Source organism: Alkalibacter saccharofermentans DSM 14828, from assembly GCF_900128885.1.
In the GTDB taxonomy this organism is placed as follows: Bacteria; Bacillota; Clostridia; order Eubacteriales; family Alkalibacteraceae; genus Alkalibacter; species Alkalibacter saccharofermentans.
This window is the reverse complement of record NZ_FQTU01000013.1, coordinates 2,120-59,790: the sequence shown is the minus strand read 5'-3', so window position 1 is coordinate 59,790 and position 57,671 is coordinate 2,120. Positions and strand designations below refer to the sequence as shown.

Here is a 57,671-nt window from a genome sequence, read left to right as displayed (position 1 = left end):
TTCTTCCCTTAACTGATTGGCCACTTCATCATTTGCGAGTATTTTCATGCAAAAATGCTCCAAATCGTTAAAATCCATAATTGATTTTTCCCTCTTCATCCTTGAATAAATCTCTTCGAATCTTTCTGCCATTTTTATCAAAAAAGCCGCTCGGGACTTCATCTCATTTAAGTTTTCCACCATCGTCTCGGCATCTTCATACCCGAATTTTTCTATCAATTTCTTTGCTATGTCTTTGGCTTCATCTCTACTCTGTTTTATCTTCTCCTTTAGGTCTGCATCCTCAGTCTTAATGATAAGCCTTGCAAAACCGACCGAGTCCAAAACCTTCCTAAAGGCGCTGAATCCATTTTCCAATGAATTGATTAGAGCTTTAACATTATTTAATTCGTCCTGAACAACAGCAGAAGTCTTTTCGAAGTTATCAGTACCTTTCAAATCTTCTAGGGCACGGGTCAATAAAAGTGCAGCGTGCTCCAGCTTGACTTTTGTGCTCTGAGCAAAAAAGACATAGTAGCTGCCCCGATCAAAGCCTTGCATATCAACTCCAAAGCTATCGACCACTTTCCTTCCCCAGGCCTTTGGATCCGGTCTATTCATCAAAAATCCGTAGACCTTCTCTACCATTTCTCTTAACCTATCGTCTCTTCGGTCATTTCCAAAGCTCTCCATCAACTTGATGAATTCTTCATCCTCTTGTTCATATTCCTGTTCGAAGAGCTCTTCCATGGCTCTTTGTCTCAGTATCAGAAGTACCGTCTCATTGCCTACTTTCAAGGCAGGATCGATATCAATTACATGGTAATACCTTCTAACCACGCTGGAGCAAAAGGAATGGATTGTGCTTATGGAGGCAAATGGAAGGGCATTAATCTGCCTGTTGATAAATCCCCGTTCCTCTCCTGTAGCCTCGGACATTTTTTTTACAAGCGTCGAACTTATTCGCTGCTTCATCTCTTCAGCAGCCGCCTTCGTGAAGGTGACCACTAAAAGCTTCTCCACATCCACGCGGTCATCTACAACCAGCCTTATTATCCTTTCGACTAAAACCGCCGTTTTGCCGGAGCCTGCCGCCGCAGAAACAAGAAGACTTTTCTCCCTGGATTCTATGGCTCTTTCTTGTGCTTTCGTCCAATCAGCCATCTTTCTCACCCCCCAATAGCTTTTCAATTACCTCCTTGTCGCTTAGAGATTTTTTATATCTCATTCTATTGCCGATGAATTTTCTATCGAATTGACATATATTCTTATAATCACAGAACAGGCACGCCTCTCTTGCACCGGATTTAACAGGCTCTATGTCGATTTTGCCCGCTGCAATCTTTTCCCCCATTCGCTTCGCCGCCTCTACGGAGTAATCCAACAGCATCTCAAATACCTGCTCCTCAACCATTCCTTTCGTATTTGCGTGGATTTTACCGTCTTTTGTGATTTTGCAGTTAATCACCTCGGAATCACCTGCATCCTTGTCCAAAGCGTATAATATCTTGGGGTCCTTTCTTATCAAGCCCTTAAGCTTTAATATCTTGTTGATTTTAGTCCCTATGTTTTTTATGTCCTTTTTAGATCCGGCGACCAAAGGATCGTCCAGCTTGAAATAGAAAACGCCTGCCGGCTCCGCATTGTCGTATTTAGCGAGGCACGCGCTCATATAAATGAGCAGCTGAAGGGATAATCCGTAATATATTTCTTTTAACTCCAATGTTTTTTCCCCGGTTTTGTAGTCTATAACCTTAAGGTATATCTTGTCCTCATCCTCAAAAACATCTACCCTGTCTATCCTACCTTCCAATATCATATCCATTTCTTCGTTCAGCTTGAACTCCAAAGGAGGAAGCTCCTGCTTTTCTCCAAACCCTATCTCGCTTTTGTAAATATCAAACTCTCCCCTTGACATGTGATAAGTAAGCGTCATCACAGCTCTCACCAGGAGCCTTTTAAGATATTGGGCGAGGTACTTGTACCTTCCCTTGCTTAGAAATACTCCCTCCTTGTACCTTTGTGTGGTTTCATCCACCAGCTCAGTGCACATCTTGATTATCCGGTCTTCATCCACATCTGTCCATCGGAGACCTTCCTTATCCAAGATTTCTCCATAGCTTTTTATGGCATCGTGCAACAGTTGCCCTATGTCCGGCATAGATACTTCATAGACTCTTCTCTCCCTTGGCTTAAGCCCATATCTCACGAAGTACTTAAATGGACATTGTCCAAATGTCTCCAGTCCTGTGACACTGTTTCTTATCTTTTGTCCGTAAAGCTTTTTCAACTGCTCCTTTGTCAAAGGCGACGGCTTGTTTGCATAAGTCATCGCTCTTTTGAGGCTATCCATCTTATCTTTCCAATCCCTTTGGTTCGCATACCACCTGTAAGCACCATTCCACCACAAATTATCGATTGACTCATATTCGTCAATTCCTTTTCTGTAGTAGCTAATCAGATGCCTCAATGTGCCGCTCGGGTTCGAGATTAGATCCTTCTCCTCCCCATAATCAAAGCCTATGGCTAAATCCGAAAATATCTCCCTCAGCCTGTCTACGTAAGATGATGGCCTTAGGATGCCTCCCTCAAAGTCTGCCAGTGGATAGCTGAAAAACACCTTGTTCCTTGCCTTTGCAATCAAAGAGCTGAAAAGATATTTTTCCTGCACAGACTGATACGACATATCCTCTCCCAGCTGAATGTTCTTAGCTCTTTCTAGATACTCCAGTTCTGCAGATGAGAACAAACCTGTTTTTTCTGCCGCTCCAGGCAAAACTCCCTCGTTCACCCCCAGCAAAAACAGAACCTCAATATTGTTCTGCCTGGTTCTTTTCACATCCCCCACGGTGACTTCATCCACGCTAGATGGAAGCAACCCAAGCTCCGCCGCTTCAATCCCGGATTTCAAGATATCGCAATAGTCCTTAATATTGGTCTTCTTGTCCAAAAAAATCTCTGCTATCTCGTCCAGCAGCTCAATTATCTTGTTGTATATCTGAGTATTCTCTGCAGACAGCTCCAGATCGCCTTGCTCTAAAAGCTCATCAGATAAAGATCTGGTTTTTTCCCCACAGCCGCATTCAACTAAAAATTCATACACGCTCTTTGAAATCCCCAGATAAGTGGGATCTTTTTTGATTGATACCTTTAAATTCTCCAGAGGAAGCACCAATCTCTCCCGCACTTCATTTAAAGCTGTCAGGTCGTACTCTCCATCTTGTGAGTTCTTGAAAAACTCCTTCTTCCACTGGTTGCCCCTTATGCCAAACCTTAAGCAATAGTTTTCTAGAACCTCATATTCGTCAGTATCTAGATCTGAAAACCCCGTCTTTATCATGGAAAAAACATCTTCGTATGTGAAGTTGTATACTATGCAGTTTAATGCAGCGATTGCGAATATAGCCAGAGGCTTGTCGGAAACAGATCTTTTGATATCTACGAAACATGGTATCTTGTATTCCTCAAAGGTTCTTTGGATTAAGAAGGAGTATGATTCGAGGTCATTTGCTATTACACATACGTCCTTATACCTTATATCATCCTCTCGCACCATTCGGATAATATCCACGCAGACGTTGTCTATCTCATTGTAGACATTTTGTGATTGAATGATTTTTATGTCCCTTGGAGCTCCCGTACGCTTTTTATATGGATAGGCAAAAAACTCATCTTGCAGATGCCCTATGTCGGAATCTTTGGAAACGGCATGTCCAAGAAACTCTACATTGCAGTTGTCTCGGTTCATTTCCCTCAATTGTTGGAATGTCTTTCTATTAATTTCGTATATTTCCCTGTCCGGTTCAGACTCGTCATTGTTTATGTCAATGGTCACTCCAACTTTAATTGCATTGTCTGCCAGCACCTTTATGAACTCCATTATCTGCTTTGTAAATGTATGGAACCCATGAATCCAAATCTTGGATCTTTTTACCCTTTTATCCCTGGCAGCTTCTTTTATGGCTAGATTTATCCTCTCTTCAGCATCCAAATATCCATTATCCATGAACATGCTATAAGCTTCATATATCGCTCCTATATCCCGGATTTTTCTGTCGACCATGCTCATGGAACCTATATCCGAACCCTCCGTCGCCAAAACGCCAACGTCAATCATGTTCTCTTTTAAGGATTTCATTGTTGATTCAATCTCGTCAACAAAGCCGGATTTATCTACCATGCCAGAATAAGCGCTTAAATCTTCTTTAAGGTCTTTAAGCACTTTTCTAATTATCATCTTCTTGCCTGTAGAACTCACTAACGTTCTCTTCGGCTGAAATGACTTGTCCAAAAGAATATCCATATACCTTGAAAAGCTTACAACATCCACGCTAAGCAGTCCTTCTGCTTTCAAGGCTTTCATTAGTTCTTTTTCCGCCTCCAGGGTGTATTGGTCAGGAACTATCAAATAAAGATCCTCTTCACCATTTTCAAGACATTCCAGTATCTGGCTGTAAATTTTCTCGGCTTTTCCAGAACCTATTTTTCCGGCTATTATATCAATCATGAAACCAACTCCAAAGTCATTATTTATATATCATCTTGCCAAGCAAGGTCTCTCCAACTTCCAGGGCTCCCACCGGGCACAGTTCTTGACAGCAAAAACACCTGATACAAGTTTTTTTGTCAAATACAGGCACAGATTTCCCGTTTTTTTCTACCATCTCGATAACCCTGGGCTTTTCGGGACAAACTTCATAGCATCTGTTGCAGCTTATACATTTTTCATGAAGTAATTTCGGATAGGGAGCTATCAAATTTTTAATGAATTTCATCCCATTACTGTTTCCGAAAATCTCATTTGTTCTTCTGATCTTTTTAAAATCCTTTACCTTCATTTCATCGAGGCTTTCCCCCAGGATTAATATATCTTCCGGAAGAACTTTACCCCAGCTGAATTCATGGGCTATCCTGTACTGGGGCACTTCTCTGGGATCTTCATATCCGATTAAGCCCAGGGCCGTGGAGTCGACAGCCGTCAAGCTCTCGCCCATGATGATGGAATCCATCTTTTTGGGAGTTCCGCTCTTCGGACCGTTTCCTTCCATTGCGATGATTCCATCCATAATGGCAAAATCAGTCTTAACAAGCTTGTTTAAATCCAGCAGCATTTTTGAGAAATTGTCTCCATTATTCATCCTCGTGTGCCACAGGGCTTTTTGAGTCCCCGGCACGCAACCGAACTGGTTTTTAACCGCTCCTGTGAAATACATCATCCCGTGGGTCTTAAGCTTTGGCAGTGATATCAACACGTCAGCTTCATACGCAACTTTTGCAACATCCCAATTCTTGACTAGGATCGCCTCTTTAAGCTCAGCAGACACCTTTTCTGTGAAAGGATCAAATCCCACGCCGTATCTTTTGGCAACATCCATTAGTCCAGCCTTTTGAGCTGCTTTTTCACTTGAACCAAATCCTGGCGAATCACCAAAGATCAAATTGTCCGTATAGTCTTTAATCACCCTTACGACAGCTTCAAAGAAAGCATGATTCGTAACTACAGGCGAATTCTCCTCTTCTACAGATAAGAGATTAGGTTTCAACAAAACTTTTGATCCAAAAGGAATCAAGTCCTTTATGTATTTTTCCCCTCCAAGAAGAGAAAATCCTTCCTTAATCTTTTCTTCTATAATATCAACATCATAACTTGCACACCTTAACAACGCGACTTTTTCCTTCATGATCTACTCCTTGTAATTTGCCTTTAAAAAGGCAATTTCATTTTTGTATCCATCCAACTCGTTTGGAGTCTCCAGGTTAAAGACCAGATCTTTTAAAAGAGGATGATTTATGATGTTTATAATCGCTTCTTTGCCTAGAGTCCCTTTTCCCAATACTTCGTGCCTGTCCTTGTTTGATGCAAATTCCATCTTGCTGTCGTTTAAATGAACCGCCATAAGCTTATCCATCCCTACACTTTTATCTATTTCTTCTATGACCCCGTCCAAATCTTTTACTACATCATACCCTGCAGAATATAGATGGCAGCTATCTATGCATATTCCGACTTTTTTGTTGTGTTTGACTCCATCTATTATTAGTTTAAGCTCTTCGAGCCTTCCACCTATTTCAGTCCCTTTGCCGGACATGCCTTCAAGCAAAACAGTGGTCTCACAATCTTCCTTTATGGCATCATTCATAGCCTCTACTATGTAATCAATCCCCTTTTCCACTCCCTGCCCCACATGACTGCCGGGATGGAATATATAATAGGATTCAGGAAGAAGCTTGAGCCTCTCCAAATCCTCTTTGAAAACATTTTTAGCGAAATCTCTTATGTCTCTTTTATCGCTGCACAAATTCATCGTATACGGCCCATGAGCAAAAAGTGGGGCAAAGCCGTTTTCATTAAATAGCTTCGTGAATTTTTCTATGTCTTTTAAATCAATTTTCTTTGCGCTTCCTCCTCGAGGGTTTCTGGTGAAAAACTGAAATGTATTTGCATCTATCGCCAAGGCATCCAGCCCCGCTTTATAATAGCCCTTTGATATTGATAAATGACATCCTATTTTTAGCATATTATCTACCCTTTCATTTTAAGTATCGGAATTTAAATCTACCTTAAGATTATATCATAAAGCTGTGGCTATTAAACCTCCGATGACCTCCCATCATTTTTCCACATAAAATTTGATCCGGCGGGAAGAAGCGCCTGAAAAAGCACACCGGCATATCGGTGTGCTTTTTCAAGGATTATATTGGATTTTTATGCGTTTGGCAATTATTCCCCATGAATAATTGTATATCAAAATATTGATAACGCACTATGGGGAAATTATATCATAAGTTTTTAGAAAGCGAAATAAATTTCACATCTTGTAACTAAAAAATCCCCAATCTTAAGATCGGGGATCAACTTTTAAAATACAGGCACTACTGCTCCTTCATACTTTTCTTCAAGGAAGTTTCTTACTTCATCTGATTGCAAGGCAGTTTTCAAGGTTTCGAACATCTCCCTGTCATCACCAGTTCTAATCACAATTACATTTGCAAAAGTCTGAGCTGCCAAAGACTCCTTGTCTTCAGCCATCAACGCGTCTTCTCCCGCATTGAGGCCTGCTTGAATCGCATAGTTGCCGTTTATTACGCCAATATTCACATCAGGCAACGCCCTTGATATTTGAGCTGCTTCCAGCTCCACGATATCGAGATTTTTAGGATTGCTGATTATATTTCTTATAGTCGCCTCCAAACCGGCATTAGGATCCAACTCTATTAAGCCTGCCTCCTGCAATAACAATAGAGCTCTCGCTTCGTTTGTAGTATCGTTAGGAACCGCAACCTTGTCTCCGTCTTGAATATCCTCCAAAGATGCTGTCTGTCCAGGGTAGATGCCTAGTGGCTCAAAATGAACCAATATCACTGCGCTTAGGGCAGTATCGTTGTTTTGGTTGAAATCCTCCAGGTACGGTACGTGCTGGAAGAAGTTTGCGTCCAACTCTTCATTGGCAAGGGCCATATTAGGCTGAACATAGTCTGTAAACTCCACTATTTCAAGCTCTATGCCTTCCTCTAAAAGCATGGGCTTGATAAATTCCAAAATCTCCGAATGGGGTACCGGAGTGGCTCCAATCCTCAGGGTCGTCGTATCTCCATCGCCGTTATCTCCGCTTGTACCGCAGCCTGCCAAAGCTCCCACCAGCACAAACATCACGGCCAACAATAAAACTATGCTTCTTTTTTTCATTCAGTTCACTCCTTTTCCAATTAAACCTATCTGTTTAATATACCTTTTAGATATTCTAATCTTTTATTATATGAATGTCAACTTGTTTTGCGCAAATCAATAAAGCCTGTTTATTTTTTTTGATATGTGATTGCCGGCAAACTGTATAGCCTGTACTATCAATACAAGAACCACTATGGTTACCAGCATTAGCTCGCTTTCGTATCTGTAATATCCATATCTTATGGCCAAGTCTCCAAGTCCACCTGCTCCGATGGCACCGGCCATGGCAGAATAACCTACCAGCGTTATCGTCGTGATTGAAGAGCCAAGCACTAAGGATGGCATGCTTTCAGGAATCATCACCTTGTAGATGATTTCCAAATTGGAGCATCCCATTGAAGCAGCTGCTTCAATGATGCCTTTATTAAGCTCCTTAAGCGAGCTTTCGACCATTCTTGCCACAAAGGGCGTAGCTCCTATTACCAATGGCACAATTGCAGCATTTGCTCCTATGGCAGTTCCCACAACCATCCTTGTAAAAGGTATGACCGCTATCAAAAGAATTATGAAAGGCACAGATCTTGTTATATTGACTATGGTTCCCAGTACCCGATTTACAATTTTGGATGGCATAATATGGTTGTCATCCGATACTACCAAAGCAACACCCATAGGAAGTCCGAATAGATAAGCAAAAAATACCGATGCAAAAGTCATATAGAGAGTTTCCATGGTACCTTTAATCAATATGTCTCCAAATTCATTTAAAAATTCCATGTCTAGACCTCCTTAAAATGTCCTATGATATCTTTTGTATATCCGTTTTTGACGATATTGGCGCTTTCAATAACGGCAACCTTGTTGCAGATCGTCTCAACTACCTTCATCTCGTGGGTTATAATAACAATGGTTACACCCATTTTCTCGTTAATGCTCTTCAAAAGGTTCAAAATAGACAAGGTAGTCACAGGATCCAGGGCAGATGTTGCTTCATCACAAAGCAGGACCTTTGGGCTGTTTGCAAGCGCTCTGGCAATAGCCACTCGCTGCTTTTGCCCCCCGCTTAACTGGGCAGGATAGCTATGGGACTTTTCCTCAAGGCCTACCAGGTGCAAAAGCTCCAAGGCTCTTTTTTTTGCTTCCACCTTGTCCACTCCGGCAATTTCCAAAGGAAACTTGATATTGTCTATTACATTTCTCTGCATCAATAGATTAAAATCCTGAAATATCATACCTAGGCTCTGTCTTACTTTAATCAGCTGGGACTTCTTCATCGCGGTAATCTCTTCCCCGTCGATGTACACCTTCCCCATAGTCGGTCTTTCCAGAAGATTTATGCATCTTACCAACGTGCTTTTTCCTGCGCCACTTAGTCCTATGACTCCGTATACGTCTCCCTTTTCTACTTCCATGCTTACATCGTCCAATGCTAGGAAGTCTCCCCTTTTATTGCTGTATATCTTAGTTACGTTCTCAATTTTTATCATAACGGGCTACCCTTTCAAAATACTGTGTCTGTTTATATATGGTACATATGAGGCAACATTCCGTGGTTTTTTTTGTAATCTTCCACCAGTTCCTCAAGTGTTATTGAATCCACTAACTCGTTGATGTTTTTATCAATTTTTTCCCAGACATTTTTATAAACGCATTGTGCAACGCTTTTCTCTTCGCTGTCTGACTTTGCTTTTTCGTCTACGATGGACAAATCCCCTTCGAGAATTCTGAGAACCTTGCCAACTGTGATGTTTGCCGGCTCTACGTTTAACAGATACCCTCCTTGGGCTCCTTTTATGCTTTTGACCACGCCGTTTTTTCTAAGTGTGGCAAAGACCTGCTCAAGGTAAATTTCAGATATATTCTGCCTTTCAGCAATCTGCGCCAATGGCTGATGCCCTTTGGATGAATGCACTGTCAGGTCTACCAGGGCTCTTAGGCCGTATCTTCCTTTAGTTGAAAGCTTCATCTTATCCTCTCCGAATCAAATATAATATTCAAGATTATTTTCCTTGTTCATCTTATCAAAACATTCTGACAAATCTTGTATCGTCACCTCATCCAAAACTATGGATATCTCTTCCATCATTTTTTTCCAGACTACTCGAGTCACACATTTTTCGTAATCGCTGCAGCACTGTTTCTCGTCGGAATTGTCAAGACAAGCAACAGGAGCCAGACTGCCCTCTACCGCTCGAACCACATCTCCTGCTGTAATTTTCGAAGCCTCTCTTGCAAGTTTGTATCCGCCCTGAGACCCTCTTATGCTCACCACGATGTTATTTTGGCGCAGTAGAACAAACAGCTGTTCCAAATAATTTTTTGATTTTTTCAACCTGTTAGCTATGCTATTCAAGCTTTCAAGTTCATCTTTTGCATGGTAGGAAAGATCCACCACAGCCTCCAGGGCATAACGTCCCTTTGTCGAAATTTTCATGACCATAACCTCCAAATATTCTACTCTATATTATCACTTAAACAAAGGCTGTTCAACATTTAATGGCTTTTCTCAAAGAAAATCGATAGTATTACTAATATCATTATCAAATAAAAAAAAGATGCATATCATAGTTATTATGATAACATCTTTTGCCTGTGCAATTTAACACTACAAAAAATCAAGTGGGTAAATTCAATTGTATCCTTATTTAGGCAACCATATTTTCAGACTTTATCGACAGTCACTTATCCTCATTTGAGATCAAAAGCCAAAAGCACAAAGCATTGATTGCTCCATGAATTTTTATTAAGTCCAACTTAATAAAACAACCGATTGACTTATGACCTCTTTGATATTTTATATGCTTTAATGTTCGTTACAACCATGTACCCAAGAAGAACAGAGCACGCTTCGATTAGAATTTCGGAAAAAAATACCGTCCGAACAAATCTAAACTCTCCGGTTATTCTAAATATTTGCTCTGAAATGGCTGGATAATCAGGAGCACTACCTAAAAGCTCGTTATATCTCACCAAATGTGTTGTCACGTGGTAGTATAAAACAACAACTAAATACACAAGTGAAGGTACTACAAAGAATATGGTGCGGTTTTTCCAATCAATTTTTTCTTTATCATCAAATCCAATCAACAAAGCAATCAGTAACAAAATTACTATTTTAAAAATAAGATGTGGTGTATTATATGTTGCAAAAATCAGTAATTGCAAACTTTCAACTATGTAAACAATAACTAACAATAGTTAGAAATAATATTTATCAATATGATTTCTAACTTTCATGATGCCAACTCCTTAACTATTCTATCTTGAATCAAATTGTACTATATACAAGAAATGTTTTGATTTTGATGCTTTAAAGCATAGATTGCAATTAAAAGGGCTTATTAAGAGGATAGAGAATTGGTTAAATTGCATCATATCTTTTTTGCCAAACACTATTCTTTCTAATCTGCGTCAGCAAATACATAGCTAAATTGAGCTTTTTAGTTTTATTAACTCGTTCTTTCCCACATTACAGACGCAATCCAACTACTGCCACCTCTAGAAAAGTATCCATATGTGAATCCGGAAATATGAGTAATCCATCCAGTTAGTTGATAATAATATGGTGGTTCATTGTAATTGTAATAATAAGTATTGTTATGAGGATTATTTACTGTTCTGGAATTAAAATATTCATGTGGTCCAATATAAGTAGCTGTATCAAGAGCATAATGAGCTATACCTCTAGCACTCGTTCTAATATCCATCTTCGTGACACTGACAGATGAATCTAATACATTAATCTTTCCTTTTACGGAAGTGATTTTATAGGCTGGAACACCTTCTATGGTGCCCCAAGTATAACCTACGGTGAGATATAATTTCGCATTGCGTCCTAATACATCATCATACTCATCAACAGTTTCAGTTCCAGAACCTCTAGTTTGAACCTCAGCTATGATGTCAGCTGAAAAATCAGTGACAACATCACCATTTGAATTCGTTACTTCTTTTTAATTTTTGTGATGTACTTCCAATTGAAGTAACCTCCAAATAGAATTTTTCACCATTCTCATCCACATGCTCGGTCTCTGACAAGGATGCTATTGCCTTGAAGCTATCATCATCAGTAATACCCTCATCAATTCGTTGTTGTATCAGCTCTAAATCAGTAATTTTCTCTGAACGGTAAGTCACTGAGCGACTTTCGATACTTTTAGCATTTACAAAACTATACGACATCAATAGAACAATAAGTATGACTAATATTGATTTACTTTTCAAATTGGCACTTCCTCCCTATGCTTTAATCCTTAACATAATTATGTATACAATACAAACTATATTTTTCCACATCCTCTATCGTATCCTCCCTTTTAATAGACCCAACAATATTTTATCATACTATAAATTTATATACAATCCAGCAAGGGGATATGGATATTGGTTATGAGGGTGTCTTTGTATTCTTGAGAAGAAAAAAGCAGAGCAATACATCTGTATTTGAAGTAAAATCAATGTATCGTTGATGTAATACGAGAGTTATGGTATCCGAATTATATAACACTAAAAAATGATATCCTGAAGTCAAATTTGCCATTACTTCGGGCTTACGACAAGGTGAACTCCTTGCTTTAAAAGTTGATGACATTGAAAACATGATTTTTCTCGTGAAGAAAAGAGTTGCGAGGGTTAAAGAATTTACTGCGCCAATGGGTTATTGTTTCCTTCTGAAGTAGGAACAACTTTAAACGCTAGAACCTTGCTAAAATCATGGCAACGGATTTTCAAAAATATCGACGTGCCCTATAAAAAGTTTCATGCCTTAAGGCACACCTACGCTACATTGTTACTTAAAAAAGGTACGCCCCTGCACACCGTATCGTGGTTACTGGGACATACCTCTATTAAGACTGCATAAATTTATGCTAATGTCGTTGAAGAAAGCAAGAAAACCGAAGTTGAAAAAATCAACGACATACTAAGTGGTTAAATTTTTAAAGCTCTAGCTGATTGTTATATGTTAAGACTCTGAAAGCCTTGATATCATTGGTGATCCCGACTGGACTTGAACCAGCGACCTCTACCGTGTCAGGGTAGCGCTCTCCCAGCTGAGCTACGAGATCATTACCAATTTATTATACAGAGAACCTTTGATTTAATCAACCCTTATTTTAACTTTCCTCCGACGTAAAAAATTCTGCTCACATTCAATACGGCAATCAGCGTCACTCCAACATCGGCAAATACCGCAGCCCACATACTGGCATATCCAAGGGCTCCTAGGAGCATGACCACCCCTTTTATCCCAAGGGCAAATACTATGTTTTGGACAACTATCTTGTTTGTGTACTTTGCTATTTTAATGCCTTGAACCAGCTTTTTCGGATCATCTTTCATCAACACGATATCTGAAGCCTCCACTGCCGCATCAGAACCCAGGGAGCCCATGGATATTCCTATATCCGCCATTGCCAAGACCGGTGCATCGTTTATTCCGTCCCCCACGAATCCTATTGTCGCATTAGACCTTTTGTCTTTCTTTAGAATCTCAAAATGCTCAACCTTCTCTTGTGGCAGAAGCTCGGATTTGACTTCGTCCATATTCAATATTCCCGCCACATAATCTGCGATGTTTTTATGATCTCCCGTAAACATAACTGTCTTTTTTATTCCTTCGGACTTAAGATCTTCGACCAGGCCAAGGCTTCCATCCTTGATCTCATCAGCAATGAGTATATAACCTAGATATTTGCCCCCTGAGGCCACATGAACTACTGTTCCGATATCCATAAAATCCAAGTACTTTATTCCTGCATCCTCCATAAGCTTGTGATTTCCCGCAAGAATCTCAATTCCATCATATATGACTTTGACGCCTTTACCTCCGATATCAGTGTGCTTTTCAATTTTATGGAGGGAAAGCTCTTTATTGTATGCCTTCATGATAGAAGCGCCTATGGGGTGGTTCGACATCGATTCAGCCAAAGCTGCGCACTCCATAAATTCATCCTTTTGTACTCCTTCAGCCAAAACGACTTGCGTTACCTGAAAGATCCCCTTCGTTAGAGTTCCCGTTTTATCAAAAACTACTGTTTCCATGTTTTTCAAGGCTTCCAGGTACTGGCTTCCTTTAATGAGTATGCCTTCCTTTGATGCAGCTCCTATTCCTCCGAAATAGCCCAAGGGTATGGATATCACTAAGGCGCAAGGACAGGAAATCACTAAAAATATAAGTCCTCTATGCAGCCATTCACTAAAGGGGTCTCCCGTGACTATTGTGGGTATGATAGATATGGCAACTGCCATAGAAACTACTGCGGGAGTATAGTACCTTGCAAACTTAGTAATGAATTTCTCTGTGTTTGATTTTTTTGCTCCGGCATTTTCAATGAGATCTAGAATTTTAGCCACTGCCGAATCCCTATAAGTCTTTTTGACTACAGCCTTTACTGCCGATGTAGAATTGATGAATCCACCAAGAACTTTGTCCCCTACGCTCAGCTCTCTGGGCAGTGACTCTCCAGTCAAGGCTGAGGTGTCAAAAAGAGATCTACCTTCATATATTTCTCCATCCACCGGCATCTTCTCCCCCGGTTTTATTAATATCTCATCTCCTAAGTTCAATGACTCGGGGAATACCCTTTCAATCTTGCCATTTGAATATTTATTTGCATGCATGGCCTTTAAATCCACCAACTCTTTGATTGAGCGCCTGGAGTTATCTACGGCGTATGATTGAAACACTTCACCAACTTCATAGAATAGCATGACCGCCACTCCTTCACCGTATTCTCCTATGGAAAAAGCCCCAACCGTTGCAATGAACATTAAAAAGTTTTCGTCAAATATTTCTCTTCTGACTATATTCCTTAGTGCCGATTTGATTACGTCAAAGCCTATCAGCATATAACCCGCCAAATACCAAAACAGCGACGGGAGAACCACTCCGCTAAAAAACAGCGCATAAATATAAATCCCTATTCCAGCTAAAAGCCTGTAATTTGTAAAGAAATAAGGCACGATTCCCTTTTTTTCTGTTTTGCTATTCTCTCTCTTTTCATTCGATATGTCACAAACCTCATCTGATGTGAGGTTTAAGTGGATTTCTTCCTCATCCCTGTCTTTGATCCTTACGTTAACATGAGGTTCCAGTTTATTTACTATTTTTTTAATCTGGCTTATTATGTTTTCTTTAAGCTTTTCATCTTCAAACTCGATTTCCATAGTGCTGCTAACAAAGTTTAAGTTAGCTCTCTTAACCCCTGAAATCTTGTTTGTGCGTTCTTCTATTTTGCCTGCACAGCTGGTGCAGTTGAGACCTTCCAGTATTATCTTAAACATGTAATCCTCCGTTTTTTTTATGTTCTACATGTTCTCTGGCTACTTCCAAAATGACTTTTATATGCTCATCATCTAAAGAATAATACATCTTTTTGCCTTCCCGCCTGGCCTTTACCAATCCGCTGGCTTTAAGCAATCTCAGTTGATGGCTTATTGCAGACTGGCTTACCTCAGTCAGGTCCGTGAGACATTGAACGCAAAGTTCTTCTTTGAGCAAGGTGACAAGTATCTGCATCCTGGTAAAGTCGCCGAACACTTTAAAAAAATCCGCTATCTCCGTTATTTCTCTTGATTTTACATCATCCATCTATATCCCTCCAACATATGAGCATGTGTTCACATGTTCATTATAATTCTCCCAATAAAAAGTGTCAACGGATATTTGCGACTATGAAAAAAATTAAACTTGGGATAAAATATAATCATAAATCTGAAAGGAGCGAAATATGGCTGTTAAATTTAAAAACGACTGGAATGAAAAACTTAATGATGAGTTTCAGAAAGATTATTACAAGCACATGCGGGCTTTTTTAAAGCAGGAATACTATGCTTACACCGTGTATCCCCCTATGGAAGATATATTTAATGCTCTGAATTACACTTCATATGGAGATACTAAAGTGCTGATACTGGGCCAGGATCCATACCACGGACCCAACCAGGCCCATGGGCTATGTTTTTCTGTAAACCCTAAAACGCCTGTGCCTCCCTCTTTGCAAAATATATACAAGGAGCTTAAAAGCGACTTAGGTCTTAAGATTCCAAACAATGGCTATTTAAGAAAATGGGCACATCAAGGCGTGCTCCTATTAAACGCCGTTCTTACAGTCAGAGCCGGAATGGCCGGTTCTCATAGCAAGATAGGATGGCATGAATTTACCGACCACATAATATCTTTGCTAAATGAAAAGCATGAGCCTGTGGTCTTCATTCTATGGGGAAAGTACGCTCAGTCAAAGGAACATCTAATAACAAACAAGCGTCATCTCGTAATAAAGTCTCCTCATCCCAGTCCTTTATCCGCCAGTAGAGGGTTTTTCGGAAGCCGGCCTTTTTCAAGAACAAATGATTTTTTGTCGAGTCACGGGCTTAAAGAGATCGACTGGCAAATTGAAGATATATGATATCATAAATATTAATTTCACACGTCATTAATAGTATATAATTGATTTCAGTGACATATTATAGTATTATATTACTTATACTATACACCGATCGGAGGGAATCCCTTGAAGAGCTTTAAAGAATCCCAATTAATCGAAAACAAAGAGTATCTGGAGCTTCTTTCAGAGAAATTTTCAAACATTTCATCCACAGCTTCCGAAGTCGTAAACTTGAAGGCAATACTCAATCTGCCGAAAGGCACGGAACACTTTTTGACCGATCTGCATGGGGAGCATATCGCTTTCAATCATGTGATGAGAAACGCCTCAGGCGTAGTCCGGCGAAAGATCAACGATGTGATGGGAAAAACTCTTTCCCAAAAAGACATTACCGAACTGGCAACTCTGATTTATTATCCAGAAGAAAAGCTTCAACTTGTCAAAAGAACCAACTCGGATTTAACCGACTGGTATAAAGTGACTATTTACAGACTCATTCAGGTCTGTCGAGATGCTTCGTCAAAATACACCCGCTCCAAAGTAAGAAAAGCCCTCCCCAAAGACTTCGCCTATATGATGGAAGAACTTTTACACGAAGACGAGGAAAGGTTTAATAAAAAGGAGTACTACAATAAAATCATCGATACCATCGTCGAGCTTGAAAGTGCCGACCAATTTATTACTCAGATTTCAGCCGTTATACAGAGGCTGACTATCGATCATCTGCATATACTGGGCGATGTTTATGACAGGGGTTCTGGTGCCCATTTTATTATGGACACACTCGTAAAACATCATTCCGTTGATATGCAGTGGGGAAACCACGACATATTGTGGATGGGCGCTGCCGCAGGTGATACTGCCTGCATATCAAATGCCGTCAGGATCTGCTTGAGGTATGCCAACATGGACATACTGGAGGAGGGCTACGGAATAAACATGCTCCCACTGGCCACCTTTGCCATGAGGGCATACAAGGATGACCCTTGTAAAAAATTCATGCCCAAGCTACCTCCAAACGAGATTTTATCTGATAACGACCGAAATCTTCTAGCCAAAATGCACAAGGCAATCGCGATGATACAGTTCAAACTCGAACACCAGATAGTAGAAAAAAACCCGGATTTTTTGATGAGCCATCGTCTCCTTCTCGACAAGGTCGACTACCAGACCCACAAGATCAACATCGATGAGAAAACGTACAAATTAAATACCACTTATTTCCCCACCATAAATCCTGAGAAGCCTTGGGCGTTGACGGATGATGAGAAAGTCGTTATAGACAAGCTCCAAACCTCTTTTCTTACAAGCGAAAAGCTACAGACCCATATAAGGTTTATGTACTCCAAAGGAAGCATCTATTTGAAACACAACGGAAATCTTCTTTTCCACGCGTCAATACCCATGAACGAAGACGGCAGCTTTAAGAGTATCAATCTATACGGAGAAAAAAATTCTGGTAAAGCGCTGATGGATAAAATGGATCTATGGGCAAGGGAGAGCTATTTCAGCCGGGGCAACAAAACCTCCGGCACTGATTTTTTATGGTACCTCTGGTGCAACGAAAATTCTCCCCTGTTTGGCAAGGATAAAATGGCCACCTTTGAGCGTTACTTCATAGATGATAAAAAAGCTCATAAAGAAAACTATGCTCCTTATTTTATAATGGTGACAGATGAAAAGATAGCCTTGCAGGTATTGACTGAATTCGGCTTGGATCCCAAAGAAAGTCATATTATTAACGGTCATGTTCCAGTAAAAACAGGCGCAGGCGAAAGCCCCATAAAGGCCAACGGAAAGCTTTTGGTAATAGACGGAGGATTTGCCCAGGCATATCAGAGTACTACCGGCATCGCGGGTTATACGCTTATCTACAACTCTTACGGACTGCAATTGGCTAGCCACGAACCCTTCGAGTCTGTGGATAAAGCCATCAATGAAGGCATCGACATCAGATCCACTACCAGCGTTATTGAAAAAGTCGTTGACAGAAAAAAAGTTGCGGATACGGATATAGGCGATAGGCTTAGAAAGCAAATAGATTATCTCGAGATGCTCATAGCCGCATATCGCAAAGGAATCGTAAAGGAAAAGTTTTAGAAAAAGACGGATTGGAATCCGTCTTTTTTCTAAATATGGAATCTTCTTTTAATTTCTTCTTTAATATTTATCGGAAAATAATAGTGAAAATAAATAAGCGCAAGAGCGAGCAAAAAAGTGGGTATCCCTGCTATCAACGACCATATAAAGTGAGGCGCTCCTGCAACAAAAATGCTAATGGCCCATTCCAGGAGAAAAAAATACATGGTTGCAAATATCATGTTTACCGCTACATAAATCAGAAGCCTGTTTTTAAGATAACTGTAGGTAAATACGGCCAGCAGCGAAAACAAATACAGCCCTAAAACAAGAGGCAGCCCCAGCTGAAAGAACCAAGTCACCGCCCCGCTTAAATAGTCCAGCGCATATAAAAGTCCCAGAGTATTGATGGATGCTGCAGTAAGGTAAAAATATCTGCTTGGAATAAATTTTAAAAAGATGCCGATGTATACCCATAAGGATATGGTAGAAGCTATGCTGTACTTGGCCCAGGTTATTTCTTCTTGAAGATACATATTCACAGCGTACATAATTATTATGGCAAGGCCAAAAATTAATGTTATGCTCTTTAAAACTTTCTTTTTTACTTTCTTGAACTCTTCGGGATATATGTTTTCCGGGGTGGGAAATGGATGAACTTTAAGCTCTTCACGTTCATCTACATCAGGTATAGGATATTCGCAAAGAGGACAATTGAGTCCGCCTTTTTTAACTTTAACTCCACACTTGGGGCAATAAGCAGCCATATAAATCACTCCACATTCGTTTCTATTTCTACCGGGATTCCGAACTCCACGATATTTCTAAAAAATTCTCGCTCTACTTCTTTTTCATGTGTAAGCTTTCCAAAACTCATATAAAGCTTGTCCTTATATCCTACTGCGGCAGCCTTTATGATATTCCCGCTGCTTGGGGGAGGGTACATCTCGAACTTTTCAATCTTTCTTTCCATCTTTTCAGGAACTTTGACGAGTCCCACGTTTGATATTCCTGTGCTAAATCCCCTCTCGCCGTAAAAATGAAATATCCATGGCATTATAGCGTCTTTTATGAAAACCGGAAAGGCTCTTAAAAATACATTTCTCTCGTTCTTTACATTTCTACTTATCATTTGGTTGATATAACGTTTGTCCACTTGAATCTCCATGAAATTCTTGACGTACTTAATTATCTCTTCAAAGCTATAATGTCCAAGCCTGGGATCCACAACGGGAGTTACCGATACGAAAAAATTCCTCATGGTATTTGATGGATACATCTTCCTTAAATTAACAGGAACGTTAAGGACTACCGGTCGTTTCTTATAGCCGTTTTTTTCTATCAACTCCAGTATAGTCTTGAAATATACGGCGCATATGAATTCGGTAATCGTAGTATTATAGCTCTTTGCGGTTTCTTTCAAGGCATCCATATCGATAGCACCGGTAACCACTGAGTATATGCCTTTGGGAAGCAGCTTGTATGGAAAATGAAAGGCCTTTTTTATACGCTTCTGAGCCGGATACTTCTTAATATAATATTTGGAGAACCCGTCTTCCAGCTCTTCTTCTGCAGCCTGTCCATCAACAGGGGCAATATCTCCTTCAATCCTAATACTTTCGCCTACAAGCCTAAAATATTCGTATAATAGGGATTTTAAAAACACGAAAGCTCCTGTGCCATCAGTTATGGCATGTGTAAATTCAACGCTTATTCTATTTTTAAAGTACAGGACCCTAAACGGGAAGTTAGACTTTTTCTTAATATTGTAGTTCATGCAGGGATAGTGTCTCTCTTTTAACGGTACCGGTACATTATCGCTTTCTTCAACATAATACCAAAATACACCTTTTTTAATATGAGTATTAAAGTACGGGAACCTCTTGATCAGATTTTTCAGCGAGGCTTCCAGTATCGTTTCGTCGATTTTGTCATATAAGGTTGCGGATACTCTAAACAATGTGGTATCCATGGGGTTTATTATCGACACATACAGTCTTCCTGCATTATCCAGGCGAAACCATTTCTTTTGCATTATAATCCCCCCATTTAAAAGCCCAGTAGATCAAGCACCTTTTTTTCAACTTCCCTATTCATCCCTAAATATGGGTGATTATGCATATGTATCGCAGGATTGAAATTCAGTTCTATCACTCCATAGTTGCCATTATTCGGCTCCTTTTGAACGTCATCTATCATTATGTCTGCTCCTGTAATTTTAGCACCCACCGCTTTTGCGCATTTCAATGCAATTTCAGTGTAACCTGGATGTACTTGATCAGTATAATCTATGCTGTCACCACCTGTACTTATATTGGAATTTTCCCTCAGATATATTTTTTCGTCTTTCTTCGGCACATAATCCAACTCGAGGCCCTGCTTTCTCAAAAACTCCACTTCCACACTTCCAAGCTTTATTTTTTCAAGCGGGGTGATGTACCCTTCACCCCTTCTGGGATCTCTATTTTTAATCTCTACGAGCCTTTCAATTGAGTTGGTACCATCCCCTTTGACATTGGCCGGTTCCCTGTGTAAAATTGCAACTACCTCATCGCCAACGACCAAGAACCTAAATTCTTTTCCCGATATGAACTCCTCTATCAACACCGTGTCGTCATAGGCTAAAGCGTATTCCACTGCATTTTCAAGCTCATTGGGACTGCCTAGATCTTTAATCACAAAAACACCCAACCCAAAATTCGTTGACAGAGGCTTCACTACCAGATCTTTGCCAAAAAATATACCATAATGCTCCCGCGCTTCATTTAAATTTTTTATCCTTACACCTGACGGAACTCTTATGCCCACTTCCTTCAAGAGCAACTTGGTTACTTCTTTATTTCCCATTACCTCTGCAGATACGTATGTATCCGCAGAGGTTTTTGTAGCTTGACGGATAATCTCAGTCTTCATCCCTTTTGTCAACCTAATAAAGTTTTCATCTCTGTCTAATATTTCAACCTGTATGTTTCTTATCAAAGCCTCTTTTACTACTGCCTGTGTAGAAAGCTCAAGGCCTTCCAGATCAATACCGGAACTCACGCGAACAACCTCCCATCAACGTATTCTTAATTTAATATTACATGTTATCCATCCTCAAGGCAAATAAAAAAAGCGCCGGTTAAAGCGCTCTATAAATCAGTATCTCTTGGTCTTTCCTCTTTTTGAGCCTCTGTCATATTGGCTTTTCTTTCCTTTGGACACGGCTTTTCTGCCTGCTTTCGCACGCTCGATGCTTATTTTTTTGCCCTTTATAGTGTTTTGTCCCATTATTTCAAGAACTTCATCGGCAAATTCTTCCGGAATTTCCACGAAAGTATAGTCTTCGAAAATATCTATGCTACCGATTCTGTTTCCGCTGACACTTGTTTCACCAGCTATGGAACCAACTACATCTCCAGGTTTTATGTGATGATTTTTTCCTATATTTATAAACATTTTTGCCATCGGCTCATTCGATCTGCCTTTAGACTGCTTCTTGAAGGTTTGCTCTTTGTTAAAGCCCTTGAAATCCACATTCTCTTTTTCCGGAAGCTCAAGCTCCGATTTCACTAAAGCCGCGGCAACCTCGATTGCCTGATAGTCTTCAGTCTCCAATACCTTCTCTATGATCTTGATATATCTATCCAAACCGCCTTTGTCAATCTCGGTTTTGATTCTTTGCAAGAATGTATCGGTTTTTATGGTTTCTATTTCTCCGATGCTAGGTATAGGATGTCTTTTAATCTTCTTTTTTGTGTAGTTCATGACGTTTTTAAGCAAGTAGTAGTCTCTTGGAGTCACCATGGTAAATGCACTGCCCGCTCTTCCTGCCCTGCCCGTTCTTCCTATCCTGTGGACATAATACTCTTCATGGCTTGGCATGTCATAATTAAGAACCAGCTCCACGTCGTCTATATCAAGGCCTCTAGCCGCAACATCTGTTGCCACAAGGATATCCAGATCGTTTCTCTTGAATTTGCTGATTACAGAAGATCTTATCGACTGTTTCATGTCTCCATGTATCTTATCAACGCTGTATCCTCTTGTTTGAAGAAGATCTGTAACATCGTCGACCTTTCTTTTGGTGTTGCAAAAAACGATGGTAAGTTTTGGATTATAGACATCTATCAGCCTTGTCATAACCTCCATCTTGTCTTTTTCCTTTACTTCCAGGTAGAATTGCTCAACATTTGGCGTAGTAAGCTCTTTATGCTCTACTTTAACCATTTTAGGATTAGTCTGATATTTATTGATTATCTCCAATATGGCTTTTGGCATCGTTGCCGAAAACAACAGCGTCTGTCTTTCTTCTTTCACGCTTTCAAGTATCGTTTCGATATCTTCCCTGAAACCCATGTTCAACATCTCATCAGCTTCATCCAAGACGAATTTTTTAAGATTGTCGATTTTAAGGGTCCTTCTCCTAATATGGTCCATGACTCTTCCCGGAGTTCCTATAACGATTTGAGCTCCTCTTTTAAGTCCTTGAATCTGCCTGTCTATTGACTGTCCTCCAAATACCGGAAGAACCTTAATGCCTCTTTTATACTTTGCAAGCTTGCTTATCTCTTCGGATACTTGAAGAGCAAGCTCTCTGGTAGGACACAGTATCAATGCCTGCGTTCTTTTGTCTTCTTGATCTATGCTGTCGATGGTGGGTATCCCAAATGCGGCGGTCTTGCCAGTTCCTGTCTGCGCCTGACCTACGATATCCAAGCCTTCGTAAACAAAAGGTATCGCCATTTGCTGAATTGGAGTCATCTCCTCAAAACCCATATCCTCTACAGCTTTTTTAATCTCGCTGCTAATACCGGCTACTTCTTCGAACTTCATTTTTTCCATTTTATCATTCCTTTGAATTTTTTAAGAATTATATGCATACTCGTTTGTCGATTATCTGGACTATATCTGAATAAAAACTATTTTGACGTGTACTACAAAATCCTCATCATTTCATTATAACACCATCATAAGCTTTAGTCTATTAAAATCGCTTTCAGCCTGTTCTCAACTTCCCAAATGCTTTCTACTATTAAATCTGCAGGAGATAAATCCTGATTCCCCGAGTTTGGATTCTTATAACCTATCGTGTACATTCCAGCCGCCTTCGCCGCTATTACTCCCGCCGCCGCATCCTCAATTGCCATGCACTCCACCGGCGAGATTCCAATAAGCTCGGCCGCTTTTAGATATATATCCGGCTCTGGCTTGCTTCTTGTCACCTCGTCACCGCTTACCAATGCCCCAAAATAATTTATCAAATCCAAGCTTTTCAATATGCTCTCAATAAAATATTTTGGCGAAGATGATGCCAAGGCTATTTTTATATCTTTTTTGTGCAGTTTCTTTATGAGACTTTCTATGCCTCTTACTGCAACGATGCTGTCTTTTCCGAAAAGCTCTTTTTTATAGTAATCCTGACGTTTCGTAAGCTCTTCCACTGTAGCCTTTATCTGATGCCTTTTGATTAAATCCGACCACATGGCTTCATTCCCTACGCCGATGTACCTCTGCATCTCATCGAAATCCACCTCCACTCCGTAATCTTCCAGGGTTTTTGTATCGCATAAATAGTGTATTGGCTCACTGTCCACTATCACGCCATCCATGTCAAAAATCACGCCAGTTAATCTTTTCAATTAGATCCCTCCTTTGCTTCCATATTATAATAATATCAAAGAAGAGTTGTCGTTGGTATCCTTTTATTATGTTAATTTTTTGTTATGCTTTCTAAACGCATCTCATTTTCTATTGATATTTAAAACCTTCTATGCTAGTATATGACTATAAGCGAATATAGTAATTGCATAGGAGGAGTAATAATGAGTAAAAACAAAACATCTGGCATAGGTTTTTTCGAGAGATATCTTTCAATATGGGTTGCCTTGTGCATGATAGTTGGAGTGTTGATCGGCGTATACTTGCCTGAGATACCTGAATTTTTAAGTCGATTTGAATACGCCAGCGTATCTATTCCCGTCGCCATTTTAATTTGGCTGATGATTTACCCAATGATGCTTAAAGTAGATTTTAACAGCATCAAGCAGGTAGGTCAAAACCCTAAAGGCCTTATCATTACATGGGTGACCAACTGGCTTATTAAGCCCTTTACCATGTTTGGTATAGCCTCGTTGTTTTTCTTTGTAATATTTAAAAGCCTTATCCCTACCGATATGGCCCGAGAATACTTGGCCGGGGCAGTCTTGCTTGGCGCCGCTCCCTGCACAGCCATGGTTTTTGTATGGAGCCACCTTACTAGAGGCAATCCCGCCTACACCTTGGTTCAGGTCGCTACGAACGACTTGATAATACTTGTAGCATTTGTTCCCATAGTAGCCATACTCCTTGGAATAAGCGATATAATCGTTCCTTGGTCTACTTTGTTTCTATCCGTCGTCCTGTTTGTAGTAATCCCTTTGACCGGGGGCTGGCTGTCAAGGGTGTTGATCAGCAAGAACAAAGGTATTGATTACTTTGAGAATGTCTTCATACCAAAGTTCAACAATGTGACGATCATAGGTCTTTTGCTTACTTTGATAATAATTTTTTCCTTTCAAGGACAGATCATTGTAGACAACCCGATAAATATAGTTTTAATCGCCATTCCTTTGATCATCCAGACTTTTTTAATCTTTTTTATAGCTTACTTATGGTCGAAGGCTTGGAAACTTCCTCACGATGTAGCAGCCCCTGCCGGCATGATTGGCGCTTCAAACTTCTTTGAGCTTGCTGTAGCTGTAGCCATATCCCTATTTGGTCTTCAGTCCGGAGCTGCTATGGCGACTGTAGTCGGGGTATTGGTGGAAGTTCCTGTTATGCTCACTTTAGTAAAGATTGCCAACAATACGCGAGGTTGGTTCAACAACTGACAATTTATGGGGGCAGCAAATAAAGTTTGCTGTCCTTTAATTACATCAACCTAATTACGGGTAACAATATATTAAGAATAAATCCAATACCAAAAGGAGAGAGCGGCATGTTTAAAAAAGTAATCATAGCAACTGATTTATCACCTGCTTCATACGCACTAATAAAATGCCTTGGCAATCTAAAACCCTTAGGGACTGAAGAATGCCTATTGCTCCAGTGTCTCAGTGTGCAGGAAACAGCATCAATCGCCTTGTCATATACTGCTTCAGTCTTGGAGGATAGTCTTAAAAAGCAAAAAGAGCTTCTCGAGGGATTTGGCTACAAAGTAGAAACCAGGATAGTACCCGGCGTGGTCAAAAATGAGATAAACCGCATAGCTTTAAATGAAAACTATTCCGTGATAGTAACCGGTGCTCAAAAGCAGTCAGCTGCCAGCGAGGCTTTTTTCAGAGGCTTGGCTTACGATTTAATTCACCATGCGAAAAAACCAGTTCTTCTTCTTCGCCTTATTGAGTCAGAGGATGGAGCCACATGCTCCAGAGCTCTCGATTTACAAGGAAAGTCCCACATTGTTTTCCCTACCGACTTTTCAGAAAATGCAGACCATGCATTTTCCTACTTGACTCAGATAGTTGAGTCGGGACCTAAAAAGATTACTTTGATGCATATTCAGGATCAATCTAAGATTGCTCCATACCTTTTAGACAGGCTCGAGGATTTCAACGAAGTGGATTACCAGAGGCTTGAGAAGCTTAAGCAGGTGCTTCTCGAAAAGGGCGCTGAAGATGTAGACATTCAAATCAAACTAGGCTCCCCCTTTAAGGAAATAATAGATTTTGCAAATACCTCATCGGCAGAATTGATAGTAATGGGCAGCCAAGGTAGAGGCTTTGTAAAAGAGTTGTTCCTTGGAAGCGTAAGCCACAACATCGCCAGAAACGCCGATTGCTCAGTGTTGTTGATTCCTGCAAAGCGTTCCAAGAGCGATTGAGACAGCCTTAAAAATCCAGGCAAATATAAAGCCCGCATTTTGCGGGCTTTAATCATATGCTTAAAAGCATCTCTTCCTTCACATCTTCAGGATACCACCTAACAAGTGCCAGGTTTCCCTCGGTGTGTCTGTTTATATCGTTGATCCACTGAATCTCGCTTTCAGCCTTTGCTTTCAGAAGCTTGTTTTCAGTCTTTGTCGCATACAATGAAGAGTTTATTACCCACCACTTGCTGTATATGCCCGCTCTCGCAAGGTCAATTTCCAGTCTTTTGGCTTCAAACACAGGCGTAGTCTCAGCAAGGCTGACTATTATGACTTCTGTCTCTTTATCGTTTCTAAGTCTTGGCAGAAGTTTTCTGACTGATTCCGGTATGTCTCCCTGTGTTCTTTCAATTTCCTTGTGATAACTCTGGGTAGAATCAAGCAACAGCAGGGTATGACCCGTAGGAGCCGTGTCTATTACCACTACTTCTTCATCTGCTTTTTCAACTATTTGGGCAAAAGCTCTAAAAACAGCAATTTCCTGAGTGCATGGAGATCTTAAATCTTCTTCTATATACGCAATATCCTCTGCAGACAGGTTATCTCCAGCGGCTGCCAATACAGTTTTTTTGTAATCCTCAAGCACTTTCTCTTCGTCTATGTGGCTCAAGGTAATATTTTCATTCCCCTTAACAACATATTGAAGGTGGGCAGCGGGATCAGTGGTAGTAAGATGAACCTTTTCTCCCCTTGCAGCCAAACCTAATGCTATCGCTGCGGCTATAGTTGTTTTTCCCACTCCTCCTTTTCCCATGGTAAAGATTACTTTCTTCTCGTTTTTATAAAGATCTTCAACAATGGCATCAATGTTTTGATCACTTTCAAAGCTTACCTGCTCTAAACTCTCACTGAAGTTGTCTTCACTTAGAAAAGCTCTTATGTTTTTAGCACCGACTACATTGTAACCTCTCAGCGGAATAGCGCATGTTTCGAGATCCTTAAGCTCTGCCGGCATATTTTCCAGGGCTGTCGCTTGTTTATCATACAGCCCTTTTGATATTTCGTCATCGTAATCCAGCAACATGCCGTTTAATATAAGCCACTGATTTTTCACCCCAATATCCGCAAGTTCTTTCGATGCCCTTCGAGCCTCTTTGAGTGGAGAATCCTCCGGCCTTGCTACAAGTACCAATGTGGTCAGACTTGAATCCGCTAGTGTTTCTACAGCTTTTTCGTAGATTTCTTTTTTGCTCTCAAGACCCGACAGCTGCCCCAGGCAAGATGCTCCATGGGTATTTTCACTTATAAATCCGCTCCATGCAGAAGGCAATTGCAGCATTCTCAGCGTGTGCCCTGTTGGTGCAGTATCAAATATAATGTGATCGTACTCCAGTTGTGCATCTTTGTCTGTTATAAAATTGGAAAACTCGTTGAATGCGGCAATTTCTACAGTGCAGGAACCTGATAGCTGCTCTTCCATATTGGCTATTACTTCCTCTGGAAGCTTGCCCCTGTACGGACCGACAACACTTTCTTTATAATCTTTTGCCGCTTCGATAGGATCTAGATTAGCCACCATGAGCCTTTCAAAACCTAAAAAAGGGCACGCCCTGTTTGAAAGCTCCGTCTCAAAGACATCCTGCAGGTTCGAAGCAGGATCGGTGCTTATAAGCAAGACTTTCTTCCCACTGTCTGCAAGGGCAACAGCCGTTGCGCATGCTGTAGACGTCTTTCCAACGCCACCCTTTCCGGTAAAAAATAAATATTGGGTTATTTTGTTCTCCAAAGGTTTGTAATTTTTAAATTTCATATATTCTTCCTTTCACTCAACAGCATCCGCTTCCCGGACAGCATCCCTCGCTATTTGTTTTTGTCTCTTCCAATGATGTTATGTCAACCTCAAGACCCAGGGCAATTTCTTCATTGGTTGGATAGCAGGATGTCTTAATAATCTCTCCATCAATCAACGTCAACGGGAGGCTCTTTATTCCGTTGTCCGTCATATGGGCATTCACCCTTTTATTTTCTACAAATTTTTCAGGATTATTCGCAAGGTTAAACCTTTCAATTTGAAAGCCCTTTTTCTCCAAGTTGCCAGCCACTGTAGATATTCTTATTAGCTCCTTGTCCACGCTTACTCCACAAAGACCTGTAGGACAACACATTGCCGGTTCATATATTTCCATTTTTTTCATAACGACACCTCTTTATTTTCTTTATTTTTTCTTTTTTTCCATGTATCTCTTGTAGGTCTTGTGACCTCCCGATACGCTATATACCTTTTCAAATCCATTGCATATAAGGATGTTTTGAGCTGCATTGCCCGTAACCCCCTTGTTGCAATAGGTAACTGCTATTTTTTCCTTATCGACCTCTCCTAGTCTTTCCCTTAACTCGTTGTGGGGAATATTGACAGCCGTGGGTATATGGTGTTTCTGATACTGGCCCTCGACTCTGGCATCAATGATCACGTATTCATCTCCTGAATTAATCAACGCGTCGACCTGGGTGGCCGTCAAAAGCTTCCTACCTTTACTTATTGCATTGTCCAATATCATACCCGAATACATTACCGGGTCTTTAGTAGTAGAGTAAGGCGGAGCATATGCTAAATCTAGATGAAACAGGTCCTCAGCTTTTGCTCCAAAAGTTATAGCGGTAGCAAATACGTCCACACGTTTATCCACGCCATCTTCTCCTATAACCTGCACTCCTAGCACCCTTCCTGTCTTCCTGTCGGCTATGGCTTTGATGACGATCTCCTTGCCTCCCATATATTCCGGTCTGGAGGGTTTGATATTGTGGCTGATTTCCACGTCGTAGCCCATTGATTTTGCTTCCTTTTCCGATAGACCGGTCTGCCCGACGGCGAGATCAAAAACCCTAAATATACCGGTGCCAAGTATGCCCCTAAATTCCAGATTTCCACCTGTTATATTTTCGCCAGCGATTCTACCCGTCTTGTTCGCAGTAGAACCTAATGGTCTATAAATAGGTTTTTTCGTAATCACATGATAATGCTCGATGCAATCTCCACAGGCGTATATGTCCTTTATGTTGGTTTCCATCTTTTTATCGACTTTGATTCCTCCGCTATCTCCTAGATGTATCCCCGCTTCCTTAGCAAGCTTAGTGTTGGGCCTGACTCCTGTTGCCAGGATTATCATCTGAGAAGCTATCTTTTTACCACTAGATAAGATTACACCCTCCTTGGTAATTTCCTTAACCGATGTCCCTGTGTGAACTTCAACACCATTTTCAGACAAGTGATCCTCAACATATCCGGCCATGTCTTCATCAAGACCCGGAGTTACCTGGTCTAGCATCTCAACAACTGCAACTTCGAGACCTAGAGCCTTAAAGCTCTCACAAAGTTCCAATCCTATAAAACCCGAGCCTACTATCGTCGCTTTTGACGGAGCGCTTTCCTCCAAGTATTCTTTTATCCTGTACATATCGGTTATATTTCTAAGACTAAATGTATTGTTTTTATCCATTCCCTCTATAGGAGGCTTTACTGAATATGCTCCTGTCGCTAAAACCAATTTGTCATAGCAGTCTTCAAACTCTTCTCCAGTCACAAGGTTTCTTACCTTAACTGTTTTATTTTCCCCATTCAGATATAAAACTTCATGCTTAGTCAAAACATCAATATTGTATTTAGACTTGAAAAAAGCCGGGTCCCTGGGAGTCAGCTTCTCTGGGTTATCTATCTCACCACCTATGAAATAAGGCATTCCACATCCTGAGTAGGAAATGAACTCATCTTTTTCATAAATCGTTATCTCTGCACTCTCATCGCTTCTTCTTGCCTTAGCAGCAGCCGAAGTCCCTGCTGCAACCGCTCCTATTACTATGATTCTCATTTAGCTTCCTCCTCGCATTATATTACCGTAAGTGAATATGGTAATATAATATCACACTATTTTCTTTCATACAATAGGGTGAAAAGCAAAACCTAAAGCTTAACACAAACTAAATATTTGCATAACAAAAAACCGAGTTCATATAAAACCCGGTCCTTGTCTTAATATACATTAACTTTTTGAATGCTTTTTTAATATCAGTTTAAAAAGCTCTTCCTCTTTAGAAAGTCCACAGACATCTTCCAATACCTTTTCAAGCCCTTTTTCTTTAAGCATGCTGTCAAGCTCGATTGATTTCGGGTCATTTTGCGTCTTAAATGAGAGAGCCGCCAGGATTCCTGCAATCAAATTTTCTGGCACTATGCCATAGCTTAAGGCCGTCCTCGCAGGCGCAATCAGTCTATCCGTAGGTCCCAGCTTTCTTAAAGGGTCTCTACCGACCCTTTCAACGGGATCCGCGAGAGCCGTGTTTTCAAACCTAGATATTATTTTTTCCATGTATTTTTGATGCTCATCCATATCGAATCCATGTTTCTTAACAAGGGCTTGCCCCACTTCTCCCATGGATGCTACAACGATCTTGCGAACCTCACCGTCGTTGATTGCCTGGTGAACGTACTCCAAATTATTCTGATACCCGAGATAAGCGGTCACTGCATGAGCGGTATTCAAGGTAAACAGCTTTCTTTCGATATAGGACGGCAGGTTATCAACTAGATTCATGCCCTCAATTTTAGGCACGTCTCCAACCAACTTCTCCTTTTCCACGTTCCATTCAAAAAACGGTTCCACCGCTACAGATAAAACATCTTGTTTATCCTCTTTTGCTTCGGGTACAATTCTGTCAACCGTGGTATTAGGAAATCCTAAATTTTCATCTGCATATCTTTTGCCTTCTTCGGTCAAGTTTTCATATACTGACGCTTTTAATATGTCGCTGTTTCCCACCGCATTTTCGCATGCCAAGAAGTTCAGCCGTTTTACGGATTTTAATTCAGCCATCTTCTCTATAGCCTTTGCAATTGTTTTTGCGATAACCGGCAGTATGTTGACTCCTACCGCTGTAGTCACAAGATCGGCTTTTAGAAGCTTTTCAACAACGGCATCCTCATCTCTTCCGGATATGCCTCCTACATTTTCAACAGTTAAAGTCTCCTCGTCCTTCCCTGCGATAATGACATCGTATTTGCCTTTTAAGTTAAGTTCATCTATGATTTTTTCATTTACATCTACAAAGTAGACTTCATAACCGGATTTTGCAAGCAAAAGTCCGATGAATCCTCTGCCGATGTTGCCCGCTCCAAAATGCACTGCAATTTTTCCCATTAGGCACCTCACACGCTTTGGGTGAATTTTTTGTATATTTCACCCGCATCCTTCGCGCTTATCATTTCTTCCACATTTTTTTCTTCACTGAATATAGTGGCTATGTTTGCTAGAATGTCTAAATGCTGGTTGTCTTTTCCGGCAATTCCTATGACCATGTATGCCTTGTTGCCATTCCCGAAATCCACGCCTTCCGGAACCTGGATTACAACTATCCCGGAATTTTTAATCACATTGCCTTCTCTAGATTTTGCCACTCCGTGAGGTATAGCAAGTCCGTTGCCCATGTAGGTGCTCATGACCTTCTCTCTTTCTTTCATGAGGTCGATATAGCTTTCATCAACATATCCCGAATCCACCAGCAGCTTTCCTGCATATTCAACAGCTTCGTCTTGGTTTGTCAACTTAGCTCCCATTATTATGTTTTCTTTTTTTAGAATATCCATCTTATTTCCTCCTGCGTCTTATTAGACTTTACAATTTTTTATATAGTTTTGAATGAACTGATTAAAACTGATCATGACTACTTCCTTAATTTCCTCTTCATCTCCAATTCTCAGCATTGGTATAAAGTCTTCTGCCTCCACTATCATTGCGCTAAGCTGACTAAGCATCTCTTTGTGCTCTCTAGGAGTGTCACATCCCATAAGTAGCATCAACACCGTATCAACTAGTTCTTTGTTTCCTTCTGCATCAGTAAATGCAACAGGTGATTTCGTTCTGAATACACCTGCGATGACTTCATCCACAGACTCGCTTTTAGCGTGCACCAATGCCAGGTTTTTTGATTTGATGGCCGTACCCATAAGATCTTCCCTACGCTTGATATCTTCAAAGAGCTTCTCTACTCTGGCTCTGTCTTGACCTGAAACGTACCTAGCTATATATTTCAGTAGTTCATCCCTGTTGTTTATAGTTATCTTTTCTTTTAAGAAAAAATCCCTATTCAGTTTCTCCGACGCCTCAATATACCTTTTTAGCTTTACCATGTCGAAAGTCTGTTTTTTCCCGTATGAATTCACTTGGTCCTGGCTTTTAATATCTACGTTGTAATCGTCAATGCCGACGATTCCGATCCTTTTCTTTAAAGCCATAACATCTTCCCCTGTCAATAGGGGGTTCACGACGATGTAGTCAAAACTTCTTTCTCCCAGATTGATAGTGGAGACTACTAAATCGACGCCTGGATGCTCTGCCAAAAAATCTTCTGTCTCTTCTATCGCCGTATGTCCAACCACCTCTATTTCTCCAACCTCCTTGATGAGCTTGGAGCTTAATAACCTAGAAGTACCCAGCCCGCTTGGGCAAACCACCAATATGTGCACCCGTTCTTTTTTTGCAGACTTTTTTCTTTCAAGATAGGCTCCAAGATGCATGGCTACAAATCCAGTCTCTTCCTCAGGGATTTCACACCCTATTTCGTCTTCCAAGACCTTTAATATGGTCTGACTTAGATCGAAGAGATCTTTATATTGCTTTTTTATCGCCTCCAACAATGGGTTTCTTATGGGCATATTAAGTTCCAGTCGGGTTATTGCCGGTTTTAAGTGAATTAAAAGCCCCATATATAAATCCTTGTCGTTATTAAACTCTATCCCTGTTAGTTCTGCAGCTTTCTTGAGCATACGGTTGACGATGCCTGTCACATCATATTTAAGATATGTCCCTTTTTCTGTAGGCAGCCTCTCAATGCTTACTTTCGCGCCTCTCAGATGCATAGTTATATATGCGACTTCATCTATCGGTATCTTTATTCCGAACTCTTTTCCCAGCTTTGCTCCGGCTTTTTGGGCTACTTCAAATTCAGGCGTTGGTCTCAAGTTGCTTAAGACTTCCTCTGAGACTTTAATGGTATCGCCGCTTTTTAGCCTTGAAATTGCTAAAATCGTGTGTATCAAAAGGCCTATGTAGGCATCATCGGTAAGCTTCTCTCCTAGTTCCTTTTCCATGCTTCTAATAACCTCTTCAACACGGATTATAGTCTCTTCTTCCACAAGTCCTAAAAGCCTATCTGCTATATTGACATGAGCCTTTTCACTGGATGTTTCTGTAATCTTTTTCTTTATAAGCTCTCTTACGTCCTTGAGATCTAGCCCTTGGTAAAAAATATTCATTATCGCATTACGAATCCGCTTTTCATCCCCTTTCACGTACAATCCAAGTCCAGGTTTTCTTACAAGTTCAAGACAGTAATCCTTTAGAAATACCTCCACCTTATCCAAATCCGATATGACCGTATTTTCTGTTACATTTAGCTTGTCAGCCAGATAAAAAATCTTCACCGGTTCGCTGCTTAATAAAAGCTCTGATAGTATTATGAAACGCCTTTTTTCAGGGTCATACTTGGTGGTCCCCAAATCCTGCTCTATCAAATCTTCTACTTTCTTTCTGGCATCGCCTTCCCAAAGAGTTTCAAAACCCGCACTTATTCTTCCCTTTGGCAAAACCTGGTTCTCTTCAATCCAGCTAGTAATTTTATTTAAGTCCCTGTATAGTGTCCTTGGGTGTATATCCAATTTATCCGCTATTTCATTTGACGCTTGAGTCTTGTTGTCTAAAATGTATCGAAGCACTTGAAGCTGTCTGGAATTAATCTTCAATAAATATCACCTCCATTTCGAAGAGGCGGGCTTAACTATGTTATACCCATAATTTCTCTTTTTATCTTTTAAAAAGGAGATAGCGCGTATTTTTCGCACTATCTCTCTAGTTATGCTTCGTTCCTACTATTCCCCCGATAGCCTTTCAGTCAATTCGTCATATTTCGGACTTCCAAGGAAGTTATCAACAGATACGTGTTCTGCATTTGGAGCTATTTGCCTAGCTCTGTCCGTTAAGGATTTTTGGGTAATCACTATGTCTACATCCTGTGGTATCTCGTTTACTGCGACATTAGTCACCTCTATATCTAGTCCTGCGCTTTTAAACTTTTTACTTAGTAGAGATGCTCCCATGGCACTTGATCCCATACCGGCATCGCAGGCAAACACTACTTTCTTCACTTCTGAAGCTTCTTTTTTAACAAATTGTGACACGCTGCTTTTTTTGCCTTTGAGGCTTTCCATCTTTTCTGTTGCTTTTTGAAGATCTTCTTCATCAGGCTTCTTGCCGCTTTTTAGAAGAGCCGAAGCAATAAGGAATGACACCACGGTACCTACCAACACGCCAGCCAAAACTCCTAAATGATCACCCCTAGGCGTCATAGCCATGTATGCAAATATGCTTCCTGGTGAAGGTGTTGCTACAAGTCCTGAACCAAATATGGTGAATGTAAATACTGCACTTACACCTCCGCCGATAGCCGCTAGTATCAATTTTGGGTTCATCAATATATATGGGAAGTAAATTTCATGTATTCCTCCAAGGAAGTGAATTATCATCGCTCCTGGCGCAGACTGCTTAGCATTGCCTTTACCTGCAAACCAGTACGCTAGAAGAATTCCAAGGCCTGGACCCGGATTTGTCTCAAGTAGGAAAAATATGGACTTCCCAAGTTCTGCAGACTGCTCGATTCCTATTGGTCCAAGTACTCCGTGGTTTATGGCGTTGTTCAAAAACAATACTTTTGCAGGTTCGATGAATATGTTTGCAAGGGGCAAGAGTCCTGCGTTTACGATTGCCTCTACTCCTGCAGCCAGTGCTCTGTTTAGCCCCAGAACAGCTGGTCCTATTCCTATAAGTCCTAGAAGGGCCATTACTCCCGCGAATATTCCTGCGGAGAAGTTATTTACCAGCATTTCAAATCCTGTAGGGATTTTTCCTTCAAGCATGCCGTCGATTTTCTTGATACCATACCCTGCAAGAGGTCCCATCAGCATAGCTCCCAAGAACATGGGGATATCTGCTCCAACGATTACACCCATTGTCGCTGCAGCGCCTACTACCCCGCCTCTTACGTCATGGACCATCTTTCCTCCTGTATAGCCTATCATAATAGGAAGAAGATATATAATCATAGGGCCTACCAATTCTGCAAAGGTTTCGTTTGGCCACCATCCTGTTGGTATGAAAAGTGCTGTTATAAGTCCCCAAGCAATAAATGCTCCAATATTCGGCATGATCATTCCGCTTAAGAATCTTCCAAAGCTCTGAATCTTTACCGACATTCCGGATCTGTTTTCGACATTGTCATTCATAGTTTATACCTCCTAAAGTTTTTCTTTAACTGAATTATATCACCGGGTAAATAACCATATAATCAAAAGTTCCTGCAAAACTGTCATAAAAGAGATGACAATTTTACAGGATGGCATTTTAAGATTCAATTCATTTGTGGTATAATGAAGTACATAATTCCTTTTGGAGGTTTCCATGTTTGATAGTATAATAAGTATGATCAGCGGCAAATATGACGCATTTACGATAGAAGAATTTGAAAATAAGATTGTGTATACCCTCGTAAGCAACGACAGGAGCGATTTTGAACATATCAAAAACAGGCTAAAAGAACGTGTCGGCAAAAGCATTTGCCTCAACAGCCTTGATCGTTATGAAATAGAAGTTATCGATGAGCTCGGCTTCAATAAAATCGTTTTTAAAAAGCTTTTGTAAGAATCATTTAGACCAGATGTCCAACACATCTTTGATCAGCGGAAGATATTTTTCCCCTGATCTTTTTCCGTATAGTATCATGCTCAAATAAACCTTGCTTGTACCTACTTCACTGGCAAGCTCATTTTGAGTCTTTCCCAGTTCAATAAGCCTCTTTTTTACTTCAATACCAAACGGAGTCAATTTTTGTTCCGCCATAAAACATCCCCCCTTATTGACTATACGTTACATATACCCCTTTTGTCTTTTCTATACCCACACATAAAAAAATGCAACTTTCCTTCTGTTTTTCACGAAAATATTTGAGCTATCATTTTTAATAAAATGTGATAAAATGATAGATAATAGATAGGTTTCAATGCTTTCATTTTATCCTACACTTGTGAACGTGTCAATTATTTCGTTCTCACAAGCGATAAAGCATGACTATCCTGGGAGGTAATTAGATGAACAACGAATTTTCCGGCGTAGGAGAAAGACTCCGCCAGTTACTTAAAAAAAATAAATTAAAGCAAGTGGATGTTTGCTACGCTGCCGGGATATCCAAAAATGCCATGAGCAATTACATCAGCGGCAACAGAGTCCCGGACACCAAAGCACTGTATAAGCTTTCAAAAGTATTTACTGTATCGATGGAGTGGCTCCTAACCGGCGATGAAAATGTGACCACCATAGCCCTAGGCCAAACCGAAAAAAGCATGCTGGATCTATTCCGGGGATTGTCTCACGAAGACAGGGAAGAGATAATTATGCTTATCGACCTTAAATACCACAGATCCAGAAGTAAAAAAGGAAACAAATAATTTATACTGGGAGATTTTTTATTTTTGCTTGTTATGATTAACTTTTTTATCAAAACTTGCTAAGCTTTTAAGTTTATGCAAGTTTATCCCTTATTATTTTTGCCTTCTATGTCATATTATGATATCTTAGACATATAAAAAAATAATTTAACAGGAGATCTCTATGTCGCAAAAAATTCATACAGGTCACAGGCAGCGCATGAAAAACAGATATATCAAAGAAGGGCTGGATCATTTTGAAGACCATCAAGTTTTAGAAATGTTGCTTTTCTTTTCGGTTCCTAGAAAGGACACAAACGAGTTGGCTCACAGGATGCTTAAAGAATTCGGAAGCCTCTCCACCCTTTTCGAGTCAACACCGGAAGAAATCTCTCGCAGATGCGATGTTACCCAAAATACAGCCGTATTGGTTTCTATGATTCCCTCTTTGGCTAAAAGGTACTTCAAGGGACGGTGGGGAGAAAAGCCACTTCTCAACAGCTCCACCAAGGCTGGCCAGTATGCAGTTTCTCTCTTCACTGGTCTCAAATACGAAGCTTTTTATATCATTTGCCTGGATTCTCAAAACAAGGCAAGCCACGCAGCCAAAGTGCATGAAGGCACCATAAATGAAGCTCCTGTTTATCCCAGGCTTATCGTAGAGACGGCCTTAAGGCATCAAGCCAACAGCGTCATACTATCCCACAACCATCCCGGCGGAAGCCTCAAGCCCTCCAACGCAGATATAGAAGTCACAAAGCGGATCATCTCTGCAATGGAAGCAATTTCAATAAAGGTAGTTGACCATATAATAGTGGCAGGCGAGCTCTATTACAGCTTTGCCGAAAATGGCAGACTTTAGAACTTTATGTTAAACTGTAAGTATAATATCTCACGGGAGGTACTCTTATGGTTAAAATCAACAGCCCCAAGAAATTTTTACTGGCCTTGTTAAAACGAATAGACGAAGACAATATAGTCGCATTTGCTTATCAACTTACATACAGCTTGCTCCTTGCGGTATTTCCATTCTTAATATTTCTATTCACTTTAATCGGATACAGCGACCTTGACTCCAGTGCCATTTTATCCACTTTAGACAGCTCCCTGCCTGACAACGTATTCAATATGATAAACGACCTAGTTACAGATATAGTCGACAGCCAAAGAGGCGGGCTTATGTCCTTCTCTGTATTTCTATCCGTTTATTCCGCAGCCGGCGGATTCAGGGCTTTTATGAAGGGTACAAACAAGGCACTTGGCATTAATGACGAGCGATCTTTGCCACTTAAGTATCTGTTATCTATCTTTTGGGTCGTTTTATTTGCACTTACGATACTTTTAGCCTTGATAGGCATAGTCTTTGGACAGCAGTTGCTCGACCTGGCATCGTATTATTTCCCAAAGCTTCCTTTTGAAGGCTTGGTAGATCTGCTTCGAGTAATACTTCCAGTCGTCTTTATCTTTATGCTCATTCTAGCTTTTTATATTTTTGTGCCAGCGAAAAAAGTGAAATTCAGATATGCTTTTCCCGGCGCTATATTTTCTACTTTTACCTGGACTGTATTTACATTGGTTTTTCAAAAATACGTGGACAATTTCGCCAACTACTCTCGTTTCTACGGAGCTTTGGGGGCAGTGATAGCTTTGATGCTTTGGCTTTTGCTGACTTCATTGATTCTACTGCTGGGGGTGGAGTTAAATGCCATGCTCATTGAAACAAAAAACATCGACGATCCGTTTATGTATCCTGTTAAAAACATTAAACAAAGGCTCCGAAGATAAAAACTTTAATTATATTTTTAAAAAAAGTAATCTGATAAATTGTTAACGGGGAATTATTGTGATACAATTATCAATATAGTTAAATTTATAACAAAACCTATCAAGGAGGAATTACATTGACAAAAAAAGTATCCCACACGAAATTCAAAGCATTGCTTGTAGCATACAAGGAGCTAGATCCTGAAATCTATACCGAACTTTCGAATCATTTCATATCCACCATCAAAAGCCCTTCAGATGTCATTTCTTCACTGGGCATCAGTGAAAGAAGCGCTATTGGCTTGTCATACAGAATAGCCTTGTACAAAAGGTGGTTTAAAGATGCTTCTCTCGAAAAGCTAAACCAAGGCTATCATCTTGGCATAATCGAAATACCCGCCTCTTACGGCGACGAAACAGAATCCTTTGTCAAGGATTTTGACAAAATATTCGGTGACCATGTCATTATCGTAAGTACAGAGGAGTTTTAAATATTTTCCCATTTTTTAAAACCTTCCCTTTGATGAAAAGGGAAGGTTTTAATAGGTACAGCTTTTTCAACACCGGAATTATTTCTGTGCAATCCCCTTTCTCAAAGTGTAATCCGCTTCTTTTTCTGCGAAAAAATCAACATGCTTACTTGAAATCCCATGCCAAAGTTCGGAACATAGCTGTCGTGCACGATATCAACATGGTATGCGTCAATATCAACTCTCACAAGCTTCGCCACCTGATCCTTGAGCGAACCATAATCGGTGCACATCATTGAAGCGAATAATATTTTTCCATCTTAGCCTTCCTCATATCAAATCATTACCTTAACACTATGCTATAGTCTCAAACATAATGATATGCTTTAAATCGCCTTGTAGGCATGTTATTGATTTTTAAAAACGTCTACCAACGCCAAAAAGTTCTCAACCGGTATATCCTGAGGCATCCTATGAGTAGGAGATGCGATATATCCTCCGTCTTTCCCTAAAATAGACATGGTTTCCCTTGCTTTAGCTTTTACCTCATCAGGAGACGCATAAGGCAGAAGCCTTTGCGTGCTGATGGCACCCCAAAATGCCAGATCCTTACCGTATTGGCTTTTAAGCTTTTTTAAATCGTATATTTCTGGCTGTATAGTATTATACACATCTAGTCCAATCTCGACAAAATCCTCCAGTATCAGGTTGTTGTCCCCACAGGAATGTTGTATTACGACTTTGCCCTTTTTCTTAACCTCTTCATATTGTTTTGCCAGTAGCGGCTTAATGTACTTTCGCCACATAGTAGGCCCCATTATCAGACCTCTCTGCTGTCCGTAATCATCTCCGAAATAAAATCCGTCTATATCATACTCCATGGCTATTTTTATTCTCTTCATGTTAAACTCGAATATTTTTTCAAACAGGGCGTAGGTAAACTCCGGATTTTCTATCATATCCATCAAAATATTCATCATGCCTCTTAGTGACCAAGCCCTTTCGTAAAGATTATAGCTTATCTTGCAAATTTTAAAGGTGTCCCTCCCATTTGAAAGAGTCTTTTCTATCTCTTGTCGCAAAAGCTCTTCCTGAACTTGGGGAAATTCATACATGTCAATATCCGGTTTTTTAAAGATAACCTCAGCCGGGATGCCGATATCCTTGTCGTGTCCCGTCCTGTCCCAAACGACTCCAAACTCGTCTTGGTAAAAACCATCTCTTATCCAGATTCCTCCAGCGTTCAAGTTAATCTTTTCAATATGGTTGTCTGCATAGTCAAAAATCTCATCCGGGGTCATACCAAGCTCTCTGCAAAGGATTTCAAGGATATCTTTAGTAAATTCGATGGTGTGGGGAATTTTGTCTGTTCTCTTGTGGTTGATAGCGTCAAGAACTCTTTCTTTCTTCATCAAAACAACTCCTCCCGTTATATGAAAAAATTCAATATTTGATTCAATGGAATATCTAAACTCTAAATGAGCCTTTCAGGCTCCTTGCTTGCTGCCTTTTGTCATTCTGCGCAGCATCATTTCGATAGCTTTTCCAAATCCTCTTGGCACTGCAGATACGCTCCTAGGCAGTACCTCTTTGACCAGCGTCTGCCTTGATCGCCTTCTTACGTATCGCCTAAAGCCTTTAGCTTTAGTCTTGTTTGGATCCAAGAGAGCTGTTTTCGCCGCATACCCTATCTTCAGAGTGACAAATGCGCTTAATGTCCCCTGTATCAGCGAATCCATAGTCTTTGACAGAATCTTGCCTGCGGCTACGTCTCCAAATGATTCCAGCATCTCTTCTAAGTATTCATTTATCTCAAGTTCCTCAAGCTGATTTACCACAAATGCAGTTAAGAATACATTTCTGAAGATTTTAGCTATATTCATCACGCTTGGTCTGATTCCAAATAACTTAACCATGCTCCCCACCATCTTTACGTTATAGTAAATGACGGCTGCTACATCAATTAATCCATTTGGAGATATCGCTGTTGTCAAAAAAGTGAGCAGGGAGCTTTGCACTATGGTTTCGTCAGCTTGTCTTTCCTTCTCCGCAATTAATCTTACCAAAGCCTCTTTGAGCTCATCTTCTTTTTTGCCTTCAAGCCTTTTTATGTCTTCTTCGTCTCTAGACAATGCTCTTTTGAACTTTTCCAGCTCGCTGTTATCCGGCTCCGCATTCTCACCTCTTAATAGAGATGAATAATCATATACCGGCGATTTTATAATCCACCATATGGGAACAGTCCCTATCCATAATGCGAATACGCCAATTAGGACATAAAACACCCCCGATAAATAAGGATGAACAGAACTTAATCTCTCACCCATTTCAATTACATTATTTAGAAGCGTCATCATTAAAAAAAACGACAGCAATATTACAAGTCCGGTTAGCCAATGACTTCTCTTCACATTTTATCTCCCATCTATTCGTACTTTCCTACAAGGGGAACGAAACTTACATATTCTTTAACAGAAGTGTCCAGCTTGCCCATTGAGTCTTTTTCTATCAGCGTTAGTTCCTGCACTCTTCCATTGCCGATTGGAATCACCATCTTCCCCTCTTCCCCCAGTTGAGCGATTAGGGAAGGGGGAACCATAATTGCCGCAGCAGTAACCATTATCCGATCAAATGGCGCTTTTTCCTTCCAACCCATAGTGCCATCTCCAAGCTTAAATGATATATTGTCAAACCCCATCTCTCCCAGTCTTTTAACGGCCTTATCGTGCAACTTTTTTATTCTCTCTACAGTATAAACTTCCTTTGCTCCGCTTGCAAGAAGCGCTGTCTGAAAGCCGCTGCCGGTGCCTATCTCCAGCACCTTGGAGTCCGTCTTTAAATCTAGCATGATCGTCATTGCGAGCACTAAGGACGGCTGTGATATGGTCTGACCGTATCCAATGGGAAAGGGCCCGTCAACATGTGCAAACTCTTGGCATTCCTCCATAAACAGTCTTCTATCCAGCCTGTTGAAAAGCTCTTTTATTCTTACCCTGTTATCCACATCTATCTCTCCTTGCCATCAAGCTGCGCATTTATTCTTATGTAGTTTAAGATATCCGTACGGGAAACTATGCCCAGCATATTGCCATCCTCCATAACCAGCACCCGTCCGACTCCGTTTTTGAATACCTTCTCCATGGCAGTTGAAACAGTATCTCTAGGAGATACCACAAAATCCTCTGTTAACTTTCGGGATATGCTTCCTACCGTTGTTTCGTCCCAAATAGCTCTATCCACTTTTTTAATTTCATCGATAGTAACGATTCCCATAACCTCGTCTAATCTCATTACAGGAAACATTGAAAACTTATACTTGTAATAATACTCCTCCACAAGCTGCTGAAGGTTCACGTAATATTCCACTGCAACTATATTTTCAGTCATAAATTTGTTAACGCATATCTTGTTGAACATGTCGTTCATTAACACATGCTGGTAACTCGATTGTGACGCCTGGGTTATGAACCATCCTATAAAAAGAAACCATACCCCATTGAAGAGATTCCCTGCCAATGCCAAAAAAACACCATTGAAAATCAGGAAGTACCCAAAAAAGCTCCCTAGGGAAGACGCGATCTTTGTTGCCTTCTGCATGTCACCCTTTACTTTCCATATTATAGCCCTTAAGACCCTTCCACCATCCAACGGAAATGCCGGAACCATGTTAAATATAGCAAGTATTATATTTACAGTTGCCAGGTAAGTAAATGGCACCACAAAGTACTCCTGTGCTCCGGCTGCAGTAAGAACATTAGCTGTCAAAAAAAACAGAGCTGATAAGGCTACGCTCATTGCCGGACCGGCTATGGCAATCTTTAACTCTTGTACAGGGTCATCGACCTCTTTTTCTATCTGTGCCATGCCACCGAATATGAAAAGAGTTATCCTCTTAACCTCTAAGCCTAGCTTGATGGATACAAGAGAGTGTGACAGCTCGTGAAGAAGCACTGAGGCAAAGAACATCACAGTCATAATAGCCGCCAGCATCCAATTTAAAGCCGCATCCCACTCGGGGAAATTTACCGGAAAATAGCTTGTTGCAAGCATGAAGGTAAGAAGCGCAAAAATCACAAGCCAGCTGATGTTGATCTCGATTGATATTCCTTTTATTTTGCCTATTACAATAGAACCTTTCATATGATTGACTCCTCACTTTTATTTTTTTGTATCCTTTAATACTATTTACCCTTAGGCGCAGGAAAAACACAGGCGGCATAAAGAAATCCACATACTTACGCTCAAAGCGGACTGTTTTAAAATTTTAAACAATTTTTTGTTACAAATACCCACAATAGAGGTATAAAGTACTTAGTAGACATTTAAGCAGTGAAAGGAGCGATTCAACATGGGGAGAGACGAACCCGCAAACAACGAAAACCAAGTCTTTTGGGAATCTCTATCCGTCGAGGAAGTCTTAAGCAAGCTGGACACTGACCTAGAAGGACTTACCGATAACGAGGCAAAAGCCAGACTTGAAAAGTACGGCCTGAATAAATTGCCTGAAAAAAAAGGTCCCAGCGCTATAAAACGCTTTCTTATGCAATTTAACAACGCCCTCATTTACGTTTTGCTCGCAGCCGCTATCCTAACTGCAGTTTTGGGCCACTGGATAGACACATGGGTAATTATCGGAGTTGTTATCATCAATGCATTAATAGGATACATACAGGAGGACAAAGCTCAAAAAGCACTCGATGGAATCAAGCATATGCTATCTTTAAAAGCTTCCATTTTAAGAGCCGGCAGCAGGCAGACTATACCCGCCGAGGAAATCGTTCCAGGAGAGATTGTGATTTTATCCCCGGGAGACAAAATTCCCGCAGACCTTCGTTTGACTGAAATCACTGCCAATTTCAGAGTGGAGGAAGCATCTCTTACAGGAGAGTCCGAAGCAGTAAAAAAATCCATTGATCCGGTATCTGAAGGAACCGTTCTTGCAGAAAGGAAGTCAATGGTGTACACGGGAACCACTGTAAGGGCGGGCAGCGCTAAAGGGGTTGCCTCAGCAACCGGAACCGATACCGAGCTTGGCAAGATAAATAAGATGCTTTCGGAGACAGAAACCATGGCTACGCCTCTAATCAGAAAAATTAATAAATTTGGAAAATATTTATCCATTTTTATTATAATCTTTTCGCTAGCCCTATTCGCTTTTGGTTATTTCTTGCGTGATTTTACAATTGCCGAAATTTCTTTAGCTGTTATTGGTCTAGCGGTTTCAGCTATTCCCGAAGGACTCCCTGCCATACTTACCATAACCCTGGCAATAGGCGTTCAGCGTATGGCTGCTAGAGATGCTATAATAAGGCGCCTGCCTTCAGTAGAAACCCTAGGTTCTGTAACGGTCATTTGCTCTGACAAGACTGGCACGCTGACGAAAAACGAAATGACCGCAACTACTATCTACACCATGGCCGGTGAGTATACCGTTAAAGGCTCAGGCTATTCGCCTGAAGGGTCTATTATCAGAGAGGGTTCCCCTGTAGATTTATCTACAGATACGATACTAGAAAAGCTGATTCAGTCTGCATATCTTTGCAACGATTCTCAACTCAAGCAAGATGAAAGCGGAAACTGGGATGTCAAGGGAACTCCTACAGAAGGCGCCTTGATGGCTCTTTCCAAAAAATCAGGAAAGCTTGACTTTGAAACCAAGCGACTGGCGCTGATCCCTTTCGACTCCGAGTATAAATACATGTCAACTTTAAATGTAGTAGAAGGAAAAAGCTTCATATTTGTAAACGGAGCTCCAGACCAGCTGTTATCCATGTGCTTACAGCAGCTGGGCAAATCAGGGCCTGAGGATCTTAAAAAAGATCTTTGGCAGGAGCATATCGAAAACGGTGCTTCAAAAGGTCTTAGGATGCTTGGTTGCGCTTACAAAGAGGTGGGTGGAGAAAAGACCGACCTTACCCATTCAGACCTTGAAGAAGGCTTAATCCTAATAGGCGTGACCGGGGTTATGGACCCCCCTCGTCCCGAGGCCATAGAAGCTATACGCTTAAGCCAAAACGCGGGTATTAGGATAAAGATGATCACCGGAGACCATATACTTACAGCCAAGATGATCGGTAAAAAAATGGGCATAGATGCCCATGACAAAGTAATAAGCGGAAGCGAACTGGAAGATATGTCTGACACCGAGCTCCGACAAGCTGTTAAAGACTGTGATATCTTCGCGCGTACCAGCCCGGAACATAAGCTGAGAATCGTGGATGCCCTTCAAAAAAATGGTGAAATATGCGCGATGACAGGTGACGGGGTAAATGACGCTCCCGCACTTAAAAAGGCGGATATCGGCATAGCAATGGGAATCAAAGGAACGGAGGTTACAAAGGACAGTGCAGCGATGGTCCTTGCCGATGACAATTTCGCTTCCATAGTCGCTGCCGTTGAGGAAGGAAGGACAATATACGACAACATACGAAAAACCTTGCTTTTCATATTGCCCACAAATGGAGCCGAAGCTTTTGTAGTTCTATCTGCAATAATATTAGGGCAGACCCTTCCCATATCTCCCGTTCAAATACTCTGGGTAAACATGGTTACGGCAGTCTCACTCGGCCTTGCCCTTGCCTTTGAACCGACTGAGAGCAATACTATGAAAAAGCCTCCTCGCGATCCTGAAGAAGGCATACTTGGCACCTATTTTATATTTCGGATACTATTTGTTTCTTTGATCATAGGCGGATTTACCCTTTATGCTTTTAAAAGCGAAATCGGGAACGGCACCAGCCTGGAAACTGCCCAGACAATTGCGGTTAATACTTTGGTCTTCGGAGAGATCTTCTATTTATTTAATTGTCGGAAGATCAATGAGACCTCTTTTAGCAATAAGTTCTTCAACAATAAGGTGGCTTTGGGCGCTGCGTTGATAGTAGTCATTGCCCAAGTTGGTTTTACTTACCTCCCTTTCTTGAATATCTGGTTTGGCACCTCGGGCGTAAATCTTTCGGATTGGATTTTACCGGTCATCTGCGGCTTTGGAGTTTTAGTAGCCGTTGAACTAGAAAAAAGCATCACCAAGAAACTTGGCCGAAAGGCGTAAAAAAAAGCCTGTGACAAGCACAGGCTTTTTTAATACATAAAATCTGCAAGTGGGCTCGGACCCTTGACCACGCTTCTTTGAACGGTAAGCGATCCTATCGGGTCAGGTCTGATATGCCATTTGACAAGAGCTATAGTGCCTTCTTGAATTTCAATTCCTGTTATCCCAAGAGGAAAAACACAGGCACCTGTATTAAAATAGGATTCCCCTGAATTGCTTACAAATTTAGGTCTGTGTGTGTGTCCGGCTATGAGCATTATTTCGTGCTGTCGTATCCACTTTGAGTAATTCCTTTCTATCTTGTGGCACTTATGCATGTTCTTTGAAGGGCTTGACGGGTTTCTAAAACCAACTATATGAAAGTAGTGCCAAAGGTGCCTGTTTAAAAATTTTGTTATGGGCCATATATGATCGTTTAAGAAATCTCCTTGATGCCCATGCACTATAAATATCTCTTTTTTATTTTCTGAGTGCTCGAGCACTACAGCTTCGTACACTTTAAGCCCAGGAAATAACACATCGAATGTGTCTTCGTATATATCGTAAAACTTGTACAAATTGTCCTCTACATAGTCCTCGAATTTAAGATCCATATTATGATTTCCATATAGCATATAGAACCTGTCTTTTCTGTAAAATTCACTGATCAAGGTGTATATGTCTCCATAGGCCCTGATTATGTATTTAAAAATCTCATGTTCCCAAAGTTCATCCCCATCTCCAGCTTCAATATATGTAAAATCATTTTCCAGGTAATAGTTAAGTGCGTGCTGGTATATGTTTTGGTTGTGGGAAAACTCGTCTGACAGGCTATTGTCCCCTCTGTGGACATCGCTGAATATTATAAACTTTGAATCGTCGTCAAACTCCACTCTTAGAGCATTCTCATATGCTTCGGTAAGTCTTTGCATTGTTCTCATATAATCACTCCGATCAGCTTATCTGCGTATTATTCAAACAAAACCTTTAACCTTCCGTATCCTCTCTCGTCCATTTCTCCATATGAAATAAAATCCAAAGCAGCACTGTTGATGCAAAATCTCAGTCCACCTTCCTCCACAGGTCCGTCTCTAAATACATGCCCCAAGTGAGATCCACCGACTCTGCTTCTTACTTCTACTCTTTCCATCCCAAAATTTTGGTCCCTGTAGTATTTTACTGTGTATTTATCTATCGGTTCTGTAAAGCTTGGCCACCCGGTCCCGCTATCGTACTTGTATTTCGACAAGAACAAAGGCTCCCCAGTTACGATGTCTACGTACAAACCCTTTTCCTTATTATCCCAGTATCTGTTTTGAAAAGCCGCTTCAGTTCCCTTTCTCTGGGTGACTTCAAACTGCAATGGCGTAAGCATCTGCTTTATTTCTTTCTCTCCAGGCTTGGGATAGTCCAATGGATTTACAACTGGCTTCTCATTAGGTATCACTGACAAGTTAACGTGACAGTACCCTCCGGGATTCTCATAAAGATAATCTTGATGGTAATCTTCAGCCAGAACGAAATTTTTCAAGGCTTCTATTTCTGTCACAATAGGCTTTGCGTGCTTTAGCTGCTCCTTCTCAGTCACCCCTAGGATTGTATCCAAATCTGCCTCATACGAATAATAAATCCCGCTTCTATACTGGGTTCCTCTGTCATTTCCCTGTCTGTTCAGACTTGTCGGTTCAATTATCCCGTAATAATAAGTCACTAAATCCTCCAGTGTGATCCTTTCGGGGTCGTAGACGATTTTTACAGTTTCCGCATGTCCAGTGGAGTCTATCCTGCGATAGCTCGTGTCCTCTCCTATTCCGTTTGCATATCCTACGCTGGTATATTCAACTCCGATTATTCTTGAAAAGTAGGCTTCCACTCCCCAAAAACAGCCTCCCGCCAAATAAATATTCTTGTACCTGCTGTTATCGTAATCCGGCAGAAAATCCTCTTGAGACAACTCATCCTCATCTTGATCATTACTTGATCGGTCAAAGAACATAAATCCTGTTACTATCAGACCCGAAACTGCAATTATCATTATCAATTTAGCTAATGCTGGATTCATTTTTCCTTCCTCCCTGGCAATAGTGCCAAACTTCTTATTGGTATAATTATACCCTCGCCTATAGAAAATAACCGCAGGTTAATACAGTAAAAAACAAGAGCTTCTTCAAAACTAGGAATCAGTTCTCTTCTTCGAGCTCTTCTATGAGAACTTTTGATTAGAAATAAACGCCATGCTGCTTTTTAGGTTTTGACAAGTACAAAATGGGTATACGAAAGTTATAAGATCTAGCTATTGGAGGGATAGAAATGGAAAGCAAAATTATTTCGTCTTATGACGGAACCAAACTCTTCTTGAAAAAAGAAGTACCTGTAAACCCTAAGGCAATCGTCTTAATTGTACATGGACTTTGTGAGCATCAAGGCAGGTACAATTACCTTACTCAAAAGCTCAATGAAAAAGGTTTCGGTGTCTACCGCTTTGATCACAGAGGTCATGGCAAGTCAGAAGGTCCCAAAGTTTACTACGACGACTATACACAAATATTTGAAGATGTGAATGTGGTCGTGGAATTGATAAAAAACGAAAATCCTCACCTAGCTGTTTTTTTAATTGGCCACAGCATGGGAGGTTATGCTGGGGCATTATATGGCAGTAATTACCCATACAAGATTGACGGCTATATTTTATCAGGAGCCCTTACCCGCAACAATGCCAATATTGGCGCTGAACTGGATAGAGACCTGGACCCAAAGACATACTTTCCAAATGAGCTAGGACCTGGAATCTGTAGTAATCCCAAGGTGGTAGAGGCCTATGTCAAGGATCCTTTGGTGGAAAAAGAAATCTCTGCAGGACTTTTTTATTCTCTCTTTAACGGTCTTGACTGGTTGAAAGAAAATGGACATAGATTCCTGGATCCGGTTATAATATTGCACGGAGGAAATGACGGTCTTGTCAGCAATAAAGATTCCAGAGATTTTTATGGAGATATAGCTTCAGAAGACAAGACATTAAAAATATACGCAAAGCTCTATCATGAAATATTTAACGAATATAGCCGGGATGAAGTAATCGGGGATGTTTTGTTCTGGCTTGAAAAGCAGCTTGATCCTCGACACATGGCGATTTCATACGCAACTTCGGACGATAGCATGATAGCCGACATGGGGATATGAATAATGGATAACAGCAGATTAAAGCTCCGGGGTAACCGGAGCTTTCTGTTATTCTATAATTTCTAAAACTTCTTCAACTTTTCTTCTGGTTTTTGGCCTGTGTTCCCTATTAGTATAGCCAAATGCCACCATGCAGCAGAGTCCAAAATGCTCAGGATCGATTATCCTTTCTTCTATTAAGACCCTCTCGAGATTGTCTCGGTGGAATCCCTCGATTGGAGTTGAATCCACTCCCAATACTGCTGCCGCTGTTAACATGTTTGCAAGTGCAATGTAGGTATTCTTGCATGCCCAGTCAAACAGGGCTCTATCGCTTTCAAAAAGCTTAAAATCTTCTATCTGAAAGTTCTTATACTTTATTTTTCTAGGTTCTCTCAGTTCATCCGAAAACCCTTGGATGTCTTTTTGTATATACTCTATGTAATCAGAATCATATCTCAAGTCCTTTGGGCTTCGGGTCAGTATCACCAAAAAGTGGCTTGCGCCTTCCAGGCTCTTCTCGCCACCCCAAGCATGTGGCTTAATCTTTTCTTTGACGTCTTCGTTGTTTATTAATACGAACTTCCACGGTTCAAATCCCATAGAGCTAGGTGCAAGCCTTCCTGCTTCGATAATCGCATTAAAATCTTCGTCTGAGACCCTTTTTTCAGGATCGAACCCTTTGCATGTATACCTATTTTGGTAAAGATTAATTATAAATTTTCTTTTTTCATCTTGATTCATGTAATTATCCTCCTGATCGTTTCCTGCACCATTGCTTTATAAAACTTGTCACTTCAACGTCTTCCAGGCTTCGATTTCTTCCGGCGCCACCGCGTTAAATGTCATGCCTTCTCTTGGTTTTGCCATCCAGTCGGCAACCTTCTCCCTCCAAGTGAGATACTGCTCCGTTTCCTTGTGGGCCTTGGCCCCTTCCTCAGACATGTACGCTTCATAGAGTGTAAATAAGTTGGGATCCTCCTTGCTTTGAAGCAAGTCAAAACGAAGGTTCTCTTCCTCGTGAATCGATTTGTTGTGATTTTCAACTGTTGCTTTTATGAAGTCCTCTGCATAACCTTCCTTAACAAATACCTTTACAACTGTCACTATCATTATTCCTTCCCCCTTAATCGTTATATATTAAAATTTTATTTGTCCTTAAGTTTTGTGTCAATGCTATATGAATTATAGTTTCGAATCATTGTCCTTTATTTCTCAGCATTCCTAAGAATTCTAGCTCGGTTCCATAGGGACATGCAAATAGCAACAACAGCGAACACTGCTGCGCTGACAGTGCTTCCCAGCATTTTTGCAATCCTGACGAATGCCCAAGGCAATGGATTCCCGCCATCGCATATAGACGAAATGTATTCAACTCCCTCAGGTATTTCAACAGCTGCCTGAATTGCCGCTTGTGTATGAAGAGGTGCCAAATTGGTTGCGATTAATAAACCCGCAGATATAATCGCCAATCCTACAATAAAGGTTCTGAATGCATTTCCTTTGCAGATTGGAACTACATATATCAGCGCAAAAGGAATCCCAGCCAAATCAGCAAATGGAATCAGCTGGTTTCCTGGCAGTATAAGAGCCAACAATATTGTCATGGGCGTTAGGATCAACGCCACTGCCAGAGTTATAGGATGACCAAGTGCAATTGCAGCATCCATCCCTATATAAATTTTCCTCCTATTTGAAAATTTATTTTGAATAAAACCTTGAGCTGCTTCTGACACAGGCATTAAGCCTTCCATCAATATTGATGCCATCTTAGGAATAAGCACCAATACGGCTCCCATAGTAATCGCCAACTGGAAATTGGTTGCATAGTCTGCTATTCCATAAGCCAGTACTCCTACTGCGAATCCAATGAGGGTTCCAATTAAAACAGGCTCTCCAAAAACTCCCATCTTGCTTTCGATTTTCTTCGCATCGATATCAATTTTATTTACCAGGGGTATAAAATCAATCAATTTGTTTACTATAAGCGCTATGGGAGCATAAGCCGCTGCAAATCCATGGGGAAGAGATATTCCAGACAATCCGTTATACTTTTCAAACATCGGGGCCGCAACATCAGCTATAACCATAATGATTACCATATTGATTGCAGCTGCATATATCCCCCATCCTACGCTGTCTGTCATTATAGCAACCAATGATCCTGTAAAAGCAAAGTGCCAATAATTCCATATATCGATATTAATCGTTTCTGTCGTATTGGTCAGAAGCATCAATATGTTGATAATTAATCCTACGGGTATCATCATAGCGCCAACCTTAGTCCCAAATGCAATGGCAGCGGCGGCTGGCCAGCCTACATCGATAACGTTCAGATTCAAGCCTGCATTCTCCACCATTTGTTGAGCAGCCGGACCTAAGGTCGATCCCAGCAACCCTATCATTGTATTAAGGCCTATGAACCCTACCCCCACCAACAATCCCGCTCTAAGAGCTTTGCCAAATCTCGCTCCAAGAGCCATTGCGAAAATAGCGATAATAATCGGCATCATAACGCTTGCGCCTAATCCACTCAGAACATCGAAAAATTCAATAACAAATCCCACCATTTATCTCCCCTTTTAAAGGCTGATTCTATGTTACCCCTCATCTGAGGCTATGCCTTGAATTAACCACTTTGACTGCTCCTATAAGTCAAATTCTATTCTAGAACCTCTGAGGTGTCAATCCGATACTTTTTCATTTAAACTTTAAAAATAACTTTGCATTTTAATATATTATATGATATATTCACTATTGAACAGTGTTCAATTTAAAATCAACGTTAGATAAGGAGGAATGTTTCGTGGGAACAAAGGAGCGTCGCGAGACGGAAATAGAGGCATTTAGGTCAAAAATTTTTGATGCTGCCAGCAGGATACTGATAGACGAGGGCTATGAAAAGCTCTCAATCCGAAAAATAGCAAAGATTATCGATTACTCTCCGGGAGCCATCTATCATTATTTCAGCAGCAAAGCAGAGATACTTCTAATGCTATATGAAGAAAACGAAAAGAAAATTGCTGAAAAGTTAATTGAAATCCCAATCGATGAATCAAATCCGGAAGATACTTATGTAAATGTAATAAAAACCTTTATCAATCTTACCCTTGAAGCCCCGGACCATTACACAGCGGTGTTTCTTAATCCGATAGAGATACTTCAAGATAAGGTAGGCATGCTGCGAGAAGAGAATATATCAGAGAATTTCCTGCGGCTGTACAAAGTTGGAATCGAGGCAGGAAAGTTTGATCCCAATGACTTTAAAACCAAGATACAACTTATTTGGATATACACCAACGGCCTCATTTCTAGGCTGGTTCTTGAAGATGATATCAGCATCGAGCGTAGAAATTTGCTTATAGAAAAGCACTGTTCTTATATCAGAGACATGCTGCTATTAAAAAATAATAAGGAGTAGAAGAAAATGAAAAACCCCAAAATAACGCTTGCCCTGATTTCGTTGATAATTATATTATCCGCAATTGCCTCTATAACAGGCATCTTCTCCAGTGACGGCTTTGAAAGTTTTACATTCGAATCCATACATGGTGAAGAGACTATCGTTTATGGAAAAGGTTTATATGGTTATATGCCAGAAGACGTAGCGGTGCAAGGCATCGCCCAAGACTACGTAACATTATTCATCGGCATTCCGATGCTCATTATTGGAATGTATTTTTCTTTAAAAGGTTCCTTCAAGGGCAGGTTCATCCTCGCCGGAACTGTTGGTTATTTTTTTGTTACGTATCTTTTCTACATGCTAATGGCAATGTACAATGAGTATTTTTTAATATTTGTTTCTCTAGCTGGATTATCCTTCTATGCCTTGGCTATTTTGTTGCTTTCGTTCGAACTAAAAAGTATCCGTTCCCTATTCAATTCGGATACCCAAGTTAAGCTTCCGGGAATATTCCTTGTGATCAACGGATTCAACATCGCTTTTTTATGGCTGAGCATCGTCGTCCCTCCTTTGCTGGATGGAACCATATATCCTAGCGGCCTCGGATACTTCACTACGCTTGTAGTGCAAGGCTTAGATCTTTCTTTGCTTCTTCCAATGTCGATAATAATTGGCATTCTATTGATTAAGAAGAACTCTTATGGATATCTATTTGGCCCAATCTATCTCGTTTTCTTATCAATACTGATGGTAGCATTAGTGGCAAAGATAATTGCAATTGGTTTGACAGGTGGAACGATTTTCCCTGCTGTGATAATTATCCCCCTCACAATGATCATTGCTTTTTACAGCGCGTATTCTCTAATTAAAAATTTGAATTCCTGATTCCTTTATTCTTAAAATTGAATCTGGACTTTAAAAGAGGGGAAAGCTTTAAAGCTTTCCCCCACATTTATCGCAGTAAACTGCATCCTCTTTATGGCTTTTCCTGCCACATGTTACACATGTTGCAGATGTTTTTGCTTCCCTTGCCTTTCTGTCCACCAGAGCAATTTCACTTGTTATAATCCCGGTTGGGACAGCGATTATTCCATAACCTACGATCATCAGCATGCTTGCCAAGGTCTTCCCGTAAGGGGTCTGAGGCGATATATCTCCGTATCCTACTGTAGAAACCGTCACCACCGCCCAGTACATAGACTCAGGTATGCTCACAAAACCGTTTTCCGGTCCTTCAATTATGTACATCAGCGCCCCTACGACTACTATTACAAAAAATATCGTGAACAAAAATACCGTAATTTTCGCCCTGCTAGCTCTAAGGGCTTTTAACAGGTTGCCTGAAGCCTCGACATACCTGCCCATTTTCAAAATGCTAAATAGCCTAAGCAGCCTAAAAGTTCTGAATAGAGCCAACAGCCTTATGCTTGGCATAAAAATGCTTATATACGCTGGAAGTATAGCCATCATATCTACTACTCCAAAAAAGCTAGCAACATATTTCTTTTTATTCTCCACTATCAAGATTCGAAGTATATACTCGAACGTAAAGAGAACCACGAAGACCCATTGCAAAGTCATTAATATCTCCCCTATGGAAATTCTGATGGGTTCTACCGTTTCGGCGATTATTACTATGCTGTTTAAAACTATTGACACAACCATGACTATGTCAAAAACACGCCCCTGAATTGTATCGGATTCATTTATTATTTTGTAAAGATTCAATTGCCACTGCTTCTTTGTTTTATCCATATATATCCCCTTTAGATAGATGTAATTTTAGCTATGTTGAATGAATTCTACACTTTATATCATACTATTAATAGTATAAAATAAGACTAATTTCATCAAGGGGAATTTCACAAAAGCGTCTCTTGCCAGAGTAATGATTTCCCAGTAAACAGATCACATTCAGTTCACTTTAATCTTCACTGACTGGTACACATCCGTTTTATAAGTTATTCTTTTAATATTAAGGTTCATGTCCTCACCGCTTTTATCAAAATACATTGTTCTTGTTCGTTCTATCCTGCCTGATTTCAGCTTATCTGTTTGATTCTCAACAGTTTTCGCAAGTTCTGCTTTGGCTCCGTCTACCTCAAGAAACACTTCGCTTAAATACAAATGGTCCTCAGTCCTAATCTTTACACAGGTTTGAGAATCACTTTCCCACACATCCAGTATAGCAATATGCTGATTGTTAATCCCAATATTTTTTTCACCATTATCCATCGTCAGTGCAAAATTTTCATCAACATCATAATCTGCTGTGACGCTCTCTAATAATATCTGAATGCTTTTTGTATCTTCAGGCAATGCATCAAAATCCTGTTTAAATGTGATCCCCTTTGAATCTGTTTTTAAGCTTGATGATTGACTATCTACCTGCCTGCCGTTTGCCCATAGGCTCATTGAAATTGAGTTCGGTCTTATTCTATTGTCATACAATGAGTCCCTCGCAAGCTGAAAAATATTTTGTATGCTTCCTGTGATAGATGTTGCTGTAGGCGTTGCTATTAATTCATCGATCTTTATGTTTCTGTTTCCCACTTTAAAAGTGTGTGCGACAGATTTTTTTAATATCTTCCCCATAGCCTTACTTCTATCAATAATGACTTTGTCTTCAATTAAGTTAAATCCACTGTCGTCCATTGAATAAGACTCGATCTTTATTTGGCGTGTTAATGCCCGCGGAGGATCGTAATAGCTAACAAATTTTATTTCTCTATTATCTTCATCTAGGCTTCCAACAGAATGGTTGTGTTCAATGGTTTCAAAGAAGCCTTTTAAATATATGCTCGGAAGATTAAAAATTTTATCTGGATCGTCAAAATTCAAATCTCCGCTAAAAGTATAAAAGAGTATGAGGTTATTGTAATCAATCATCACACCATCTATGGTTAGGTTTACTCCGTTATCAAATGCATAAGTTGTTCCTATATCCTGTCCCAATCCGGAGTTGACCAATTCACTTACGGTGTCGGTCATCAATCCTTCAAAGCCTATCATTCTTTTTCCATAGTAAGCCAGGGTATTGAAATTGTATCCTGCCAAAAAAACTACCATAATTGCTGCTGCAGCCCTTAAAGCCCACCTATAATCCTGGGATTTTCTCTTTCTTTCTGCGTTAAGAGCAGTTTCTAGCCTTGGCTTAAGTTCTGCTGGAGCATTGATCTGATCTATCTGTTTTTTTTGTTCTCTAAGAGCTTTCTCAATATCCATCATATCCGCTCCCTTCCATCATAATCTTTAGTTTATTCAGAGCAGCATTAGATCGAGATTTTACAGTGCCAAGAGGTATCTTTAATATTTTTGAAATTGTATCATTGTCCATATCCAAATAGTATTTTAGCCTTATTATTTCCTGATGCTTTTCACTCAGCTTATTTACAGTGTTTTCCAAGACAATCCCGTCTTCTTGATCTTTGCTCCTTTGTTCAACATCAAATAATTCTGTTGAATCGATACGATTGCGATTTTTTAAGATGGTCTTGCAGCAATTCACCAATATGGTCTTGCTCCAGGAATAAAACGATTCGTCTTTTTTAAGTTTGCCTATTTTATTATAAAGAATAAGTGTCATATCCTGTATGGCATCCAAAGCATCATGTCTGTTCTTTAGATAAACATAAGCCAATTTATAATATTCATCCTGCTTTTGCATTATCAGCTCAAGCAGTGCTTGTTTGTCTTCATTTTTTGCTCTGATTACATATGCTTTTATGTCCAATGCCGCACCTCCTATGCTTATAAGAGTATTTTACACCTAAAAAGGTTCAAAAAAACAAAATAAAAAATAACCTGCAGCTAAATCTTATTTATAAGACTTGCAGCAGGTTACTTATAATAACATATAAGATTTGAAAAGATTTTTTATCTGGTTTTAGCACTTTCCCTTGCCAGCAGCCTGAAAATCCTCTGATGCCCATCAGAAGTAGGATGAGGGTCGATGCTTAGCGTGTCGTAAAGCAAGCTGAAGTTTACGCTTTTTGAATTTTTATTAAACTCGCTATATACATCAATTACGTCACATCCCGGAATACTAGCAAAGACTGTATTTATCTGTATTATCAGCCCTTCCATCATGGCAAATAGCTCCGGACTTTCATTGGCTATGACAGGATTATAAAGGTTGAGTGCTATGACTTTCGCAGTAGGATTTAATCCTCTAACTCTTCCTACAATCTCCGGCCAATCTTGGGTAAACTGTGCCGCTCCATTAATGAGAGCACCGTTTAAATCCGGTGAATTCATCAGCCCATATACCACTTGATTCCAAACATCCTCACCTACCAGCTTAATAACGTATTCCGTCAAGACGATAAAAGCCTTCAGCAGTTCATCAGAATCCGGATTTTCCCCGAGCTGTTCTTCCATCTGAGCCAAGAATATCTCAAACTCAATCTGCTGCTCCGGTGTCAAATATACTAGCAAGGCGTCAACCTCCGAAATCAATCCGAATATGATCGGACCTAAAAGATTGTTCCCGCCTATGCTTATAGTTATTATATCCGCTTGGGATACTGCGTATTGAAAACTTGAATTGGTCTTTAACTTCCCTAACAGATCTCCACTAGTCTCACCTGGGATCCCCAGGTTAAATGACTGGCTTGGCCCTAGAAACCTGTCGAATCTTTCAAAATAGCTTTTTCGGGGTTCAGCGCTCATTCCGTATGCTATGGAGTCACCTAAATTTACATAAACCGGTGTCTCCGGTAGATTCGCCAGCGGAGATGCCAGTGCCTGCATTGGGAAAGCTAGAACTATCAACATAGCCAACAATATAACTAAAAATTTTTTTTTCATAATGATCCCCCTTATAACAACAAAACAACCTCCAGAAAATCAGCCTATAGTGTTTGAACATTAACCACCCCCACTCCAACCTTATCATCATTAGGTTTCTTCTGAAGATTTTTAATTGCGTTATGAATATACCGGTGCTGAGACATGTTGATGTTTTGAAACCTCATGATAACATGGTCCGAATAATTTTTAGATGCGCAGTTGATTTATGTGATTTTATCCTTAGATATCAGTTGCCTAACTTATACCCTGTGTGAATATTAACAAACAATATTTGTCTTTAGTATTCAATTATCTGCACCTTAAAATTCCTATTATTGCGCCTACTTATGCATCGATTGCATCAAAATGGCTACCTAAATAGCTTTTGTGTATTATGAGCTTTTACCCCTTGTTTATTTTTTTTGTCATATTAAACCTGATTTTAAGCAATATTTCAGTCTGTTTCAATTCACGCCCCTGTGTAAGGGGCGACCATAAGTTTATGATAAATTGGGTGTATAATTAATATTTCAATCCACGCGTCCGCACGGTTGTAGTTCCCATGTAAGTTTTGGTATAGTAGATTT

52 protein-coding genes, 1 tRNA gene and 1 pseudogene (1 of these 54 cut by a window edge) are annotated in these 57,671 nt (G+C 40.4%); 14 read left to right on the top strand and 40 right to left on the bottom strand.

Going from position 1 to position 57,671, the window contains the following annotated elements; genetic code table 11:
• The 10 genes and pseudogenes from addA to BUB93_RS08970 all read right to left on the bottom strand — a co-directional run.
• On the bottom strand, positions 1-1,143 hold the 5' end (the start) of the coding sequence (gene addA, locus BUB93_RS09015) for a helicase-exonuclease AddAB subunit AddA (RefSeq protein ID WP_073271261.1). The gene continues 2,415 nt to the left of window position 1, outside the view; 1,143 of the gene's 3,558 nt are visible here — the first part of the coding sequence; it begins with the start codon at positions 1,141-1,143; its stop codon lies beyond the left edge, outside the window.
• The gene (locus tag BUB93_RS09010) at positions 1,136-4,486 is read right to left on the bottom strand and encodes a PD-(D/E)XK nuclease family protein (RefSeq protein WP_073271259.1); all 3,351 of its coding nucleotides are present in this window, start codon (positions 4,484-4,486) and stop codon (positions 1,136-1,138) included. Before BUB93_RS09010 ends, addA begins: the two co-directional genes overlap by 8 nt.
• 19 nt (positions 4,487-4,505) lie before the next feature.
• Positions 4,506-5,660 carry a DUF362 domain-containing protein gene (locus BUB93_RS09005; protein WP_073271257.1) on the bottom strand — a complete coding sequence of 385 codons (1,155 nt, stop codon included), beginning with the start codon at positions 5,658-5,660 and terminating at the stop codon, positions 4,506-4,508.
• Between the two features lie 3 nt (positions 5,661-5,663).
• Entirely contained in the window at positions 5,664-6,497 is an 834-nt protein-coding gene (locus tag BUB93_RS09000) for a deoxyribonuclease IV (protein ID WP_073271255.1), read from the bottom strand.
• Positions 6,498-6,838: 341 nt separating this feature from the next.
• Positions 6,839-7,666: a MetQ/NlpA family ABC transporter substrate-binding protein gene (locus BUB93_RS08995; RefSeq protein WP_073271253.1), complete on the bottom strand. Its 828-nt coding sequence runs from the start codon at positions 7,664-7,666 to the stop codon at positions 6,839-6,841.
• A 96-nt stretch (positions 7,667-7,762) separates the two neighbouring features.
• Positions 7,763-8,425, bottom strand: a complete 663-nt coding sequence (locus tag BUB93_RS08990; RefSeq protein ID WP_073271251.1) for a methionine ABC transporter permease — start codon at positions 8,423-8,425, stop codon at positions 7,763-7,765.
• A 26-nt stretch (positions 8,426-8,451) separates the two neighbouring features.
• Positions 8,452-9,135, bottom strand: a pseudogene (locus tag BUB93_RS08985) (methionine ABC transporter ATP-binding protein); the annotation flags it as partial.
• Positions 9,136-9,167: 32 nt separating this feature from the next.
• Entirely contained in the window at positions 9,168-9,614 is a 447-nt protein-coding gene (locus BUB93_RS08980) for an RrF2 family transcriptional regulator (protein WP_073271247.1), read from the bottom strand.
• A 15-nt stretch (positions 9,615-9,629) separates the two neighbouring features.
• Positions 9,630-10,082, bottom strand: a complete 453-nt coding sequence (locus BUB93_RS08975) for an RrF2 family transcriptional regulator (RefSeq protein ID WP_073271245.1) — start codon at positions 10,080-10,082, stop codon at positions 9,630-9,632.
• A gap of 1,493 nt (positions 10,083-11,575) precedes the next feature.
• On the bottom strand, positions 11,576-11,872 hold the full coding sequence (locus BUB93_RS08970; RefSeq protein WP_073271243.1) for a hypothetical protein: 297 nt from the start codon (positions 11,870-11,872) through the stop codon (positions 11,576-11,578).
• A gap of 436 nt (positions 11,873-12,308) precedes the next feature.
• Between BUB93_RS08970 and BUB93_RS08965 the strand changes: the two genes are divergently transcribed.
• Complete coding sequence (locus BUB93_RS08965) at positions 12,309-12,509, top strand: tyrosine-type recombinase/integrase (protein ID WP_073271241.1); 201 nt, start codon at positions 12,309-12,311, stop codon at positions 12,507-12,509.
• Between the two features lie 129 nt (positions 12,510-12,638).
• Here BUB93_RS08965 and BUB93_RS08960 read toward each other — a convergent pair.
• From BUB93_RS08960 to BUB93_RS08950, 3 genes are all read right to left on the bottom strand, one after another.
• Positions 12,639-12,714 (bottom strand) — tRNA-Val (locus BUB93_RS08960).
• A 43-nt stretch (positions 12,715-12,757) separates the two neighbouring features.
• On the bottom strand, positions 12,758-14,932 hold the full coding sequence (locus tag BUB93_RS08955; RefSeq protein ID WP_073271239.1) for a heavy metal translocating P-type ATPase: 2,175 nt from the start codon (positions 14,930-14,932) through the stop codon (positions 12,758-12,760).
• Entirely contained in the window at positions 14,925-15,239 is a 315-nt protein-coding gene (locus tag BUB93_RS08950) for an ArsR/SmtB family transcription factor (protein ID WP_073271237.1), read from the bottom strand. Before BUB93_RS08950 ends, BUB93_RS08955 begins: the two co-directional genes overlap by 8 nt.
• 139 nt (positions 15,240-15,378) lie before the next feature.
• On the opposite strand from BUB93_RS08950, the gene BUB93_RS08945 reads away from it, so the two are divergent.
• Together BUB93_RS08945 and BUB93_RS08940 are read left to right on the top strand one after the other, a co-directional pair.
• Positions 15,379-16,056 carry a uracil-DNA glycosylase gene (locus BUB93_RS08945; RefSeq protein ID WP_073271235.1) on the top strand — a complete coding sequence of 226 codons (678 nt, stop codon included), beginning with the start codon at positions 15,379-15,381 and terminating at the stop codon, positions 16,054-16,056.
• 105 nt (positions 16,057-16,161) lie between these two features.
• On the top strand, positions 16,162-18,135 hold the full coding sequence (locus tag BUB93_RS08940; RefSeq protein ID WP_073271233.1) for a fructose-1,6-bisphosphatase: 1,974 nt from the start codon (positions 16,162-16,164) through the stop codon (positions 18,133-18,135).
• 29 nt (positions 18,136-18,164) lie between these two features.
• On the opposite strand, the gene BUB93_RS08935 is transcribed toward BUB93_RS08940, so the two are convergent.
• The 5 genes from BUB93_RS08935 to BUB93_RS08915 all read right to left on the bottom strand — a co-directional run bounded on the left by BUB93_RS08935 (position 18,165) and on the right by BUB93_RS08915 (position 23,735).
• The gene (locus tag BUB93_RS08935; protein ID WP_073271231.1) at positions 18,165-18,881 is read right to left on the bottom strand and encodes a DUF6320 domain-containing protein; all 717 of its coding nucleotides are present in this window, start codon (positions 18,879-18,881) and stop codon (positions 18,165-18,167) included.
• A 5-nt stretch (positions 18,882-18,886) separates the two neighbouring features.
• Complete coding sequence (locus BUB93_RS08930; protein ID WP_073271229.1) at positions 18,887-20,149, bottom strand: hypothetical protein; 1,263 nt, start codon at positions 20,147-20,149, stop codon at positions 18,887-18,889.
• A 14-nt stretch (positions 20,150-20,163) separates the two neighbouring features.
• Entirely contained in the window at positions 20,164-21,156 is a 993-nt protein-coding gene (gene gshAB, locus BUB93_RS08925; RefSeq protein WP_242945461.1) for a bifunctional glutamate--cysteine ligase GshA/glutathione synthetase GshB, read from the bottom strand.
• Positions 21,157-21,252: 96 nt separating this feature from the next.
• Entirely contained in the window at positions 21,253-22,938 is a 1,686-nt protein-coding gene (locus BUB93_RS08920; RefSeq protein ID WP_073271227.1) for a DEAD/DEAH box helicase, read from the bottom strand.
• Positions 22,939-23,072: 134 nt separating this feature from the next.
• On the bottom strand, positions 23,073-23,735 hold the full coding sequence (locus BUB93_RS08915; RefSeq protein ID WP_242945460.1) for an HAD family hydrolase: 663 nt from the start codon (positions 23,733-23,735) through the stop codon (positions 23,073-23,075).
• Between the two features lie 183 nt (positions 23,736-23,918).
• Between BUB93_RS08915 and arsB the strand changes: the two genes are divergently transcribed.
• Both arsB and BUB93_RS08905 read left to right on the top strand, forming a co-directional pair.
• On the top strand, positions 23,919-24,965 hold the full coding sequence (gene arsB, locus BUB93_RS08910) for an ACR3 family arsenite efflux transporter (RefSeq protein WP_073271225.1): 1,047 nt from the start codon (positions 23,919-23,921) through the stop codon (positions 24,963-24,965).
• Between the two features lie 107 nt (positions 24,966-25,072).
• A complete protein-coding gene (locus BUB93_RS08905) occupies positions 25,073-25,957 on the top strand; it encodes a universal stress protein (RefSeq protein WP_073271223.1) in 885 nt (294 codons plus the stop codon).
• Between the two features lie 52 nt (positions 25,958-26,009).
• Here BUB93_RS08905 and arsA read toward each other — a convergent pair whose 3' ends face one another.
• The 7 genes from arsA to BUB93_RS08870 all read right to left on the bottom strand — a co-directional run bounded on the left by arsA (position 26,010) and on the right by BUB93_RS08870 (position 35,270).
• Positions 26,010-27,752, bottom strand: a complete 1,743-nt coding sequence (arsA, locus tag BUB93_RS08900) for an arsenical pump-driving ATPase (protein WP_073271221.1) — start codon at positions 27,750-27,752, stop codon at positions 26,010-26,012.
• A gap of 16 nt (positions 27,753-27,768) precedes the next feature.
• Complete coding sequence (gene arsD, locus BUB93_RS08895; RefSeq protein WP_073271219.1) at positions 27,769-28,137, bottom strand: arsenite efflux transporter metallochaperone ArsD; 369 nt, start codon at positions 28,135-28,137, stop codon at positions 27,769-27,771.
• Positions 28,138-28,158: 21 nt separating this feature from the next.
• Entirely contained in the window at positions 28,159-29,808 is a 1,650-nt protein-coding gene (locus tag BUB93_RS08890) for an FAD-dependent oxidoreductase (protein WP_073271217.1), read from the bottom strand.
• Positions 29,809-29,979: 171 nt separating this feature from the next.
• Positions 29,980-31,134: a mannitol-1-phosphate 5-dehydrogenase gene (locus BUB93_RS08885; RefSeq protein WP_073271215.1), complete on the bottom strand. Its 1,155-nt coding sequence runs from the start codon at positions 31,132-31,134 to the stop codon at positions 29,980-29,982.
• Between the two features lie 8 nt (positions 31,135-31,142).
• Entirely contained in the window at positions 31,143-31,580 is a 438-nt protein-coding gene (locus BUB93_RS08880) for a PTS mannitol transporter subunit IIA (RefSeq protein WP_073271213.1), read from the bottom strand.
• A 21-nt stretch (positions 31,581-31,601) separates the two neighbouring features.
• Positions 31,602-33,734, bottom strand: a complete 2,133-nt coding sequence (locus BUB93_RS08875) for a BglG family transcription antiterminator (RefSeq protein ID WP_073271211.1) — start codon at positions 33,732-33,734, stop codon at positions 31,602-31,604.
• Positions 33,735-33,860: 126 nt separating this feature from the next.
• Positions 33,861-35,270 carry a PTS mannitol transporter subunit IIBC gene (locus BUB93_RS08870; RefSeq protein ID WP_073271209.1) on the bottom strand — a complete coding sequence of 470 codons (1,410 nt, stop codon included), beginning with the start codon at positions 35,268-35,270 and terminating at the stop codon, positions 33,861-33,863.
• 175 nt (positions 35,271-35,445) lie between these two features.
• Here BUB93_RS08870 and BUB93_RS08865 point away from each other — a divergent pair, with 175 nt between their 5' ends.
• Entirely contained in the window at positions 35,446-35,685 is a 240-nt protein-coding gene (locus BUB93_RS08865) for a hypothetical protein (RefSeq protein ID WP_073271207.1), read from the top strand.
• 3 nt (positions 35,686-35,688) lie between these two features.
• Here BUB93_RS08865 and BUB93_RS08860 read toward each other — a convergent pair whose 3' ends face one another.
• Entirely contained in the window at positions 35,689-35,883 is a 195-nt protein-coding gene (locus BUB93_RS08860) for a helix-turn-helix domain-containing protein (protein ID WP_073271205.1), read from the bottom strand.
• A gap of 248 nt (positions 35,884-36,131) precedes the next feature.
• On the opposite strand from BUB93_RS08860, the gene BUB93_RS08855 reads away from it, so the two are divergent.
• From BUB93_RS08855 to BUB93_RS08840, 4 genes are all read left to right on the top strand, one after another.
• Positions 36,132-36,488, top strand: a complete 357-nt coding sequence (locus BUB93_RS08855; protein WP_073271203.1) for a helix-turn-helix domain-containing protein — start codon at positions 36,132-36,134, stop codon at positions 36,486-36,488.
• 163 nt (positions 36,489-36,651) lie between these two features.
• Positions 36,652-37,329, top strand: coding sequence for a JAB domain-containing protein (locus BUB93_RS08850; RefSeq protein WP_073271201.1), 678 nt, complete (start codon positions 36,652-36,654; stop codon positions 37,327-37,329).
• Positions 37,330-37,376: 47 nt separating this feature from the next.
• Positions 37,377-38,252 (top strand): YihY/virulence factor BrkB family protein, encoded by an 876-nt coding sequence (locus BUB93_RS08845; RefSeq protein WP_073271199.1) that lies wholly within the window; start codon positions 37,377-37,379, stop codon positions 38,250-38,252.
• Between the two features lie 116 nt (positions 38,253-38,368).
• Positions 38,369-38,722, top strand: a complete 354-nt coding sequence (locus BUB93_RS08840) for a hypothetical protein (protein WP_073271195.1) — start codon at positions 38,369-38,371, stop codon at positions 38,720-38,722.
• A 101-nt stretch (positions 38,723-38,823) separates the two neighbouring features.
• On the opposite strand, the gene BUB93_RS08835 is transcribed toward BUB93_RS08840, so the two are convergent.
• From BUB93_RS08835 to BUB93_RS08815, 5 genes are all read right to left on the bottom strand, one after another.
• Entirely contained in the window at positions 38,824-38,994 is a 171-nt protein-coding gene (locus BUB93_RS08835) for a hypothetical protein (RefSeq protein WP_278278384.1), read from the bottom strand.
• A gap of 114 nt (positions 38,995-39,108) precedes the next feature.
• The gene (locus BUB93_RS08830; RefSeq protein ID WP_084117173.1) at positions 39,109-40,113 is read right to left on the bottom strand and encodes a uroporphyrinogen decarboxylase family protein; all 1,005 of its coding nucleotides are present in this window, start codon (positions 40,111-40,113) and stop codon (positions 39,109-39,111) included.
• A 75-nt stretch (positions 40,114-40,188) separates the two neighbouring features.
• The gene (locus BUB93_RS08825; RefSeq protein ID WP_073271191.1) at positions 40,189-41,112 is read right to left on the bottom strand and encodes a DUF697 domain-containing protein; all 924 of its coding nucleotides are present in this window, start codon (positions 41,110-41,112) and stop codon (positions 40,189-40,191) included.
• Between the two features lie 14 nt (positions 41,113-41,126).
• Positions 41,127-41,705, bottom strand: a complete 579-nt coding sequence (locus tag BUB93_RS08820; RefSeq protein ID WP_073271189.1) for a protein-L-isoaspartate(D-aspartate) O-methyltransferase — start codon at positions 41,703-41,705, stop codon at positions 41,127-41,129.
• 2 nt (positions 41,706-41,707) lie between these two features.
• Complete coding sequence (locus BUB93_RS08815; RefSeq protein ID WP_073271187.1) at positions 41,708-42,841, bottom strand: site-2 protease family protein; 1,134 nt, start codon at positions 42,839-42,841, stop codon at positions 41,708-41,710.
• 208 nt (positions 42,842-43,049) lie between these two features.
• Between BUB93_RS08815 and BUB93_RS08810 the strand changes: the two genes are divergently transcribed.
• Positions 43,050-45,752, top strand: coding sequence for a cation-transporting P-type ATPase (locus BUB93_RS08810; protein WP_073271185.1), 2,703 nt, complete (start codon positions 43,050-43,052; stop codon positions 45,750-45,752).
• Positions 45,753-45,781: 29 nt separating this feature from the next.
• On the opposite strand, the gene BUB93_RS08805 is transcribed toward BUB93_RS08810, so the two are convergent.
• Positions 45,782-46,672, bottom strand: a complete 891-nt coding sequence (locus BUB93_RS08805; protein WP_073271183.1) for a metallophosphoesterase family protein — start codon at positions 46,670-46,672, stop codon at positions 45,782-45,784.
• A gap of 29 nt (positions 46,673-46,701) precedes the next feature.
• Positions 46,702-47,793 carry a peptide-methionine (R)-S-oxide reductase MsrB gene (msrB, locus tag BUB93_RS08800; protein ID WP_073271181.1) on the bottom strand — a complete coding sequence of 364 codons (1,092 nt, stop codon included), beginning with the start codon at positions 47,791-47,793 and terminating at the stop codon, positions 46,702-46,704.
• 248 nt (positions 47,794-48,041) lie between these two features.
• Here msrB and BUB93_RS08795 point away from each other — a divergent pair, with 248 nt between their 5' ends.
• Positions 48,042-48,911: an alpha/beta hydrolase gene (locus BUB93_RS08795; protein ID WP_073271179.1), complete on the top strand. Its 870-nt coding sequence runs from the start codon at positions 48,042-48,044 to the stop codon at positions 48,909-48,911.
• Between the two features lie 48 nt (positions 48,912-48,959).
• Here BUB93_RS08795 and BUB93_RS08790 read toward each other — a convergent pair whose 3' ends face one another.
• From BUB93_RS08790 to BUB93_RS08780, 3 genes are all read right to left on the bottom strand, one after another.
• A complete protein-coding gene (locus tag BUB93_RS08790; protein WP_073271177.1) occupies positions 48,960-49,634 on the bottom strand; it encodes an NAD(P)H-dependent oxidoreductase in 675 nt (224 codons plus the stop codon).
• A 48-nt stretch (positions 49,635-49,682) separates the two neighbouring features.
• Positions 49,683-50,003, bottom strand: a complete 321-nt coding sequence (locus BUB93_RS08785; protein WP_073271175.1) for an antibiotic biosynthesis monooxygenase — start codon at positions 50,001-50,003, stop codon at positions 49,683-49,685.
• A 95-nt stretch (positions 50,004-50,098) separates the two neighbouring features.
• Complete coding sequence (locus BUB93_RS08780; protein WP_073271173.1) at positions 50,099-51,460, bottom strand: PTS galactitol transporter subunit IIC; 1,362 nt, start codon at positions 51,458-51,460, stop codon at positions 50,099-50,101.
• Between the two features lie 236 nt (positions 51,461-51,696).
• On the opposite strand from BUB93_RS08780, the gene BUB93_RS08775 reads away from it, so the two are divergent.
• Together BUB93_RS08775 and BUB93_RS08770 are read left to right on the top strand one after the other, a co-directional pair.
• Positions 51,697-52,311 (top strand): TetR/AcrR family transcriptional regulator, encoded by a 615-nt coding sequence (locus BUB93_RS08775; protein ID WP_073271171.1) that lies wholly within the window; start codon positions 51,697-51,699, stop codon positions 52,309-52,311.
• Positions 52,312-52,317: 6 nt separating this feature from the next.
• Complete coding sequence (locus BUB93_RS08770) at positions 52,318-53,178, top strand: hypothetical protein (protein ID WP_073271169.1); 861 nt, start codon at positions 52,318-52,320, stop codon at positions 53,176-53,178.
• A gap of 48 nt (positions 53,179-53,226) precedes the next feature.
• On the opposite strand, the gene BUB93_RS08765 is transcribed toward BUB93_RS08770, so the two are convergent.
• From BUB93_RS08765 to BUB93_RS08750, 4 genes are all read right to left on the bottom strand, one after another.
• A complete protein-coding gene (locus tag BUB93_RS08765; protein WP_073271167.1) occupies positions 53,227-54,048 on the bottom strand; it encodes an ion transporter in 822 nt (273 codons plus the stop codon).
• A gap of 159 nt (positions 54,049-54,207) precedes the next feature.
• Positions 54,208-55,518: a DUF4179 domain-containing protein gene (locus BUB93_RS08760; protein WP_073271165.1), complete on the bottom strand. Its 1,311-nt coding sequence runs from the start codon at positions 55,516-55,518 to the stop codon at positions 54,208-54,210.
• Positions 55,508-56,026, bottom strand: a complete 519-nt coding sequence (locus tag BUB93_RS08755) for an RNA polymerase sigma factor (RefSeq protein WP_242945456.1) — start codon at positions 56,024-56,026, stop codon at positions 55,508-55,510. Before BUB93_RS08755 ends, BUB93_RS08760 begins: the two co-directional genes overlap by 11 nt.
• A gap of 143 nt (positions 56,027-56,169) precedes the next feature.
• On the bottom strand, positions 56,170-57,102 hold the full coding sequence (locus BUB93_RS08750) for an SGNH/GDSL hydrolase family protein (protein ID WP_073271163.1): 933 nt from the start codon (positions 57,100-57,102) through the stop codon (positions 56,170-56,172).
• Positions 57,103-57,671: the final 569 nt, after the last annotated feature.

Bases quoted from the DNA above. Each gene is read 5' to 3' on its own strand.
- BUB93_RS08990 (WP_073271251.1), bottom strand. From the start codon at position 8,425: ATGGAATTTTTAAATGAATTTGGAGACATATTGATTAAAGGTACCATG.
- BUB93_RS08935 (WP_073271231.1), bottom strand. From the start codon at position 18,881: ATGGCTGCTTATTGCCCCAAGTGTGGAGTTAAAGTTAAAAAAGGCGGA.
- BUB93_RS08860 (WP_073271205.1), bottom strand. From the start codon at position 35,883: ATGGCGGAACAAAAATTGACTCCGTTTGGTATTGAAGTAAAAAAGAGG.
- BUB93_RS09000 (WP_073271255.1), bottom strand. From the start codon at position 6,497: ATGCTAAAAATAGGATGTCATTTATCAATATCAAAGGGCTATTATAAA.
- BUB93_RS08770 (WP_073271169.1), top strand. From the start codon at position 52,318: ATGAAAAACCCCAAAATAACGCTTGCCCTGATTTCGTTGATAATTATA.
- BUB93_RS08830 (WP_084117173.1), bottom strand. From the start codon at position 40,113: ATGAAGAAAGAAAGAGTTCTTGACGCTATCAACCACAAGAGAACAGAC.
- BUB93_RS08785 (WP_073271175.1), bottom strand. From the start codon at position 50,003: ATGATAGTGACAGTTGTAAAGGTATTTGTTAAGGAAGGTTATGCAGAG.
- BUB93_RS08790 (WP_073271177.1), bottom strand. From the start codon at position 49,634: ATGAATCAAGATGAAAAAAGAAAATTTATAATTAATCTTTACCAAAAT.
- BUB93_RS08975 (WP_073271245.1), bottom strand. From the start codon at position 10,082: ATGAAAATTTCGACAAAGGGACGTTATGCCCTGGAGGCTGTGGTGGAT.
- BUB93_RS08930 (WP_073271229.1), bottom strand. From the start codon at position 20,149: ATGCAAAAGAAATGGTTTCGCCTGGATAATGCAGGAAGACTGTATGTG.
- BUB93_RS08870 (WP_073271209.1), bottom strand. From the start codon at position 35,270: ATGAATGACAATGTCGAAAACAGATCCGGAATGTCGGTAAAGATTCAG.
- BUB93_RS08920 (WP_073271227.1), bottom strand. From the start codon at position 22,938: ATGGAAAAAATGAAGTTCGAAGAAGTAGCCGGTATTAGCAGCGAGATT.
- BUB93_RS08905 (WP_073271223.1), top strand. From the start codon at position 25,073: ATGTTTAAAAAAGTAATCATAGCAACTGATTTATCACCTGCTTCATAC.
- arsA (WP_073271221.1), bottom strand. From the start codon at position 27,752: ATGAAATTTAAAAATTACAAACCTTTGGAGAACAAAATAACCCAATAT.
- BUB93_RS08780 (WP_073271173.1), bottom strand. From the start codon at position 51,460: ATGGTGGGATTTGTTATTGAATTTTTCGATGTTCTGAGTGGATTAGGC.
- BUB93_RS08850 (WP_073271201.1), top strand. From the start codon at position 36,652: ATGTCGCAAAAAATTCATACAGGTCACAGGCAGCGCATGAAAAACAGA.
- BUB93_RS08865 (WP_073271207.1), top strand. From the start codon at position 35,446: ATGTTTGATAGTATAATAAGTATGATCAGCGGCAAATATGACGCATTT.
- BUB93_RS08760 (WP_073271165.1), bottom strand. From the start codon at position 55,518: ATGGATATTGAGAAAGCTCTTAGAGAACAAAAAAAACAGATAGATCAG.
- BUB93_RS08890 (WP_073271217.1), bottom strand. From the start codon at position 29,808: ATGAGAATCATAGTAATAGGAGCGGTTGCAGCAGGGACTTCGGCTGCT.
- BUB93_RS08765 (WP_073271167.1), bottom strand. From the start codon at position 54,048: ATGGATAAAACAAAGAAGCAGTGGCAATTGAATCTTTACAAAATAATA.
- arsB (WP_073271225.1), top strand. From the start codon at position 23,919: ATGAGTAAAAACAAAACATCTGGCATAGGTTTTTTCGAGAGATATCTT.
- BUB93_RS08995 (WP_073271253.1), bottom strand. From the start codon at position 7,666: ATGAAAAAAAGAAGCATAGTTTTATTGTTGGCCGTGATGTTTGTGCTG.
- BUB93_RS08805 (WP_073271183.1), bottom strand. From the start codon at position 46,672: ATGAGAACAATGCAAAGACTTACCGAAGCATATGAGAATGCTCTAAGA.
- BUB93_RS09005 (WP_073271257.1), bottom strand. From the start codon at position 5,660: ATGAAGGAAAAAGTCGCGTTGTTAAGGTGTGCAAGTTATGATGTTGAT.
- BUB93_RS08945 (WP_073271235.1), top strand. From the start codon at position 15,379: ATGGCTGTTAAATTTAAAAACGACTGGAATGAAAAACTTAATGATGAG.
- BUB93_RS08955 (WP_073271239.1), bottom strand. From the start codon at position 14,932: ATGTTTAAGATAATACTGGAAGGTCTCAACTGCACCAGCTGTGCAGGC.
- BUB93_RS08835 (WP_278278384.1), bottom strand. From the start codon at position 38,994: ATGTGCACCGATTATGGTTCGCTCAAGGATCAGGTGGCGAAGCTTGTG.
- BUB93_RS08855 (WP_073271203.1), top strand. From the start codon at position 36,132: ATGAACAACGAATTTTCCGGCGTAGGAGAAAGACTCCGCCAGTTACTT.
- BUB93_RS08885 (WP_073271215.1), bottom strand. From the start codon at position 31,134: ATGGGAAAAATTGCAGTGCATTTTGGAGCGGGCAACATCGGCAGAGGA.
- BUB93_RS08810 (WP_073271185.1), top strand. From the start codon at position 43,050: ATGGGGAGAGACGAACCCGCAAACAACGAAAACCAAGTCTTTTGGGAA.
- msrB (WP_073271181.1), bottom strand. From the start codon at position 47,793: ATGAATCCAGCATTAGCTAAATTGATAATGATAATTGCAGTTTCGGGT.
- BUB93_RS08880 (WP_073271213.1), bottom strand. From the start codon at position 31,580: ATGGATATTCTAAAAAAAGAAAACATAATAATGGGAGCTAAGTTGACA.
- arsD (WP_073271219.1), bottom strand. From the start codon at position 28,137: ATGAAAAAAATGGAAATATATGAACCGGCAATGTGTTGTCCTACAGGT.
- BUB93_RS08980 (WP_073271247.1), bottom strand. From the start codon at position 9,614: ATGAAGCTTTCAACTAAAGGAAGATACGGCCTAAGAGCCCTGGTAGAC.
- BUB93_RS09010 (WP_073271259.1), bottom strand. From the start codon at position 4,486: ATGATTGATATAATAGCCGGAAAAATAGGTTCTGGAAAAGCCGAGAAA.
- BUB93_RS08815 (WP_073271187.1), bottom strand. From the start codon at position 42,841: ATGAAAGGTTCTATTGTAATAGGCAAAATAAAAGGAATATCAATCGAG.
- BUB93_RS08845 (WP_073271199.1), top strand. From the start codon at position 37,377: ATGGTTAAAATCAACAGCCCCAAGAAATTTTTACTGGCCTTGTTAAAA.
- BUB93_RS08950 (WP_073271237.1), bottom strand. From the start codon at position 15,239: ATGGATGATGTAAAATCAAGAGAAATAACGGAGATAGCGGATTTTTTT.
- BUB93_RS08750 (WP_073271163.1), bottom strand. From the start codon at position 57,102: ATGAAAAAAAAATTTTTAGTTATATTGTTGGCTATGTTGATAGTTCTA.
- BUB93_RS08795 (WP_073271179.1), top strand. From the start codon at position 48,042: ATGGAAAGCAAAATTATTTCGTCTTATGACGGAACCAAACTCTTCTTG.